Annotated in this window: 54 protein-coding genes (1 of these 54 cut by a window edge); 37 read left to right on the forward strand and 17 right to left on the reverse strand. The window is 66.1% G+C overall.

Annotated elements, in window-relative coordinates; genetic code table 11:
• Positions 1 to 433: 433 nt before the first annotated feature.
• The 5 genes from BAC01S_RS05965 to cyoD all read left to right on the forward strand — a co-directional run bounded on the left by BAC01S_RS05965 (position 434) and on the right by cyoD (position 6198).
• Positions 434 to 1975, forward strand: coding sequence for an NADH-quinone oxidoreductase subunit M (locus tag BAC01S_RS05965; RefSeq protein WP_027793936.1), 1542 nt, complete (start codon positions 434 to 436; stop codon positions 1973 to 1975).
• 351 nt (positions 1976 to 2326) lie between these two features.
• Positions 2327 to 3214, forward strand: coding sequence for a ubiquinol oxidase subunit II (cyoA, locus tag BAC01S_RS05975; RefSeq protein WP_027793938.1), 888 nt, complete (start codon positions 2327 to 2329; stop codon positions 3212 to 3214).
• Between the two features lie 6 nt (positions 3215 to 3220).
• On the forward strand, positions 3221 to 5257 hold the full coding sequence (gene cyoB, locus BAC01S_RS05980; protein ID WP_027793939.1) for a cytochrome o ubiquinol oxidase subunit I: 2037 nt from the start codon (positions 3221 to 3223) through the stop codon (positions 5255 to 5257).
• Positions 5257 to 5868, forward strand: coding sequence for a cytochrome o ubiquinol oxidase subunit III (gene cyoC, locus BAC01S_RS05985; RefSeq protein ID WP_027793940.1), 612 nt, complete (start codon positions 5257 to 5259; stop codon positions 5866 to 5868). Before cyoB ends, cyoC begins: the two co-directional genes overlap by 1 nt.
• Positions 5869 to 6198 (forward strand): cytochrome o ubiquinol oxidase subunit IV, encoded by a 330-nt coding sequence (cyoD, locus tag BAC01S_RS05990; protein ID WP_027793941.1) that lies wholly within the window; start codon positions 5869 to 5871, stop codon positions 6196 to 6198.
• A gap of 346 nt (positions 6199 to 6544) precedes the next feature.
• Here the strand turns inward: cyoD and BAC01S_RS05995 are convergent, their stop codons facing one another.
• Complete coding sequence (locus BAC01S_RS05995) at positions 6545 to 7732, reverse strand: SET domain-containing protein (RefSeq protein ID WP_156954331.1); 1188 nt, start codon at positions 7730 to 7732, stop codon at positions 6545 to 6547.
• Between the two features lie 324 nt (positions 7733 to 8056).
• Here BAC01S_RS05995 and BAC01S_RS33255 point away from each other — a divergent pair, with 324 nt between their 5' ends.
• From BAC01S_RS33255 to BAC01S_RS06020, 5 genes are all read left to right on the forward strand, one after another.
• A complete protein-coding gene (locus BAC01S_RS33255) occupies positions 8057 to 9199 on the forward strand; it encodes a hypothetical protein (protein WP_052408699.1) in 1143 nt (380 codons plus the stop codon).
• A gap of 83 nt (positions 9200 to 9282) precedes the next feature.
• Positions 9283 to 9636: a hypothetical protein gene (locus tag BAC01S_RS06005; protein ID WP_156954332.1), complete on the forward strand. Its 354-nt coding sequence runs from the start codon at positions 9283 to 9285 to the stop codon at positions 9634 to 9636.
• A gap of 16 nt (positions 9637 to 9652) precedes the next feature.
• Positions 9653 to 10033, forward strand: coding sequence for an HrpB1 family type III secretion system apparatus protein (locus BAC01S_RS30460; protein WP_043201327.1), 381 nt, complete (start codon positions 9653 to 9655; stop codon positions 10031 to 10033).
• 6 nt (positions 10034 to 10039) lie between these two features.
• Positions 10040 to 10480: a GNAT family protein gene (locus tag BAC01S_RS30465; protein ID WP_043201329.1), complete on the forward strand. Its 441-nt coding sequence runs from the start codon at positions 10040 to 10042 to the stop codon at positions 10478 to 10480.
• Between the two features lie 53 nt (positions 10481 to 10533).
• Positions 10534 to 11007 carry an HrpB1 family type III secretion system apparatus protein gene (locus BAC01S_RS06020; RefSeq protein WP_027793944.1) on the forward strand — a complete coding sequence of 158 codons (474 nt, stop codon included), beginning with the start codon at positions 10534 to 10536 and terminating at the stop codon, positions 11005 to 11007.
• Between the two features lie 123 nt (positions 11008 to 11130).
• Here BAC01S_RS06020 and BAC01S_RS06025 read toward each other — a convergent pair whose 3' ends face one another.
• The gene (locus BAC01S_RS06025; RefSeq protein ID WP_027793945.1) at positions 11131 to 11985 is read right to left on the reverse strand and encodes a methionyl-tRNA formyltransferase; all 855 of its coding nucleotides are present in this window, start codon (positions 11983 to 11985) and stop codon (positions 11131 to 11133) included.
• 257 nt (positions 11986 to 12242) lie between these two features.
• On the opposite strand from BAC01S_RS06025, the gene BAC01S_RS06030 reads away from it, so the two are divergent.
• A complete protein-coding gene (locus BAC01S_RS06030; protein WP_043201331.1) occupies positions 12243 to 12620 on the forward strand; it encodes an HrpB1 family type III secretion system apparatus protein in 378 nt (125 codons plus the stop codon).
• A 137-nt stretch (positions 12621 to 12757) separates the two neighbouring features.
• Here BAC01S_RS06030 and BAC01S_RS06035 read toward each other — a convergent pair whose 3' ends face one another.
• Entirely contained in the window at positions 12758 to 13549 is a 792-nt protein-coding gene (locus tag BAC01S_RS06035) for a phage tail tip lysozyme (RefSeq protein WP_027793947.1), read from the reverse strand.
• 359 nt (positions 13550 to 13908) lie between these two features.
• Between BAC01S_RS06035 and BAC01S_RS35345 the strand changes: the two genes are divergently transcribed.
• On the forward strand, positions 13909 to 14502 hold the full coding sequence (locus BAC01S_RS35345) for a hypothetical protein (protein WP_043201334.1): 594 nt from the start codon (positions 13909 to 13911) through the stop codon (positions 14500 to 14502).
• 93 nt (positions 14503 to 14595) lie between these two features.
• Here the strand turns inward: BAC01S_RS35345 and BAC01S_RS06050 are convergent, their stop codons facing one another.
• Positions 14596 to 15054, reverse strand: a complete 459-nt coding sequence (locus BAC01S_RS06050) for a lytic transglycosylase domain-containing protein (RefSeq protein WP_027793949.1) — start codon at positions 15052 to 15054, stop codon at positions 14596 to 14598.
• 154 nt (positions 15055 to 15208) lie between these two features.
• Positions 15209 to 16645: a helix-turn-helix transcriptional regulator gene (locus BAC01S_RS06055; protein ID WP_027793950.1), complete on the reverse strand. Its 1437-nt coding sequence runs from the start codon at positions 16643 to 16645 to the stop codon at positions 15209 to 15211.
• Positions 16646 to 16925: 280 nt separating this feature from the next.
• Here BAC01S_RS06055 and BAC01S_RS34450 point away from each other — a divergent pair, with 280 nt between their 5' ends.
• The 10 genes from BAC01S_RS34450 (at position 16926) to BAC01S_RS06100 (ending at position 27781) form a co-directional block, all read left to right on the forward strand.
• Positions 16926 to 17117, forward strand: coding sequence for a hypothetical protein (locus BAC01S_RS34450; RefSeq protein WP_156954333.1), 192 nt, complete (start codon positions 16926 to 16928; stop codon positions 17115 to 17117).
• A 179-nt stretch (positions 17118 to 17296) separates the two neighbouring features.
• Positions 17297 to 18400: a toxin co-regulated pilus biosynthesis Q family protein gene (locus BAC01S_RS06060; RefSeq protein WP_245616514.1), complete on the forward strand. Its 1104-nt coding sequence runs from the start codon at positions 17297 to 17299 to the stop codon at positions 18398 to 18400.
• On the forward strand, positions 18400 to 20124 hold the full coding sequence (gene pilN / locus BAC01S_RS06065; RefSeq protein ID WP_027793952.1) for a PilN family type IVB pilus formation outer membrane protein: 1725 nt from the start codon (positions 18400 to 18402) through the stop codon (positions 20122 to 20124). The genes BAC01S_RS06060 and pilN overlap by 1 nt, the downstream gene beginning before the upstream one ends.
• 25 nt (positions 20125 to 20149) lie before the next feature.
• A complete protein-coding gene (gene pilO2, locus BAC01S_RS06070; RefSeq protein ID WP_027793953.1) occupies positions 20150 to 21463 on the forward strand; it encodes a type 4b pilus protein PilO2 in 1314 nt (437 codons plus the stop codon).
• On the forward strand, positions 21453 to 22055 hold the full coding sequence (gene pilP, locus BAC01S_RS06075) for a type IV pilus biogenesis protein PilP (protein WP_027793954.1): 603 nt from the start codon (positions 21453 to 21455) through the stop codon (positions 22053 to 22055). The genes pilO2 and pilP overlap by 11 nt, the downstream gene beginning before the upstream one ends.
• A gap of 5 nt (positions 22056 to 22060) precedes the next feature.
• A complete protein-coding gene (locus tag BAC01S_RS06080; protein WP_027793955.1) occupies positions 22061 to 23827 on the forward strand; it encodes a GspE/PulE family protein in 1767 nt (588 codons plus the stop codon).
• Positions 23817 to 24893 (forward strand): type II secretion system F family protein, encoded by a 1077-nt coding sequence (locus tag BAC01S_RS06085; RefSeq protein ID WP_027793956.1) that lies wholly within the window; start codon positions 23817 to 23819, stop codon positions 24891 to 24893. Before BAC01S_RS06080 ends, BAC01S_RS06085 begins: the two co-directional genes overlap by 11 nt.
• A gap of 94 nt (positions 24894 to 24987) precedes the next feature.
• Positions 24988 to 25575, forward strand: coding sequence for a type 4 pilus major pilin (locus tag BAC01S_RS06090; RefSeq protein ID WP_052408708.1), 588 nt, complete (start codon positions 24988 to 24990; stop codon positions 25573 to 25575).
• 54 nt (positions 25576 to 25629) lie between these two features.
• Positions 25630 to 26109, forward strand: a complete 480-nt coding sequence (pilM, locus tag BAC01S_RS06095) for a type IV pilus biogenesis protein PilM (protein WP_027793958.1) — start codon at positions 25630 to 25632, stop codon at positions 26107 to 26109.
• Positions 26102 to 27781 carry a prepilin-type N-terminal cleavage/methylation domain-containing protein gene (locus BAC01S_RS06100; RefSeq protein ID WP_084168265.1) on the forward strand — a complete coding sequence of 560 codons (1680 nt, stop codon included), beginning with the start codon at positions 26102 to 26104 and terminating at the stop codon, positions 27779 to 27781. The genes pilM and BAC01S_RS06100 overlap by 8 nt, the downstream gene beginning before the upstream one ends.
• 33 nt (positions 27782 to 27814) lie before the next feature.
• Here BAC01S_RS06100 and BAC01S_RS06105 read toward each other — a convergent pair whose 3' ends face one another.
• Positions 27815 to 28915 carry a type IV pilus twitching motility protein PilT gene (locus tag BAC01S_RS06105; protein WP_027793960.1) on the reverse strand — a complete coding sequence of 367 codons (1101 nt, stop codon included), beginning with the start codon at positions 28913 to 28915 and terminating at the stop codon, positions 27815 to 27817.
• A gap of 126 nt (positions 28916 to 29041) precedes the next feature.
• Here BAC01S_RS06105 and sctC point away from each other — a divergent pair, with 126 nt between their 5' ends.
• The 4 genes from sctC to BAC01S_RS30480 are packed head-to-tail and all read left to right on the forward strand — an operon-like array spanning position 29042 to position 34121.
• The gene (gene sctC / locus BAC01S_RS06110) at positions 29042 to 30853 is read left to right on the forward strand and encodes a type III secretion system outer membrane ring subunit SctC (RefSeq protein ID WP_043201338.1); all 1812 of its coding nucleotides are present in this window, start codon (positions 29042 to 29044) and stop codon (positions 30851 to 30853) included.
• A 58-nt stretch (positions 30854 to 30911) separates the two neighbouring features.
• Positions 30912 to 32000, forward strand: a complete 1089-nt coding sequence (locus BAC01S_RS30475) for a sensor histidine kinase (RefSeq protein ID WP_407667909.1) — start codon at positions 30912 to 30914, stop codon at positions 31998 to 32000.
• A 13-nt stretch (positions 32001 to 32013) separates the two neighbouring features.
• Positions 32014 to 32772: a response regulator transcription factor gene (locus tag BAC01S_RS06120; protein WP_027793962.1), complete on the forward strand. Its 759-nt coding sequence runs from the start codon at positions 32014 to 32016 to the stop codon at positions 32770 to 32772.
• Positions 32769 to 34121, forward strand: coding sequence for a secretin N-terminal domain-containing protein (locus tag BAC01S_RS30480; protein ID WP_052408702.1), 1353 nt, complete (start codon positions 32769 to 32771; stop codon positions 34119 to 34121). The genes BAC01S_RS06120 and BAC01S_RS30480 overlap by 4 nt, the downstream gene beginning before the upstream one ends.
• Before the next feature lie 4 nt (positions 34122 to 34125).
• On the opposite strand, the gene BAC01S_RS06130 is transcribed toward BAC01S_RS30480, so the two are convergent.
• The 11 genes from BAC01S_RS06130 to sctU form a co-directional block, all read right to left on the reverse strand.
• Positions 34126 to 34581: a type III secretion system chaperone family protein gene (locus BAC01S_RS06130; protein WP_027793963.1), complete on the reverse strand. Its 456-nt coding sequence runs from the start codon at positions 34579 to 34581 to the stop codon at positions 34126 to 34128.
• A 132-nt stretch (positions 34582 to 34713) separates the two neighbouring features.
• Positions 34714 to 34917, reverse strand: coding sequence for a hypothetical protein (locus BAC01S_RS06135; RefSeq protein WP_027793964.1), 204 nt, complete (start codon positions 34915 to 34917; stop codon positions 34714 to 34716).
• Between the two features lie 51 nt (positions 34918 to 34968).
• Positions 34969 to 35232 carry a hypothetical protein gene (locus BAC01S_RS06140; RefSeq protein WP_027793965.1) on the reverse strand — a complete coding sequence of 88 codons (264 nt, stop codon included), beginning with the start codon at positions 35230 to 35232 and terminating at the stop codon, positions 34969 to 34971.
• A 72-nt stretch (positions 35233 to 35304) separates the two neighbouring features.
• Positions 35305 to 36372, reverse strand: a complete 1068-nt coding sequence (locus tag BAC01S_RS06145) for a secretion protein SctD (RefSeq protein ID WP_027793966.1) — start codon at positions 36370 to 36372, stop codon at positions 35305 to 35307.
• Positions 36373 to 36452: 80 nt separating this feature from the next.
• A complete protein-coding gene (locus BAC01S_RS30485; RefSeq protein ID WP_052408703.1) occupies positions 36453 to 37547 on the reverse strand; it encodes a hypothetical protein in 1095 nt (364 codons plus the stop codon).
• A complete protein-coding gene (sctS, locus tag BAC01S_RS06155) occupies positions 37544 to 37807 on the reverse strand; it encodes a type III secretion system export apparatus subunit SctS (protein ID WP_027793967.1) in 264 nt (87 codons plus the stop codon). Before sctS ends, BAC01S_RS30485 begins: the two co-directional genes overlap by 4 nt.
• Before the next feature lie 10 nt (positions 37808 to 37817).
• On the reverse strand, positions 37818 to 38474 hold the full coding sequence (gene sctR, locus BAC01S_RS06160; protein ID WP_027793968.1) for a type III secretion system export apparatus subunit SctR: 657 nt from the start codon (positions 38472 to 38474) through the stop codon (positions 37818 to 37820).
• Entirely contained in the window at positions 38461 to 39612 is a 1152-nt protein-coding gene (gene sctQ, locus BAC01S_RS06165) for a type III secretion system cytoplasmic ring protein SctQ (protein WP_245616515.1), read from the reverse strand. Before sctQ ends, sctR begins: the two co-directional genes overlap by 14 nt.
• 21 nt (positions 39613 to 39633) lie before the next feature.
• Entirely contained in the window at positions 39634 to 40395 is a 762-nt protein-coding gene (gene sctP, locus BAC01S_RS06170; protein WP_027793970.1) for a type III secretion system protein SctP, read from the reverse strand.
• A 15-nt stretch (positions 40396 to 40410) separates the two neighbouring features.
• The gene (locus tag BAC01S_RS06175) at positions 40411 to 42381 is read right to left on the reverse strand and encodes an FHIPEP family type III secretion protein (protein ID WP_027793971.1); all 1971 of its coding nucleotides are present in this window, start codon (positions 42379 to 42381) and stop codon (positions 40411 to 40413) included.
• 5 nt (positions 42382 to 42386) lie between these two features.
• On the reverse strand, positions 42387 to 43445 hold the full coding sequence (sctU, locus tag BAC01S_RS06180; protein WP_027793972.1) for a type III secretion system export apparatus subunit SctU: 1059 nt from the start codon (positions 43443 to 43445) through the stop codon (positions 42387 to 42389).
• Positions 43446 to 43731: 286 nt separating this feature from the next.
• Here sctU and BAC01S_RS06190 point away from each other — a divergent pair, with 286 nt between their 5' ends.
• The 11 genes from BAC01S_RS06190 to BAC01S_RS06240 all read left to right on the forward strand — a co-directional run.
• A complete protein-coding gene (locus BAC01S_RS06190; protein WP_027793973.1) occupies positions 43732 to 44301 on the forward strand; it encodes an HrpB1 family type III secretion system apparatus protein in 570 nt (189 codons plus the stop codon).
• 28 nt (positions 44302 to 44329) lie between these two features.
• A complete protein-coding gene (locus tag BAC01S_RS06195; RefSeq protein ID WP_027793974.1) occupies positions 44330 to 44740 on the forward strand; it encodes a type III secretion protein HrpB2 in 411 nt (136 codons plus the stop codon).
• A 1-nt stretch (position 44741) separates the two neighbouring features.
• Positions 44742 to 45599: a type III secretion system inner membrane ring lipoprotein SctJ gene (sctJ, locus tag BAC01S_RS06200; RefSeq protein WP_027793975.1), complete on the forward strand. Its 858-nt coding sequence runs from the start codon at positions 44742 to 44744 to the stop codon at positions 45597 to 45599.
• Between the two features lie 36 nt (positions 45600 to 45635).
• Entirely contained in the window at positions 45636 to 46310 is a 675-nt protein-coding gene (locus BAC01S_RS06205; RefSeq protein ID WP_043201346.1) for a type III secretion protein HrpB4, read from the forward strand.
• Positions 46304 to 47134, forward strand: coding sequence for a type III secretion system stator protein SctL (gene sctL, locus BAC01S_RS30490; RefSeq protein ID WP_052408704.1), 831 nt, complete (start codon positions 46304 to 46306; stop codon positions 47132 to 47134). Before BAC01S_RS06205 ends, sctL begins: the two co-directional genes overlap by 7 nt.
• A gap of 30 nt (positions 47135 to 47164) precedes the next feature.
• The gene (gene sctN / locus BAC01S_RS06215) at positions 47165 to 48535 is read left to right on the forward strand and encodes a type III secretion system ATPase SctN (RefSeq protein WP_027793977.1); all 1371 of its coding nucleotides are present in this window, start codon (positions 47165 to 47167) and stop codon (positions 48533 to 48535) included.
• A 27-nt stretch (positions 48536 to 48562) separates the two neighbouring features.
• Complete coding sequence (locus BAC01S_RS06220; protein ID WP_027793978.1) at positions 48563 to 49048, forward strand: type III secretion system protein; 486 nt, start codon at positions 48563 to 48565, stop codon at positions 49046 to 49048.
• 26 nt (positions 49049 to 49074) lie between these two features.
• Positions 49075 to 49881, forward strand: a complete 807-nt coding sequence (sctT, locus tag BAC01S_RS06225) for a type III secretion system export apparatus subunit SctT (RefSeq protein ID WP_027793979.1) — start codon at positions 49075 to 49077, stop codon at positions 49879 to 49881.
• 91 nt (positions 49882 to 49972) lie between these two features.
• Positions 49973 to 50362, forward strand: a complete 390-nt coding sequence (locus BAC01S_RS06230) for an HrpB1 family type III secretion system apparatus protein (protein WP_027793980.1) — start codon at positions 49973 to 49975, stop codon at positions 50360 to 50362.
• A 117-nt stretch (positions 50363 to 50479) separates the two neighbouring features.
• Positions 50480 to 54553 (forward strand): hypothetical protein, encoded by a 4074-nt coding sequence (locus BAC01S_RS06235; protein ID WP_156954334.1) that lies wholly within the window; start codon positions 50480 to 50482, stop codon positions 54551 to 54553.
• A 128-nt stretch (positions 54554 to 54681) separates the two neighbouring features.
• Positions 54682 to 56775, forward strand: the 5' portion of a protein-coding gene (locus BAC01S_RS06240) for a hypothetical protein (RefSeq protein ID WP_027793982.1). The gene runs 33 nt beyond the window's last position; 2094 of the gene's 2127 nt are visible here — the first part of the coding sequence; the start codon lies at positions 54682 to 54684; its stop codon lies off the right edge, out of view.

Below are 56775 nucleotides of genomic sequence, written 5' to 3' on the forward strand. Positions count from 1 at the left end.
AGCCGCGGGTGCGCGCGGGGAGGCTTCATCGGTTGAGTAATTGAAACGAAATAATTAAGTAAGGTATTATTCGGGCCGCGACAAATGGGCGCCTGCGTCGAGGAACCACTCGAAAGGTGCTCGTCCGCCCTGAATTCCGGCCAAAAAAGCGATGAGAGCACGTAGTTGTTACTTTTTGTGACGGAATAAAATGTTTTAAAAACAATGACTTAGATAAAATTCTGCTTCCGGTTGTCTTGTTGCGCTGCAAAATCTGCGATTATTGCTTACTCTCGTTAACCCTTGAGCATGTGCGGTTCTTTGCCAAGGCGCTAACAAAAACATTACAGTTGGTCCGGCCCGAATTTCAACCCGCAGTAGTCTTTCAATGTGCTTTCGCGCCTTGTGGCGCGTACATGGCGCTGTGCGCCAGGCGTTTTTAAGGTCTTGTGAAATGCAATCCGTCCCGTTCCTGAGTCTGGCGATCTGGATTCCCATCCTGTTCGGCGTGGTCGTCCTGCGCGTGGGTTCCGGTCATGCGCAGCGCGCCCGCTGGGTCGCGCTCGTTGGCGCCTTCGTCGGCCTGCTGCTGACTCTGCCGTTGATCGCCGGCTTCGACAACACCGTCACCGGCATGCAGTTCGTGGTGTTCCGCAACTGGCTGCCCGAGTTCGGCGTGGCGTGGCGCCTCGGGATCGACGGCATTTCGCTGTGGATGGTCGTGTTGACCGCGTTCACCACGCTCGTGATCGTGATCGCCTCTTGGCAGTCGATCACCGTGCGCGTCGCCCAGTTCTTCGGCGCATTCCTGATCCTCTCGGGGTTGATGGTCGGCACCTTCGCGGCGACGGACGGCATGCTGTTCTTCGTCTTCTTCGAAGCCCAGTTGATCCCGCTGTACCTCCTGATCGGCGTGTGGGGCAACGCGCACCGCATTCACGCGGCCGTGAAATTCTTCTTCTTCTCGTTCGGCGGCTCGCTGCTGATGCTGGTGTCGATGCTGTATCTCTACAGCCAGGCGCACACCTTCGACATGGCCGCGTGGCACAACCTGCAGATCGGCCTCGTCCCGCAGATCCTCGTCTTCATCGGCTTCTTCGCCGCGTTCGGCGTCAAGGTGCCGATGTGGCCGCTGCATACCTGGCTGCCCGACGTGAACCTCGAAGCGCCGACCGGCGCGGCCGTGATGCTCGCCATGCTCAAGCTGGGCGCCTATGGTTTCCTGCGCTTCACGCTGCCCGTCACGCCCGACGCCGCCCACTTCCTCGCGCCGGTCATCATCGCGCTCTCGCTCGTGGCAGTGGTGTGGGGCAGCCTGCTCGCGCTCGCGCAGACCGACATGGCCAAGATGCTCGCGTACTCGACGGTCTCTCACATGGGCCTCGTCACGCTGGGCCTGTTCCTCTTCAACCAGCTCAGCACCGAAGGCGCGATCGTGCAGATGATCTCGTACGGCTTCGTCGCGGGCGGCATGCTGCTGGCGGCCGGGATGCTGTTCGACCGCACGAAGACGCGCTCGATCGACGCCTATGGCGGCGTGGTCAACACGATGCCGCGCTACGCCGCCTTCTTCATGCTGTTTGCCATGGCCAACGTGGGCCTGCCCGGCACCTCGGGCTTCGTGGGCGAGTTCATGGTCATCATGGGCGCGATTCGCGTGAACTTCTGGATCGGCGCGCTGACCGCGACGACCGTCATTCTGAGCGCTGCGTACACCCTGTGGATGTACAAACGCGTGATCTTCGGCACGGTTGCGAACAAGACCGTGGCGAAGCTGGCCGACATAGGCGGCCGCGAGTTGCTGGTCTTCGTTTCGCTTTCGGCGCTGGTGCTCGGCGTGGGCCTCTATCCGAAGCCCATGACGGATGCGATCGAGCTGTCGGCGGCGAATCTCGTCACGCAGGCCCTCCGCTCGAAGCAGCCGGCGGACGGTGCCGCGACTGCCGAGGCAGTGCGCGCGGGCGCGGAAGTCAACGCGCAGCGTTCGCCGACGTGATCACTCAGGTTTGACCGCGCAAGCGCGCGCCGTGCCGCATCGTGAGATGTGCCACGGCGCGCGCTTGCGTGTGAATGAAGGTTTTCGAATAGCAGGGCGTTTCGAAAAAAAGCCGCGGCGGGATCGGCGGCGAAACGACGCAGGGCAAACACGTAGACGTTCGCTTCGAATGCGACAGCATGCGGCGAACGTGTGCGGCAAAGTGTCTCAGTTTCGTTTCGGCAAAGATCATTTTCCACATTCATTGCTTGTTAAAAATCAAAGCGGCTGTATGATGCGGGCGCGCTTCCTTTGTCCGATGTCAGGGGATGTGTCCGGAACCACTCAATGAATGAAATTCAGGCAAACGTGATGAAAAGAACAACCTTGCAAAGGTTATTGCTTCCCGTCGGAGCCGGATTGGCCGCGTGTCTTTCCGGATGCAGCGCGGGAATCCTCGATCCCAAGGGCAGCGTTGGGGTTGCCGAGAAGCAGCTGATCGCCACCTCCACCTGGGCCATGCTCATCGTGGTGGTCCCCGTGATCGTGCTGACGCTCTGGTTCGCGTACCGCTATCGCGCGACGAACCGCAGCGCCACCTATGCGCCGAAATGGTCGCACTCCACGGCCATCGAAGTGGTCGTCTGGACCGTTCCCACGCTGATCATCCTGTTCCTCGGCGTACTGACGTGGAACACCTCGCACGAGCTCGATCCGTACAAGCCGATCGAATCGAACGTCAAGCCGATCACCGTCGACGTGGTCGCGCTCGACTGGAAGTGGCTCTTCATCTACCCGGATCTGGGCATCGCGACGGTGAACCAGCTGGCGCTGCCGGTGGGCACGCCCGTGAATTTCAACATCACGTCGGATTCGGTGATGAACTCGTTCTTCATCCCGCAGCTTGGCACCCAGATCTACGCGATGGCTGGCATGCAGACGCGTCTGCACCTGATCGCCGACCACGCCGGCGATTTCGACGGCCTGTCGGCGAACTTCAGCGGCAAGGGTTTCTCGGACATGAAGTTCCGCACGATCGCATCGGACCAGCAAGACTTCGACGCGTGGGTCCAGAAGGTGAAGGCGTCCTCGACGCAGCTTTCGATGGACAAGTACGCGCAGGTCGCACAGCCGAGCGAGAAGGTACCGGTTCAGTACTTCTCGACGGTCGACCCGAAGCTCTTCAACAACATCATCGCGAAGTACAACAACGGCCACGTCACGGATTTCAATGACGCGTCGTGCGGTACGAAGGGGTAACGAGGCATGTTCGGAAAACTTACACTGGATGCCATTCCGTATCACGAGCCGATCATTCTCGGCACGATGATCGGCATGGCGGTCATCGGCGCCTTCGTGTTGGGCGTGGTCACGTACTTGGGCAAGTGGAAGTACCTGTGGACGGAGTGGCTGACGAGCGTCGACCACAAGCGTCTGGGCGTGATGTACATCGTCCTCGCCCTCGTCATGCTCGTGCGCGGCTTCGCCGACGCCATCATGATGCGTACCCAGCTCGCGCTCGCGTACAACGCGCCGGGCTACCTGCCGCCGCACCACTACGACCAGATCTTCACGGCGCACGGCGTCATCATGATCTTCTTCATGGCCATGGCCTTCATGGTCGGCCTGATGAACATCGTCGTGCCGCTGCAGATCGGCGCACGCGACGTGGCGTTCCCGATGCTGAACTCGCTGTCGTTCTGGATGACGACGGTCGGCGCGGTCCTGCTGATGATCTCGCTCGTCGTGGGTGAGTTCGCGATGACGGGCTGGCTCGCGTATCCGCCGCTTTCGGAGCTTGCGTACAGTCCGGGGGTAGGCGTCGACTATTACCTGTGGGCACTGCAGATCTCCGGCGTGGGCACGCTTTTGACCGGCGTGAACTTCTTCGTCACGATCATCAAGATGCGCGCCCCGGGCATGACGCTCATGAAGATGCCCGTGTTCACGTGGACGGCGCTCTGCACGAACGTGCTGATCATGGCCGCGTTCCCGATCCTGACCGTCACGCTCGCGCTGCTCGGCCTCGATCGCTACCTCGGCATGCACTTCTTCTCGAACGACGGCGGCGGCAACGCCATGCTGTACCTGAACCTGATCTGGGCCTGGGGTCACCCCGAGGTGTACATCCTGATCCTGCCGGCGTTCGGCGTGTTCTCGGAAGTCGTCTCGGCGTTCGCGAAGAAGCCGCTGTTCGGCTACAAGACCATGGTGTACGCAACGTGCGCGATCATGGTGCTCTCGTTCGTCGTGTGGCTGCACCACTTCTTCACGATGGGTTCGGGCGCCGACGTCAACGCGTTCTTCGGCATCATGACGATGATCATCGCGATCCCGACGGGCGTGAAGATCTTCAACTGGCTGTTCACGATCTACCGCGGCCGTCTGGAATTCACCTCGCCGGTGCTCTGGACGATCGGCTTCATGGTCACCTTCACCATCGGCGGCATGACCGGCGTGATGATGGCGATCCCGGGCGCGGACTTCGTGCTGCACAACTCGCTGTTCCTGATCGCGCACTTCCACAACGTGATCATCGGCGGCGTGCTGTTCGGCTACCTCGCCGGCTTCAACTTCTGGTTCCCGAAGGCGTTCGGCTTCAAGCTCAACGAAAAGCTCGGCAAGCGCGCGTTCTGGTTCTGGCTCTCGGGCTTCTACGTTGCGTTCACGCCGCTGTACGTGCTCGGCTTCATGGGCGCCACCCGCCGTCTGAACCACTACGACAACCCGGCATGGCATCCGTGGATGATCATCGCCTGGTTCGGCGCCGTGCTCGTGCTGATCGGCATCGTCCATCAGTTCGCGCAGCTGTACGTTTCGATCCGCGACCGCAACCTGCCGGAAAACCGCGACCTGACGGGCGATGCGTGGGGCAGTGGCCGGACGCTGGAATGGGCGATCGCCTCGCCGCCGCCGTCGTATAACTTCGCAGTGATCCCGCACGTGAGCGAGCTCGACGAGTTCCAGCACATGAAGGAAACGGGCCGCGAAACGCCGGACGTCATCAACACGAAGTACGCCGATATCCACATGCCGTCCAACACGAGCGCGGGTGTCTTCAGCGGCTTCTTCGCGCTGGTGCTCGGCTTCGCAGGCATCTGGCACATCTGGTGGCTCATGATCGTCGGCTTCGTCGGCATTCTCGCGACGATCATCGGCTACAGCTTCCAGAAGAACGAGGGTTACTACATCCCGGCCTCCAAGGTCCGGGCCGATGAAGAAGAGCGCAATCGCGCACTGGTCAAGGCGTTCGCAGGCAAGCAGCGCGGTGGCAAGGTTGAAGAAGCACTGGAGGCCAACTGATGTTGACGAAGACAAGTGCGGCCGCACTCGCGGAGCACGATCACCACGATCACCCGCCCGCGCATTCGGTGTTCGGCTTCTGGCTGTACCTGATGACCGACTGCATTCTGTTCGGCACGCTGTTCGGCGTGTTCGCGGTGATGCAGAACCAGTTCGCAGGCGGCCCGACGGGCAAGGACCTGTTCGACATTCAGGGCGTGGCGATGGAAACGGCGGTGCTGCTGCTGTCGTCCATCACCTACGGTTTCGCGATGATCGGCGCGCACAAGAAGCGTTCCGGCCAGGTGCTGTTCTGGCTGGCCGTCACGTTCCTGCTGGGCGCGACGTTCCTGTATTTCGAACTGCATGAATTCGCGCACCTCGTCGAAGAAGGCGCGGGCCCGAGCCGCAGCGCGTTCCTTTCGTCGTTCTTCACGCTGGTTGCCACCCACGGTATCCACGTGACGTTCGGCATGCTCTGGATGATCGTGCTGATGGTGCAGGTGGCGAAGGCCCCGGATCTGGACGAGCGTTCGGTGCGCCGCCTGACGTGCCTGAGCCTCTTCTGGCACTTTCTGGACATCGTCTGGATCTGCGTGTTCTCCTTTGTTTATCTTGCGAGCGTGATTTAAATGAGTGCTCATCCTATCCACGAAGAAGAGAGCCATGGCAGCTTCGGCGGCTATCTGGCCGGTTTCATCCTGGCGGTGGTGCTCACGGCCGCTTCGTTCTGGCTCGTGCTGCATGGCGGCTTCCCGCGCGAAACCGCGCTGATCGGCCTTGCCGTGCTGGCCGCGGTGCAGATCGTCGTCCACCTCGTGTTCTTCCTGCACATGAACACGTCGTCGGGCCAGCGCTGGAACCTGACGGCATTTGGCTTCACGGTGATGACGGTGCTGATCGTGATCGTCGGTACGCTGTGGGTCATGCACAACGTCAGCATGAACATGATGTCGCGTTAAGCGCATCCGCAGCCGGGAAGCCTTGTTTGACGGGGCTTTCCGGCTGGTTCACCTCGTTGGAATCCCCTCCGGCTGCCAGCCTGGCTGCCATCCCCCGCCGGCCGCGAGTGCGCGGCAACGAATTCGCGCAAGCCGTCCCCGGTAATGGCCGACGCGCGTTTCCCGATCTTCACCAGCATCAGTTCGCCAACCTGGACCAGCCGGTAGAGGGTCGGCCGCGATACGTCCAGCATCCTCGCTTAAGCACAGATCCAGCGCCTCACCAACGATGATGGACATGAGGCGCAATCCGCGCGGCCAGGCCATGCTGCGCGAACTCGCGGCGTTGCCGCGGATCTGGACCGGATCAGCTGCGCAAGCCGTTCTTGACCAGCGCCGTTTCGTCGAGCCCGTAGTTCCATCGAAGTTCGGTGTCCTGTTCGATTTCGCACGATGAAAAGAACGCAACGAGCGAAAGCCGGATTCCGTTTGCCGTGGCCGCGCCGAATGCCTGCGCGCGCACGTTGTAAGGGCCGGGAGACTGCGCGACGATGCGCCCTTGCGTGTCGAACGTGAACAGCGTGTTCATCAGCGACGTCACGTTCTCGCCGTTCACGTAGTAGCCCGGCCCGTCGGACGTGGACACGTTCGCCAGATGGCGCCGGTCCGGGAGCATGATCGTGCTTTCGTAGTCCAGCAACGTTCCGCCATACACGCCAAGGCAAACACCTTCAGGAATACGACGCTTCGCAAACGCACCCCACTGGCCGATCAGCGCGATCTCCTCCGGATGGACGAGATCGCGCGCTTCCATGCGTCGGCCGTGGAAATTTTCACGGTACAGGCGTTCCCGATCGGCGTGCGGCAGCGCCGGGTCGACGTAGGGCCCGATAGAGGCGATCAATGCGGAATCAAGCGCGGGACCAAGCGCGGGACCAGGCGCGGGATCGAGCGCAGGATTCGGACCGATCTCGACCACGGCCGCCGACCCGTCGGGCCAGCGAAACGGATAAGCGCCGTCACGTTCGGGCGCATAGCGGCGGACCGGAAACGAAAACGCGCGCGAGGCCTCGTCCCAGAGAACGTGATTCACGTTAGCCAATGCCAGATTGAACAGGCGAAGCTCGTGATGCGCTCTGGCCGCCGGAGTCAACCCCGCGATCCGGGCCGGCAAACGCGGGCCCACTTCGCTGCGCATCTTGTCCGCCCACGGCCAGGTGCCGTTCCAGAACTGAGGACTGCTTCCCGCTACGCATTCGGCGTAGAGCGCCTTTCTGCCGTCGTCGGATATCAGTTGCCTGCTTTGCTCGAGGACTTCGGCGGCGATCGACCAGAACGCGTTCTTTCTCGATTCGTCGTCGCCGATCTGTCTCGCGGACTCGAAGCAGTGCGCAATATGAGCTTCGAGAGCATGCCATTGCCCGTCGGTGCAGTCGTGCGCGGCGACGGCCGAGCATAAGTCGGGGACGTTGGCGATCAAGCCGCAAGCGGGTTCGTACGACACCGGGGAGACGATAGGGCGCATTGCAGTGGAACGGTCGATGGGACGGGCCATGCTAACGCGCGCGCCGCGATGCTCTGGCTTGCGTTGCGACGACGCGTAGCGTTTTGCGAAATCCGGCGAAATCCGGTGAAAGCGCGGGCGCGGCGGCCGCCCGCCATCACTAGCGTCGAACGCATTGCTTCGCTACACGCTTCGAAGCTTCGCGTGTTCGCGTTTCTTCAGCCATCCCCCTCAGTACGATCCACCTGAGTCCGGGGCTCGTCGCGTTCCGCGGGGACGGTCAGCACGGATCCTCCGGCTGTCGTTCGTATCGACGGTTCGCATTCGACGTTTCGTCGATTGCTTCGTCACACTACTTTTTAAGGAACCAACATCATGTCCAGTACGGCTTCGATCCAGGGGCTCAACACGCTCGCCTCGCTGACCGGCATGTCCGGTCTCTCCAGCGGTGGGTCCAGCGAAACCTCGTCCACCCTGCAGATCCTCGAAGAAATCCTGAGCATGCTGCAACAGATGCTGCAGCAGCAAGGCGGCGACAGCAGCGGTGCCGGCGGCGCCGGTGGGGAAGGTAGCGGCGGTGGCGGTGGTGGCGCGCCGGCGGCCTCGACGGGCGGCGGCGGCGCCAGTGCCGCGCCTGCTTCGGGGGCCGCGCCCGCGTCCGGAACCGCGTCCGCGTCCTCGGCTTCCGGTGCGTCGTCGATGAATCCGCAAAGCGCCTCGGGCGCGCTCGCTGGCTACATGGGCACGAACGGCAACAGCTCGATCAACGTGAACGATCTGTACCAGCTTTCGCTCGGCAACGCCGCGGGCGGCAACGGCCAGAAGCCGTCGCCGGAAGTGCAGCAGGCTGCGCAATACATGCTGGCCAACCCGAGCGTCTACAACCAGATCGAAACGCACGACGTGCCCGGTTCCGACGGCGTCGCCGGTATCGGCGACCTCGAAAACGCGGCGCAAGGCAATTTCCCGATCACGGCGCCGTCGACCGGCGGCGCGGGCGGCGCGGGCGGCACGGGCGGTACGACGAGCCCCTCGACGGGCGGCACCACGAGCCCGGCGAGCGGCGGCACCGATTACTCGACGAATCCCGACAACTACAACACGGCGGACGGCAGCAACAACGGCATCCTTTCGACCACACCCGCGTCCACGTCCGGCACGACCTCAGGAGCCACGGCAGGGACCACGTCCACGACTTCGGGCGCGTCGTCGATGAATCCGCAAAGCGCTTCGGGCGCGCTCGCGGGCTACATGGGCTCGAACGGCAACAGCGCGCTCAACGTGAACGACCTCTACCAGCTTTCGCTCGGCAACGCCGCGGGCGGCAGCGGCCAGAAGCCGTCGCAGGAAGTGCAGCAGGCCGCGCAATACATGCTGGCCAACCCGAGCGTCTACAACCAGATCGAAACGCACGACGTGCCCGGCTCGGACGGCATTGCTGGCATCGCCGACTTCCAGAACGCCGCGCAAGGCAATTTCGCCATCAACACGAACAGCAACAGCTCGAAGGCTGCGTAAGCACCGGCCGTCCGCGTGCCGCCAGGCATTCCCGTGCGGCCGGCGCGCGCCGGTTTTATACCTCGAACCATGTGGAGCATTTCATGAGCGCAATTGGTAAAGCAGTGGAAGGGTTTGCAAAAGACGTCGGCAACGCGGTAGGGGACGTTGCCAAAGGCATCGGCGAGGTCGCGAAGGGCGGCCTGAAAATGGCCGAAGGGGCGTTGAGCCTGAATCCGAAGGAGATGGCCCAGGGCGCGGGCGAAGTGCTCGGCGGCGGCGCCGAGGCCGGCAAGGGGGCAATCTCGCTGACGCCGGAAGGGCTCGAAGCCAGCGCGGCCAACAACCTGCTGGACGGCGCGGCCGATTCGCTGGGCCTTGGCGGCAGCGGCGGCGCGGATATCGACGCCGGCGGTCTCAAGGATCTGGCCAAGGTGGCCGGCTTCATGAAGGCCTGAGCGCACGGGAGACGTTATGGAAGCGACTGCCCTTGTTACCGCGTCCACGCTTGCGCACACGATTGCCGGGCTGATCCGGGACAACCAGCTCGACGAGGCCGAGGAGCAGCTTCGGCAGCTCAACGGCGCGTACCCGCAGGCGCGCGAGCTGCTTGTCTTCCCGGTGATGATCGCGATTCAGCGCGGCCAGGCCCGCGAGGCCTGGCAACTCGTGAACGGCACGCCCGACGAAGCGTATCCGGAGCTGAAGGCGCTGTGCCTGCGGCGCCTCGGCGATCCGAGCTGGTACGGCTACGCAGAGGCGGCGCTCGAGAGCCAGGACCCGCAGGTGCGCAAGGCCATGCGCAACCTGCTGGGATCGAGCGCGCACGACGACATTCACCCGCTGTTGCGCTGAGTTGCCATGAGCCGCTTCAGACTGAGTCCGCGCGTCGATCTAGGCGTCTATTACGACGCGGACGCACCGCGTTACGACGTGCCGGGCGGCAACGTCCTGCAGATCGTGACGCGGGAGGTGTTCGTCGCGTGTTACCGCGATTGCGAATCGATCGGCTTCGAATGCGACGGCCAGCCGATAGGCGGCGTGATTTTCGACGGCGAGCAGGCCCATATTGCGGTGCTGCCCGCGTATCGCGGACGCTGGGCCACGTTGTTGCGGCCGATGCTCGACTGGCTGTTCAGTCTCAAGCCGGAGATCTTCGTGGACGTCGAGGCCGATAACGCCCTCTGCCTCGAATTCATGCGCCGCAACGGCTGGCCGATCGTGAGCCGTCGCGAGCGCTGGCTCACGCACCGGATGACGCAGCAACGATTGATTCCTCGCGAGCGGCGGCTGTCGGTCTGACGCCGGCCCGCTGCCGCGCCTTTTTTCGCTGGACCTCTAGAGACGGAAAAATCGTGACGTACAGAGATTGTGGTGGCGACGTAGTCGGCGGCCTGACCAGGATGCTGTGGACGGCATCGCAGTTCGACCACGAATCGGACTTCGACGATCTGCTCGAAGCGATTCGCGTGCTTCGGCCGACGTGGAACGGTGGCGGAACGGTTGTCGCGTGGCGCTACGTGCGCCGCCACGCCTGGGTGGACGCCCGCCGTGTGCTGGAGGACGACGACGAAGAAGCGAAGCGCTCGGGCCTGCATGCCGCGCTGATGGCCGTTTGCCTGTTCGGCCTGGAGGATCCGTTGTGGCACGGCTACGCACGCGCCGCCGCGGAGCAGCGCGAGAGCCTCGAAGCCGCGAAGATCGGCAACCGGCTGCTCGAACGCGCGGCAAAGCTCGATATCGGCGTGCAGCCCCCGCCTGCCGAACCGGAGGCGGTTTCGCAGGACAATGGCGGCTTTTCGCCGTCGATGACCTGGGTGCGCGCGTGACGGTACGTGCGCTGCGCGCACGATATGCACCACGCGCCGTATCGCAGTCACGCGCGGCAACCCCGTCCCCGCGCGATCCACTCCCGCAGTTAGCCCCGCAGTTAGCCCGCAGCAATCCCCCGGTTAGTCCCGCAGTTGCCTGCGCAACGTTCCGGCGAGCGGGCTCCATTCGATCAGCGCGACGAAGCCGTCCGCGGCAGCCACCACCACGCAGCGGTGGTACTCGTGCACGACCTGGCCCGGCTCGTATGGGTGCGCCTCCTGCCACGCCGCCGCGCGGCGCACGTGCACCGTTGCGCCGTGCAGCGGCGCCATGCACTCGATGAGCCCGCAGGCCCGCACGATCCGCATTGCGTGTGCAACGGGGCGCGTGAAATCGAGCGTGCGCTCGGCGTCGGTCAGACGGGGCCAGTAACTGCCTTCCCCCTGCGGACGGCTTTCGTGCCACAGCACCTCGAAATTGCCGGCGACGCGTGCCGCGAGGCGCTTCGCCGCCATCTGCAGCCGCAGCTGCAGCGTTTCGTGCGACTCGTCGGCGCTCAGCGCGAAGCGCTCGGTATCGAGCAGCCGCCCCGTGTCGAACGCCTCGTCGATCCGGTGGCAACTCATGCCCCATTCGCGCCGGTCCTCGATGATCGCCTGGATCGCCGGGTAGGGGCCGCGCCCTTCGGGCAGCGGCGAAGGATGAAAATTGATCGCGTGGCGCAGATGCGCTTGCCAGGCCGGAATCTTCCATCCGTAGCCGGAGACGACCAGCGCGTCGCATCCGGTCTGCGACAGCATGCGCAAATCGTCGTCGCGTATGCGCGAAAGCTGCACCGGAATGCCGAGCTTCGTGGCGCGTCCGACGAGTTCGTCATGGAAGTCGAACCGGTTGTCGACGGGAATCGTATAAAGTGCCACCGGCTCCCAGCCGGCGGCGACGAAGGCGTCGAAGACGACACGCCAGCGGTCGAAGCCGGCGAACGCGAATCGCATGATCGGTTTTCCTTGTCAACGTCGATGGCGAACGGCCACCGCGGCTTCAGCGTACCAGCGGCTGCCGGTCGCGAGCGGCCGCACCCGAAGTTGTGGCGGGCGCCGCGAAGCGCGCATGCCGGGCGCGGCCTTCTTCGGCTTTCGCGGCGCGGCTTCGCGCAAACGCATGCGGTTTTGGCTGGGTCCGTTACATTGATTTCCCATGAGGGCCAACTGACGGTTCCGATATCGGGCCCTTCATCGACCAGGAGAATCACATGAGCTTCGTTGGCGAAGTCGTGCACCACCTCGGCCGCGACGCGAGCGTTGCGGCGGAAGGCATCGTCGAATGCATCAGGGACAACCGGCTGGACGAAGCGCAGACGCGACTCGAACAGCTATACGACGCTCATCCGCCGGCGCGCGAGCTTCTCGTGCTGCCCGTGGCGCTCGCGCTCGCGCGCGGCCACACGCACGACGCGTGGCAGCTCGTGAACGGCTTGCCGGACGATCAGAGTCCCGAGCTCAAGGCCATCTGCCTCAAGCTGCTCGGCGACCCGACGTGGCACGGCTTTGCCACGGCGCACGAAGACAGTGCGGATCCGTTCGTGCGCAACGCGATGCGGCATTTGCTCGGCATGGAATCGCGGGCCTGATCCGATCGGGGTGGGCCGGCGTGTCCACCATCGTCAGGAAACCGAAGCAAAGATAAAGAAAAAGCGAAGCGCCCCATGAATTCATGGGGCGCTTTTGCATGCGCCGCCGCCCTGGCGGCGGCCAGGGCGGGAAAGACTCAAAGTCCTTCGCTGAGGAACTGCTGCGCGTACTGGTCGCGGTTGCCCATCTGCGGGTCGCTGGCCTGTTCGTAGTCCTGATCCCAGATCTGGGCGGCCTGACCGGTCGTGGTCGCGCCCTTCAGGTCCGTAACCGTGTTGCTGTAATCGGTGTCGAGTTCCTGGTTGATGAAGCCGATCTGCGCCTGTTCGCTGCCGGAATTCACGCCGTTCTGCTGGGCGTAGCTGATCTCGGCGGCCTTGCGCTGGCCGCCCCATTGCGCGACGCCCCAGCCGTTCTCGTTGTTGTCGGCGAAGTTGCTCGACGGACCGCCGGTCGCGCCGCCCTGATTGATGTCGGTCTGAAGGCCGCTTTCCTGCTGCAGATTGCCTAGCACGCCCGCCACCTGCGTCGAGTTCAGGCCATAGCGGCTTTCGAGATCTTGCGTCAGGTCCTGGGCGAAGTTACCCGTGAGGTTGGTCGGCAGCGTGCCGGAGTTGCTGCCGCCACTAGTGCTACCGTCACCGCCCACGCCCGACGTCGCGCCACCGCCGCCGCTGCCGCCGCCGCCACCACCGCCCGAGCCGCTGGCCGGATCGGTTGCGAACGAAGTCGGAGCGGGCGCGGACGAACCGCCGCCTCCGCCGCCCGAGCTCTGGCTCGACAGATCCAGCATTTCCTCCATTTCCTGAATCAGTTCTTCCAGCAGCTGGATGATCTGATTCGTCGAATTGCCGCCGTCGACGCCGCCGATTCCGTCGACGCCGTCGATACTGCCAATTCCTGCCGATTGAAGCGCCAAGCCGCTCATGTTTCACTCCATGTCGTGTCTGGATTCGTCGCGCTGCGGTCGAAGCGCGCACCGCTCGCATACGGGCTTTAATGTAGGCGGCCGTGCGAAATACGGCCGGCCCGGTACGAAGTCATCGTCGGATTGGCGAAGCACCGGCTTCGTCCCGCATGACGGGCACCGTCGAATGTGTCGGCCTGCTTCGCAATATCGTCTACAACGTCGCATTGCGGCGAAGCCGCGGCCGCTCGGCCGCATATCCTCAAGTGGCATTCCTCAATGTCGCTCCGCGTGTGTGGGGATGCGGAAACCTGTCGTCCCGGTAACGAATGTCCGATTGCGGACGATGGAACTCGTCATTTCACTCAAGGAGTATCGACATGCCACCGAAAATCGGTTCAGTCGCCACACAAGTCATCAGGCCGCTTGGCGAAGCGTTAGCCGGCGGCGCAAAGAAGGCGTCGGGCTCACTGCAGAAGAACTTGCCGCGCGCCGCCGACCAGAGCGTATTGGGGAAACTGGCTGCCACGCCGAGCAAGATTCCGCGGCTGGCATCGTCGCAGCCCCGGTTCGGCGCATCCTTGCCGACGAACGGCAGCAGCAGGTTCGGCGGCGCCGCATTCAACGCGGGTTCGGACAGTACGGGGCCAGCTTCGTTCATGCATCAAATGGCGGGTTCGGCGTTGAACCTTGCGGCCGGAACCGCTTCTCCCATCGCGTCTCCGATACTTCAGGCCGCTGCCAATGCGTTCAATCCGACACCGCCGATCGGCGGCGACGGCAACAACACGATCAACCAGATGAATCAGCAGGCGAACCAGTCCACGCAAGACCAGATGGCGATGGCCAATATACAAAACAGGGCGACCATGGCCAGCATGATGGTGAACCTCTCGGAGACGCTGACCGGGGCGCTGGCTTCGGTGGGCAACAAGGGCGCGTCCAACATCGACAAGGCCGCGAGCGGACAGTAATCCTGCATCGGGAAGGTGCCGGCGGAGGCATTCCGCGGCACCGGTCCTGCGTTTCGCAAGTTCCCCGCGCGTCCCGAAACCGCGAACCTGCCGTCACTCCGTTCCTTCCAGCACGTTCATCCGCCCAACGATCGCCTCGATCGAGCGCGCGTAGCGATCACGCTCCGCCGGCGTCTCCGAATGGTATGCGCCTACCGCTTCCCACGTATAGCCGTATTTCGCCACCATCCGGTGCAGATACCACGCGGCCACGAAGACGCTTGCGCACGGGTCCATCAAGTCGCTTGCGGAGACGCCGTAATGCGACAGCGCCGGCAGGTGGACCGAATTGATCTGCATCATTCCGTAATCGATCGAACCGTTAGCATTCCGATGGATCGCGCCGGCGTTTCCGTGCGATTCCTGCCACGCGATCGCGCGCAGCACGGTCGGGCTCACGTGCTGCCTGGCGCCGGCCGATGCGAAGCAGTCGACTTCGGCCCGCACGTCGGCCGGTTTGCAGCTGACGGCGAGCGCCAGCGCGAGTGCGATCTTGAGTGTGGGCGAGTGCATGTTCATGGGGTGCTTGCCGGGCGAGAGACGGGGAGCGCATGAAGAGCCGCGCGAACGCATGCGCGTGACGGAAAACACGACGCCGTCCAGGACTCGCGCTTGCGCGTTGCGCTGGACGGCGTCGTCGGCAGGGGAGCGAGGGCGGGAGCCTGGTTTAGCGGCCCATCGTTTCCGACGGCGCTTCGGCGAACACGCGGCGATAGCCGTTGATCAGCGTCGAGCGATGGCGCACCCCCCACTTGTTCGCGACATCGAGAACGCGGGAGACGGGTGCGTCGTCGTCGAGCAGGTCGTCGCGAATGCGCTCCATGCGCTGGCGGCGAATCAGTTCGCTCGGCGAAAGACCGAGGTGGTTCTTGAACGCGGCCTGCATCGCACGTTCGGTGACGCCGACGTGAGAGGCGACCTCGCGAACCGAGAGATCCTTCTGGTCGAGGTTGTCCATCAGGTAGCGGTATGCGCGGCGATACTTCGCGGGCAGACGCGCGCTAACGTCGTCCGAGTGCTGCACGGCGCGCGTCGTCTGCGCTTCGACGGCCGCGACAGTCGGCATCGAAGCACTGTCGGCGCGCACGTGCTGGATCGAGGCAAGCGCATACCGGCCGTAGAACTGCGCGAATTCCTGCGTGCGCATTTGCAGTTGCATGATCTTCGCGCGGCAGTACAGATAGTCGAGATACCAGCGGGCGTGCTGGCTGCCTTGCGACGCGGCCGCGCCGGATGCGTCGAGCATGGCTTCGGCGAGCGGCGTGGCGCAGCCTGCAATCGCGGCAAGCGTGATTTCGAGGCACAGGCTGCGATGGTAGTCGCGCAGACCCGCCGTGCGGCTCCAGCTCACATATTGCTTCAGCGCTTCGCTTGCGCTCGTCTGTCCGCTCGCGAGCGCCACCACATGGCGCAGGTGCTCGACGCGACCGGCGAGCAGCGGCAGTTCGACGCCGTCGGGCGCGCGGCCGCGCACCGGCGCTTCCGTGGCCGCGAACTCCGTGATGACCGAGCGCCAGTAGATGTGATCGGCCAGCCGCTCGGAGCCGTGCAGCGCGTGCTGCGCAAAGAGGTCGCGGCGCAGTGCTTCGACGAGATAGGTCCAGCGGCGATCCGGATGGGCTTGCGCGAGCGTGGCCAGCTCAGCGAGGCGATGGCACGCGGCCTGAACGCAGCCGAGGTGGAACGAGACGAGCGTGGCGCCCACGAGGCTGTCGAGCCGCTGGCGCGTGGTCGCCGCCTTTTCTTCGCCGATGCGCTTGAAGCAGCTCAGCGCGACGCTGAACTGGTTGCGGAAGAATGCCTGCCAGCCGGTGTTGCGGCACGACGCGACGCGAAGCGCATCGCGGTCCTGGCGAATGGCCCGTTGCGCGCGCCGGTACGTCTCTTCGGCTTCTTCGTGGCGGCCGAGCATGAGCTCGAGATCGGCGTAGATCTGCAGTGGCGCGTAGCCGGGCTGCGCCTGGCCGGCGTCGACGTCGGCGAGCTGCGCAACGCGGCGAACCGCATCGAGAAACTGGCCGTCGAGCACTTTCGATGCGATGTCGGAAGGCGTGTCGTCGAATGCGAGGGCCGAAGAGGCGGCGAAGTAGATCGTCGAGAACATGGCGTGCTCCTGAATCCGTGAGCGTTGCGTTAGCGAAGGGTGCAGTTCGTGAAGCAGTGAATGCATGTTTCCATCGCCGACGTTTTGAGGCGCGGGTTTGTGATGGTTTGTTACCTTCGCTGTGACGATCCGCATGGCGGGTCGCAAGACGTTGCACTTGCAAGGAGCCGGTTTCGAAGGAAATTACGCAATGACGAAAAAAAGACACGCAGTTATCATAATAACCAGATAAATGGATAGGTCCGGGTGCGGGCGCGGTGAAATCGCCCGGCGTTCCTGCATGGACCAGCTGACGAAGAAATGGAATTGCCGCGTTGTCGCGCGCCTTGCCGCACCGGCATTGCGGCAATTTCAGTGCGCGGATGTCCCTGAAGGCGAAGGTAATTATTTCAACAATATGAAAGCTATTAGTTTATTTCATGTAATAAACAAGAAAGTCACGAGATTCTGTCCCCTGGAATTTTTTCCCTAAATGATGCGTTTTGATTGCCGTTAACGGCGATGTGCTGCCGTCTTTTTTTGTCATTTTCGTGCGCTTTTCTTTGAGCTTTGATTATGCATTTCCGGTGCGATCGACGCACGGGATGTAAATCGGAGTTCGGCTTGCCTGTATGCGGCGATGAGCGCAGCGGTCTACAAGTGGAAGGCAACGTGGTAACTACTGAGGTGGAGTACCGGATGCGCTTTCACGGCGAACGGCGTGAAAGCGCGAACAAAAATTGGGTCAAGGCGCTGGTTTTCTTTGCGATTCAGGCATTGCTGTGCTGCACATGGCTTGCCTGCCGTACCGCGTATGCGTCCGATTCGCAGGTGATCGTCGAAGGCGCGCGCGGCGCCGGGGACGCGATTCGCACGAGTGGTTACAACGTGCCGCTCCTGCGTGCGCTGGAAGAGGTTGTGCCCGCAAGCTACAGCGTGAACGTGCCGAATGCGGGGCCATGGGCCGACGTGCCCGTCAGCTGGCAAGCGGGTGGCTCCCTCGTTCACGTGCTCGGCGAAATTCTTTCGGTCAATCCGTCGCTGCAGGCGCATATCGATACGGACCTCGCGCTCGTTACCGTCAGTGCGCGCGCGCATTCCCAGGCGGACGACCCGGCGCCTTTGGCAGCCGCATCGGCTTCATCCATTCCGACGGCCGCATCGGCCCCCGCGATTCCCTCGGCGGCGCCGGTTGCAGCGGTCCCGGTTGCCCAGGATCTGGAAGCGCACGCGAACAGCCCTTCAGCAACCCTTTCGCCGCAAACGGTTGCGGTTGTCACAAAGGCGGCAATGCCCCCGTCGACGTCTTCAACAGCCGCACCGCCGGCGCCGTCCATGCCCCCGATCATTTCGACCTCAGCAGCACCGGCGCCAGATAGTGAGACGGCGTCGGCATCGCCGAAAGCTCATGCGCACGGGCACATGGCCCCCACGGAGCGCGCGCCCGTATTGCCGATAGCCGTAGCCGCGCCTCTGCCCGCACAAGCGCAAGCACAGGCGCAAGAGCCGGCGGAGGTCCAGACCGAGTGGCAGATGCGTCCGTCGGACGGCTCGGTGCGCAACGCGCTCGCGCGCTGGGCGCGCGAGGCGGGCTGGCAATTCGTCTGGGACGTGCCGACCGATTTCGCAATCGACGCGACGGCCACGGTGCACGGCACGCTCGAAGAAGCGCTGCGCCAGGTCGTCGAGGCGCTCGCCGGGTCGGCGGTGCCGATTCAGGCCGTCATGTACAAGCGCAACCGCGTGTTGCGGGTGATTGCGAAAGGGGCCAACTGATGCGCGCACCGCACCGTTACTTCGCCGCCGTGGTCGCGTGCCTGCCCCTGCTCGCGGGCTGTACGGGTCTCATGCACAAGATCGACAGCGACGCGCAATCCGACAACGCGCGCGCCACCCGGCTGCTCAGCCAGTCCGAGGCGGGCGACAACCGCGCGAGCGATCCGGACGCCGTGGTCGTCAAGGACCAGCTCTGGCTCTCGGGCAAGACGCTCAAGATTCCGGCGAAGGCGACGCTGCCCGCCGTTTTCGACGAGCCGGCGAGCTTCGACGGAACCGTCGATTCGCTCAGGGCGTTCGCCGACCGCGTGTCGCGTCTCGTGCACGTGCCGGTGAAGGTCATGCCGAGCGCCGACGATGCGGCCGAGCGCGCCAGCGAGGCGGCCAACCCGTCGAGCGCGATGTCCACCGGTACGCCGGGGACGCCGCCGCTGCCCACGGGGCTGCTGCAGGGCCCGACGCTGCAGCAGCTGGCCGCGGCGGGGCGCAACAACGCGGCCCAGGCCGCGCCCAGGCCCGTTCGCATCGTCTATTCGGGCGGCACGCTGCACGGGCTGCTCGACGCCGCCGCCGCCCGCTTCAACGTCTACTGGAAATACGAGGACGGCGCGATCGTCTTCTTCTATACGGAGACGCGCGTCTTCCAGGTGCTCGCCGTTCCGGGCGACTCGTCGGTCGCTACCAACGTCGTGAGCGGCTCGAGCAACAACGGCGGCCAGTCGGCGGGCACCGGCAGCGGCGGGTCGTCCGGCGGCACCAGCACCGCAAGCAGCGGCTCGGGAAGCACGCCGACAGTCTCGTCGAACAACAACGACAACATCGCGATGAACGCCCAGCTATCCGTCTATAGCAGTTTGCAGAGCGCCATCAAGGCGATGCTGTCGCAGGCGGGATCGGTCGTCCTTTCGCCGGCAACCGGCTCGATCTCCGTTACCGACACGCCCGACGTGCTTGAGCACGTCGCCGAGTTCATGGAGCAGCAAAACCGCGTGCTGTCGCGCCAGGTGCTCGTCAACGTCACCGTGCTCTCCGTGACGCTCACCGATCAGGACAGCTACGGTATCAACTGGAATGCCGTCTATCAGGCGCTCGGAACGAAGTTCGGCATTTCGACGTCGTTCACGAGCCTGATCACCAACCCGAACAGTTTCTCTGCAACGGTCATTTCGCCGTCGAGCCGCGCCAATACGACCAACGCGATGATCGCCGCGCTGTCCACGCAAGGCTCCGTGCGCCAGAAGACGTCGGCTTCGCTCACGACGATGAACGACCAGCCGGTTCCGGTGCAGGTGGCCGAGGAAGAAAGCTATCTCGCGCAGATCTCGACGACCAACACGCTCAACGTAGGCACCGAAACGTCGCTTACGCCCGGAACGGTGACGACGGGCCTCAATCTCACGCTGCTGCCGCACGTACTCGACGACGGCACGGTGATGATGCAGTTCTACACGAACATTTCGTCGCTCGTGTCGCTGAGTACGTTTACTTCGAACGGCGAAGAGATCCAGCTGCCCACCGTCGACACGCGCAACTTCCTGCAGCGCATTTCGGTGAAATCGGGGCAGACGCTCGTCATCAGCGGCTACGAAGGCATCGCGGACCAGGGCAGCCGGCAGGGCGTCGGGGCGCCCACGAACTATGTGCTGGGCGGGGGCGTGAGCGGCACGCATCAGAAAGAGATCATCGTCATCCTGCTTTCGCCGATCGTGCTGAACGGCGCCTGACGACCGCGAATCGAGCGAAACCGCCATGGCGACCCAAGTCATCCAGATAGGCCGGCAGCGCTTCATTTGCGGCCTGTTCTGGCAATCGTTGTCGCGCCGCCACGAATTGCGTGCGGAGGCGGTCGAGCTGGCCGCACGCCTGAATTTCGATGCGATGGTGCTGCGCATCGACCGTTCGTTCGCGGGCGTCGGCTTTGCGAGCACGCGCGAGGGCGCGCAGCTCGGCTTGCCTTCGCTGGGCGCGCTCGTTTCGAAGACGATCGCGACCGAAGGCGCGTTCTACGACGGCCGCCAGCAGCCCGCGCCGAACTGGCTCGGCGCATTTCAGCTGCCCGACGGCCGCTGGGCGTACTTCGCCGTGCGCGACGGGGCGTTCTTGCCGAACGGCGACTGGGTCGGGACGAGCGAAGAAGTGTTCGAGCGGCTGCACAGCGACTACAGCCTCGGCGGCTGGAATGTCGTGATCGGCGATCAGCAGCTCGAGGTGCAGGGCTTTCACAATTTCTACGCGCGGCGTATCGAGAATATGATCCCGCGCCGCGGCGGCAAGCCTCATCTGCCGCGCTGGCTGAACCTCACGCGGGTTCAAAGACAGTCCCCGCGGCTTGCGATCGCGATTGCCGCCGTTGTGCTCGTCGTGGTGGCGGGCGGCGTGCTCGGCTTTCGGGCGTGGCGTCGCCATCAGGAGGAAATCGCGCAGGAGCAGGCGTTCGAGCGGGTGCGCGCGCAACTGCGGCTGCATCCGCACAAGCCGGTCAAGCCGCCCGAGGCCCCGCACCCCTGGGCCTCCGAACCGTTGCCCGCGACGTTCGTTCGCGCCTGTCTCGATCACTTCGCAAACATGGCGCCGGGCGGTTGGGATCTCGACGAATATGACTGCCGGGCGGCCAACGTCAGCTATAGCTGGTCGCGCGGCGGATCGAACGTGGCGATGCTGATGGCGGCGGAGCCGCGCGCGGCCATCGACAGCACCGGCGACCACGCCACGTATGTCGAGCCGTTGTCGTTGCCGGCGGGCGGCGACGACGCGATCGGCGGGATCCGCGGCGTGCGGTTGCGCATGCTGTCCGCGTTCCAGCTGCTGGGCGTGGACCTCAAGTTCTCGCTGCAGGCGACGAGCGCGCCGCAAAAAAGCCTTGCCCAGCAGACGCTGGACCGGTTGCACCCGGGTGGCGCGCCGCCGGCGCCCACGTGGGAGACGTGGCACATCACGGCGGCGCTGGGCGAGGTATCGCCCGAGAGCGTGGTCAAGTATCTGGACGAACCCGGCATACGCATCGAGAAAATCTCGTACAAGGCCGGGCAATGGACCCTGGACGGAGCGCTATATGAAAAATGACCGCGCAATGGCCTTATTGATGATGATCGCCTGTTGCTTCGCATGGCCCGTCGCGGCGCTGGCCCAAGGTCCGGGCGGCGCCGCCAGTGCGCCCGCCAATGCGCCCGCCGACGCGCCCGCCGATAGCGGGCCGCGCGCGACCGTCGTGCCGACGCCGGCCGCCGTGCAGGCCGCCGACGAACTGATGCAGCTGCAGGAAGAGACGCTGCTGCTCAAGGCGCAGCTGAAAAAGCTCGATGCACAGGCGGAGGTCGTGGAACGCGAGCAGGCGATTCACCGGATGGGGGGAACGGCTTCGTACGGCGACCTGTCGCTCGTGGCGACACAGAGCCTCGGCAAGCGGATGAACGCGACGATTTCGAGCAGCGACGGCGCGGAGATGGACGTGCGCGCGGGCGACACGCTGCCGAACGGCATGCGTGTCGTGTCGATTCGCTCCGGGGCGATCGTCCTCGCGGGCGAGGACGGGCACCGCGTGACGCTCACGGTCACTTCGCCGCAGCAGGCGCCGCACAACGTCGCGGCCACAGGCGCTGCCGCGGACGGCGCGGGCGTGCCGCCGCTTCCCACTTTGCCCACGTCGTTGAGGTAATGGCCATGGAATCCGCACCCGTGCCTCCGGGCAATCCGCCCAAAACAATCAAGCCGCTCGTTCTGTCGCGCGCGGCAAAGCCCGCTGCCGTCGACGACGCAGGCGCGCCGACCCTCGTTCCGGCGCTCGTGGCGCCGCGCGAAGCGGCTGCGGATACGGCATCGGCATCGGCGTCGGCGTCGGCGTCGGTCGTCTCCGCGCTGCCGGTATTGCCGGCGCGACCCGCGGCGTTCGCGGCGCCGCCCGCCGGCGCGCGGCCGCTTTCGGACAGCGGCGAATTCGCCGCGAGCGAGGAAGAGCGCAAGTTCCTCTGCCTGCTCGACGACGGCGCGCTGCTCGTCGCCGAAGGGCACGAGATGAACCCGTTCGTGCTGTCGTATTGCGCGCGCCTCGAACGCCTCAACTGCCGCTATACGACGCGGCTCGTGAGCCTCGACGTCATCCGGCGCGCCTATCAGGGCCAGCGCCGCGACGGCAGCGCGGAGCGCGTCGATCACACGCAGATGCAGGTGGTCGCGAAGAACCTGATCTCGAGGGCTTGCGACGAGCGGGCTTCGGACATCCACATTCGCGTCAATCGCTTCAGCACGGAGATCCTGTTTCGCATTCACAACGAACTCGTGCGCGTGTCGGAGCAGACGCGCGAGTACGGCGAGCGGCTGCTCGCCACGCTCTATGCCGCGATGTCGAGCGTTTCGGACGCGACCTACAAGCCTAACGAGCGGCAGGACGCGGCGATCGGCGACCGGGACAAGCTGCCCGACCGACTCTTCGGTGTGCGTATCGCCACGGCGCCGACGAGCATCGGCAACGTGATGGTGCTGCGTCTTCTGTACAACGACGCGGGCGAATCGACAAGCCTGCTGGACCTCGGCTTCACGCCGACGCAGGCCGGCGTGTTCGACCTGCTCACGCAGCAGCCGCACGGCATGAACATCATCAGCGGACCGACCGGCTCCGGCAAGTCGACGACGCTGCAGCGCGTGCTCACGAAGCAGTTGCGCGAAATGGCCGGCTCGATCCACGTGATCACGGTGGAAGACCCGGTGGAATATCCGATCGAAGGCGCCGTGCAGACGCCGGTCATCAATGCGCCGACCGAAGAGGCGCGTTCGCTGGCGTTCGCCGCGGCGATCGCCAACGCGATGCGTCTGGACCCGGACACGATCATGATCGGCGAAGTGCGCGACCGCGCTTCCGCGCAAAGCGCGTTGCGCGCGGCGATGACGGGCCACCAGGTCTGGACGACGGTTCACGCGAACGGCGCGCTCGCGATCGTCGACCGTCTCGTGGATCTCGGCCTGCCCATCGCGATGATCACCGACGAATCGCTGGTGACGGGTCTCATCAGCCAGCGCCTCGTGAAGCTGTTGTGTCCGCACTGTTCGGTTCCGCTGACCGATGCGATCCATCAGCTCGACGTGGGGCTGGTCGCGCGGTTAAAGCGCGCGGTCGGTCCGCGCTTCGAACAGGTCCGTATCGCGGGGCCCGGTTGCCCGCACTGCAAGAGCGGCACGGTCGGCCGCACGGTCGTGGCCGAAGTGGTGCATACCAATCAGAAGTTTTGCGAGCTGCTGCGCGCGGGGCGCAAGTCCGAGGCGCATCACTACTGGGTCGCCGAACTCGGCGGCCAGACGGTCGCGCAACATGCGATCGACAAGGTGGCCGAAGGGCTCGTCGATCCGCGCATGGCGGAGCGCGTGGTCGGGCCGCTGCAGCATGCCGGCGGGTTCGAGCCCCAACTGGCGGTCGGAAACAGCTATGGCACTTGACCTCAACCGGCAATGGGCCCGCCTGCAGCTGACGGCGAACACGCGCCTGCGGATCTACCGCAAGATCGCGAAGATGCTGTCGAACGGACTGCCGCTGCTCAAGATTCTGGAAGAGCTCGAACTGCGGGCTTCGCACGAGGGACGCAAGCCGAACGAGTCGCTCGCGATCACGCTGGCGGACTGGCGCGCCGTGGTGCAAAACGGCGGCATGCTGGCCGAGGCGATGACGTGGTGGGTTCCGCACACGGAACAGATGATCGTCATGGCGGGCGAGCAGTCGGGGCGTCTCGAGGCCTCGCTGCTGAACGTTTGCGGTGTCGTGCAGTACAGCAGCCGCATTCGCGCGGCGATTGTCGGCGGCCTTGCTTATCCGACCGTGATTCTCGCGATGACGGTGGGCTACGTCTACCTGTTCGGCAAGCTCGTGATCCCGCGCTTTGCATTGATCGTCAGCCCCGAGAACTGGCATGGCGTTGCCCGCTCGCTCTTCGACCTGTCGCGCTTCGTCCAGACCGGGATGATTTATTGCATCGCGCTTTTCCTGATGCTGCTGGCGCTGCTGTTCTATTCGATGCCGCGCTGGTCAGGCAGCGGGCGCATTTTTCTCGACCGCTTTCCGCCGTATTCCGTGTATCGCCTGATGGTGGGCTGCGGCTTTCTGGTTGCGTTTTCCTCGTTGCAGGCCGCGGGCTTCACGGTCGAGCGCTCGCTGGCGCGGCTTGCGACGGACGCGAAGCCGTGGCTGCGCCAGCGGATCGACGACATGCTGTTCGGCGTGAAGTCGGGGCTCAATATCGGCGAGGCGATGAAAAACACCGGATACCGGTTTCCGTCGAAAGAGATCGTCGACGATCTCTGCATTTACGCCGAATACAAGGGCTTTGCCGAAGCGCTGCAGGCGATCGCCACGGAATGGATGAGCGAAGGCGTCGCCACGATCGAGACGCAGATGCGCATTGTCAACGGCGCTTCGATCGTCGTGCTCTCGCTCGTGCTGAGCTGGCTCATTACCGGCTTCTTCGGGATTCAGCAGGAAATTGCGGCTATGGCGCGCAGCGTTCATTGAGTTTGCGGTTTGATTGACAGAGGTACGGGGGTTGTTCGAAACGGGTGGCACGCCACGAGTGTCGTGCCGATTGTTTGAGATGACGGAGAGCAACATGCAGAGCAAGACCATGATTGGACCCATTCGCGCGGGACTGATGCGCCATCGCTCCAGGCACGCCCAGCGCGGTGCGTCGCTGCTCGAGGCGATTGCGTATCTCGGGATCGCGGCGATTGTCGTGATCGGCGCGGTGGCGCTGTTGAACGGCGCATTCAGCAGCGCGGGAACCAACGAGCTGGCGGAACAGGTCAACGCGATTCAGGCAGGCGTGAAGAAGCTCTATATGGGGCAGACCAACGGTTACCAGGACATCGGCGTCTCGACACTGGCCGCGGCGGGGGCGCTGCCCAGCACGATTCCCGTGAGCGGCACCGGAACGACCGCGACCGCGTCGAATTCGTTTGGCGGCTCGGTGAAGGTGGCAAGTACCGCCGGCAACACGTTCACGATCGAATTCGACGACGTGCCCTCCGCCGTCTGCATCAATGCGCTTACGGCTACGGGCAGCTGGACGCAGATACAGGTTACGCCCACGTCGGGCGGCGGCGGTGCAACGGAAACCGCCTTCCCGATCACGCCTTCGACGGCGACGACGGATTGCGGCAGCAGCGGTACGGATACGATGATCTGGACTTCTACCTGATCGCGCCTTGCCTTCGCCGTCATTCGTGTTCATCGACACCACAGGCGCCGGTACATGTACCTGACATGGGTCATCGTCGCGTTAGCCGTGCTGACGGGAGCCTATGCGCTGCTCGACGCCGAATCGGCGCCGCTCGCGCAGGGCCCTTCGTCGATGGCGCTCGCGACCAACATGAGCGAGTACCAGCAGGCGCTCGTCCAGTTCGCGCTGGCGAATCCGACCTTTGCGGGCAGCGTGCAGACCTCGTATCTGGCGCCGTATCTCGGCTCCGTCGTCGCGAACCCGATATGGATGAACTACGTCGAACCCAACACGAGTTATGGGGGCAGCCTCGTCGTCGTGTATGCGTCGGCGGTGGCGGCGACGGGCGCCATTCCGGCAATGGAGCAGCTTGCGCAAGGGTCGGCGCTGGCCGGCGTCGCGGAAGGCGCGACGGTCGTCTCGCCGGGCAACCCGCCGGTGAGCCTGCCGGCCGCGCTCGCGAACGGCATTCCAAACGGCATGCCGGTGTGGATGGCGCAGGCCTATGACTGACATGCACGCCGCCCTCGTGAAGCGCGCTCGCGCTCGTATACGGCCGCGCCACGAACGCGGGCGCGCACGCGGCTTCACGCTGATCGAAGTGCTGGCCGCGCTGGCGATCGCGGCGATGATGCTGGTGGGCCTCGTCGCGATGATCAATTCGTCGCTGCAGGACACGCAGGCACAGCAAGCGGCGCTCTACCAGTCGCAGCTGAGCACGGCCGCCACGCAGCTGATCCGGCAGAACTACACGGCGCTGAGCGCGGCGGCCACCCCCTCTACGCCGGTGGTGGCCGCGCTCACGGGCACGACGTATCAGCTGTCGACCTACCTGTCGAGCGCGATGAACAACGTGAACTCTTACGGGCAGACGCCGTGTCTGCTGATCTATGCCGCGTCGCCGACGGGCGCGCTGCAGGGGCTGCTCGTGACGGAAGGCGGCCGCAAGATTGCGGACGCGGAGCTGGGCTATATCGCCGCGAACTCGGGCGCGGGCGGCGGCTCGATGCAGGCGATCAACACCCCGGCCGGCGAGGCGAAAGGCGCCTACGGAAGCTGGACGCTGGCGACGCCGAACCCGGCGGGCGCGTCGTGCTCGGGCACGGCGACCGGCGTGGGGCATCCGGCGAGCCTCATCTATTACAACGGCGCGCAGGCGCAGAATGCCGACTACCTGTACCGCGTGGCCGTGCCGGGCGACCCGGCGGCCAACACGATGCAGGTGCCGATCGTGCTTGCGCAGGGGACCACGGCCTACGTCGACTATGCACCTTGCGCGCAATCCGGCTCGATTGCGGCGGACTCGGACGGCAACGTGCTGAACTGCAACGACGCGTCCATGCAATGGACGCCGGAAGCCTCGTTTCACTGGCGCGAGCCGGTGGCCGATGCGGCGTCGTTGCCGACGCCGGCCAATCAGGGCGACGTGCGCATGACCAACGCGACCAATCGCGCCTACGTGTACAACGGGACTGCCTGGCAGGCGCTCGCGGTGGACGAGTCGGGCGCCATCGCGCTCGGCAATTCGGCGACGATCGGCGGGACGTGCACGTCGGCGGCGAACACCACGTCCGTCACGACCGATGCCGCCGGGGATGTGCTGTCCTGCCAGAACGGTACGTGGGAGCCGCAGACCGCAATCTTGCCGGGAACGACGTACACCGGTTGCCAGCTCATCGTACCGAACCCGAATCCCGTGTCGGACTATAACTGTCCGGCCGACTCGGCACCCGATTACGGCAACACCGGCAACACGGGCGCGGGTTACTCGTATAACGGCGCCAACGGCACGTACTCCTACACGTATATGTACACCGTTTCGCTCACGAAGCCGGGCGTCATCGTGGCCTCGACCTGGGCGCACATGAACGACGGCCTGTGCGGATCGACGCCAGGCTACGCGGCGCAGATTTCTCAGGACGTCGACATAACCGGCCCCGGCATCACCACCCCTACCCATATCGAGAGCCAGAGCCCGACGCTGACCGACGACTCCGGCGGCATCAACAATTCGCTGACCCAGGCGGGTTCTGCCGGCACGTTTACCGTCACCGTGGTGACGAACTGGGCAACCTATTCGCCGAATCTCAGCACGCCGTGGACCAGCAACTACTGCGGCACGGGCGGAACGACCATACAAAACACGGCGGTCGCGGCGGGTTGGACGATCAGCACTTATTACTGAGCGAACCGGGTGCCCATGCCGAAACTTTCCAGTTCAATGTTGCGCGAGCGTCTGCAGCATCTCGTGCAGTTCGAGCCGGTTGTACGTGGCGCGCAGCACGTCGCGCGCGAGGCACTGGTTTTTGGAAACGAGGCTGAACAGATGATCGTTCAGCAGCCGGGACATGTTGTCCTCCTTGCGCTTCATGAACTCCGCGAGATACGGCACCTTCGCCGGGTCCACCAGCACGTTGCTGATCTGCTGGTTGTTGTTGAACAGCAGCTCGCTCGCGAGCACGAAGTTTTCGCCGTCGGCCGTCGGCACGAGGCACTGGCAGATCACGCCGATCAGGCAGTTCGCGAGGGCCGCCGCGTAGCGCTCGCGCTGCTCCGGCGGGAAAAACGACAGCAGGCGCGTGAGCGTGCCGATGGCGCTGCCCGTGTGCATGGTCGCGAGCACGAGGTGGCCCGATTCGCCCGCCTGCAGCGCGGTTTCCGCGGTTTCCGGGTCGCGCACTTCGCCAACCATGATCACGTCGGGCTTTTGCCGCAGCGCCTCGCGCAGGCCTGCCGGGAAGCTCGGCGTGTCGGTCGGCACTTCGCGCTGCGAAACGATCGACGTATGCCCCTCGATCTCGTACTCGATCGGCTCCTCGATCGTGATGATGTGGCTGTTGCGCGTGCGGTTGATGTGTTCGAGCAGCGAGGCGATCGTCGTCGTCTTGCCGGAGCCGGTCGGCCCGGTGACGAGTATGAGGCCCTTCGCGCTGTCGATCATCGAGCGCACGTAGGCCGGCAGGCCCACCTTGTCGAGCGGCATCGGCGTGAGCGGCAGGCGGCGGATCGAGATCACGAGCTTTCTGCCGCCGTTCGTGCGGTAGATGTTGCAGCGCAGACGGCAGCGCGTCAGCACGAACGGGCGGTCGATCGCGCCGCGCTGAAGCTGCGCTTCCCAGTCGGGTTCGATCGAGGCGAGCGTCGGCACCAGTTCGTCGTAAAGCACCGGCTCTTCGCCGACGGCGAGCCAGCCGCGCGGCGCCTTGATCATGATCGGCCTGTCCTGCTCGATATGAATGTCGGTGAAGGTCTGGCGCAAATCGATCAGTTCGAGAATTTCGCGCGTCAGATCGCGGCGTTCGTGCGCTGGAGCGTTCATCGTTCAATGCCTTCCCATAAAAGTGGTAGCAAGAAATTACATGAAAACCTTGTCTACGTGTCGGAGAAGCAACTCGTGCCGCAACTCGTACCCGCAGCGCGCCTGTCTTGCGGCGGGTGACGCGTCATGATCGCGGCGAACTGGAATCCTAAGCTGGGCCGGGTGGCCCTGTATGCGGCGCTCGTTCTTGGCGCGATTTTTTTCGTCGCTCGCGCCGCCCACGCCGCGCCCGTGCACTGGCGGACGTCGATCGTCGACTACGAAGCGCAGGGCAAGGATATCAAGGACGTGCTGCGCGATTTTGGCGCAAGCCAGGGCATTCCGGCGCGGATCGCCCCCGAGCTTTCCGGCACCGTGAGCGGCAAGTTTCATCTGCCGCCGCGGCGTTTTCTCGACACGCTGGCCGCCTCGTTCGGCTTCGTCTGGTACTACGACGGCGAGGTGCTCGACATCTCCACCGCGTCGGACATGCAGAGCACGCTCGTGAAGCTCGATTCCGCCGGCACCGATGCGCTGCGCGAGGAGCTCGAACGGCTGCACATCGCCGACGACCGCTTTCCGATCGTCTACGACAGCGCGCAAGGCACGGCGCTCGTGAGCGGTCCGCCGCGCTACGTGCAGATGGTGAAGGACGTGGCCGCGCGCCTCGACGACAATGCCTCGCATCGCTCCGGCACCGAGGTGCGCGTTTTCCCGCTGCTTCACGCATGGGCCGAGGACCGCACGGTTCCGGTGGACGGACAGCCGGTGACGCTGCAGGGCGTCGCGGCCGTGCTCAATTCGATCTACCATCCGCACACGGACGCGAAGTCCGACAAGCAGGCGAGCAGCCAGGGCCGTTCGGCAACCGGCGTCGTGCACAACACGCCCGTCAACGACGTCAACGGCAACACGTATAACGGCCCCTATATTCCGCCCCCGCTGCCTTCCGGCGCCGCGGGCTCGGGCGCGAGCATGGGCATGTTCGGCGGCCTGACCGGGCAGCCTTCGCCGGCCATCCGGTCGGTGGTGGGCGACGCCCAGCAGGAACCGCAGCCGGCTTCGGGCAATTCGACGGCCGGCGCGGCGACGGACACGCTGCCGGTCATCGTGGCCGACCAGCGCACGAACTCGGTCGTGATTCGCGACACGCCGGACCGGATGGGGCAGTACGGCACGCTGATCCAGCGCCTCGACGTGAAGCCGCAGCTGATCGAGATCGAAGCGCACATCATCGAAATCCAGGACGCCGCGCTCGATCAGCTCGGCGTCGACTGGACGCTGAACAACAGCCACGTCAACGTGCAGACCGGCACCGGCACGCTCGCGCAAAGCACGTATTCGGGCGGCACGATCACGCAGAACTTCGGCCAGACCACGCTGCCCGGCGGCGTGCTGGTCAACGCGACGCCGGTGGGCGCTTCGGTCGCCGCGGTGCTCGGCGACGCGGGGCGCTACCTGATGGCGCGCGTTTCCGCGTTGACGCAGACGAATCTCGCCAAGATCGACGCGAGCCCGAAGGTCGTCACGCTCAACAACATCGAAGCGGTGATGGACAACCAGACGCAGTTCTTCGTGCCGGTGCAGGGCTACACGTCGGGCGATCTCTACAGCATTTCGACGGGCGTTTCGCTGCGCGTTCTGCCGATGGTCGTCGAAGAGGACGGCCAGACGCGCATCAAACTCGACGTCGCGATCCAGGACGGCCAGCTCACGTCGCAAACCGTCAGCAATCTGCCCGTGATCCAGAACATGACGATCAACACGCAGGCGTTCATCAACGAAGGGCAGGCGCTCCTGATCGCCGGCTATCGCGACGACAGCTCGACGAACGGTTCGACCGGCGTGCCGCTGCTTTCGAAGATTCCGGTGCTCGGCGCGCTGTTCCGCACGGACAGCAAACAAGGTAGCCACATGGAGCAGCTGTTCCTGCTGTCGCCGCGCGTGATCACGCCTTAACCGCCCGCCTTAACTGCCTGCTTTAACTGACATTCGCGAGAAACGAGAGGAGACCGTCGTGGAGCCCGTTCATCCTATGCCCGAGAACGACGCAGGGCGTCCGCACGGCACGCTGGGCGGCCTGCCGTGCGGCGTCGTCGAGCTCGATGCCGGCGGCGCCGTGGTCCACGCGAATGCCCGGGCGCTCGAGATGCTGAAGATGGACCTGCCGGCCGGACTCGACTTCAGCGTGGGGCTCAGCGAGCGCTTCGAGCTCGACGACGTGCCGCGCGCACGCGACCTGGAAACGGGCCGCGAGCTGCGCATCGACGAGACCACGCTGTGGATCCAGGCGGGCCCGAGCGGCGCGGGCGCCGCCGGCACGCTGATCGCGGTGACCGACGTCACGCCTTTCGCGCGCGCGCTCGACGAACGCGCGATGTCGCTGCGCTTCCTGCTGCACGATCTGCGCTCGCCGCTCAACTCGATCAGCGCGCTCACGCAGCTCGACGCGAGCGACCCGGAGGCATTCGAGCGCTGCGGAGGCATGCGGCAGATCACCGAGCTCGCGCATTACGTGCTGTCGCTCGGCGAGCAGTTCATTTTCACGTCGGTGACCGAGCATCTGAACCGGCGCGACTTCAAGCGGCTCGACCTGCGCGCGACGCTGCGCCAGATCATTTCGCAACTGGAGGTCACGGCCGTCTATTGCGGCGTCGCGCTGCAGCTCTGGCTGCCCGACAGCTCGCCGATATGGGTGAACGGCATGCGCAACTTCGTCGCCCGCGCGATCCAGAACGTGATCGACAACGCCGTTCGCGCGTCGCCGCGCGGCGAAGCCGTCACCGTTTCGCTGCGGCATGTCGAGGGCTTCGCGGAGGTGCTCGTCAACGACCGCGCGGGCGGGCTGCCGGGGCTACTCGAAGGCGAGCGGCTCACCGATTTCGAAAAGCTCGGCAAGAAAACGGCCACCGGTTTCGGTCTCGGGCTCAAGCTCGCGGTGCAGATCGTCGGCATGCACGGCGGCGCACTCTACGCCGAGCTCAACGGTCAAGGGGGTACCATGTTCGTCCTGCGCCTGCCGTGCCTGAATCCGGTCGCGCCGGTGCGGGCGCCGACGTCGCTTGTCGACGCGGACCGGGCGCTGCGCGCGGGACGTCCCGATTGAAAAGGGTTTGACGATGAAATCGCTTGCAGGCAAACCGGTACGCATTCTGTTCGTGGAAGACGATGTGGCGCACCATGCGCTGGTCCGTTCGTGGCTGAAAGCTGAGGACTACCATGTGGACGCGTTTCATAGCGGCCTCGAAGCGCAGCAATTTCTCGCGGACAACTGGGCCGACCTCGCCATTCTCGACTGGGACCTGCCCGGCGTGAACGGCGACAAGCTGCTGCAGAAGATCCGCGGCCGTTCGCAGTCGACCATGCCCGTCATCTTCCAGACCGTGCATTCCGCCGAGTCCGACATCGTTCGCATTCTCGATGCGGGCGCCGACGACTATCTGGTGAAGCCATACGACCGGCAAGTGCTGCTCGCGCGCGCGCGCGTGCTGTTGCGCCGCTTCGCGCCGATGAACGTGCAGGGCCGCAAGATGCTGGTCGAGGAGGGCTGCGCGCTCGACCAGCAGGCGCGCTCGCTCGTGGTCGGCGGCACGGCGCACAAGCTCGGCACGAAGGAATTCGACATTCTGTGGCACCTCGCGCGCCACATGGGGGCGGTGGTGCTCAGGCAGGATCTGATGAGCGTGGTGTGGGGCTGGGACGCGGCGGTGCAAAGCCGGTCCGTCGACATGTACGTGAGCCGGGTGCGCGCGAGCCTGAAAGCGGCGGGCGTGGAGTGGAGCGTGCAGTCGGTCTATGCCACCGGCTACCGGCTGACGCTCAGGCCCGACACCGGCCCGCAGGCGGACGCCGGTTCGCGCGCGGCGGAGCAGCCATGAGCGCGCGCGCGCTTCGTTTCGTCGTGCGGGCGGCGCCCGCAGTCAGTGCATTGGCGGGTGCACTGCTTGGTGCGCTGTTTGGTGCATTGATCGGCGCGCCGCCCGCGCTGGCCGCCGAGCCCAACTGGGCCGGCAGCCGCTTCGTCTATGCGACGAACGGCAGCAGCGTGGCGGACACGCTCAACGTGTTCGGCGCGGGCCAGCACATGCCGGTGCGGATCGACGGCCGTGTAGACGGTGTCGTGAGCGGCCGCTTCGACCTGTCGCCGGCGCGCTTTCTCGACATGCTCGGGCAATCGTATGGCTTCGTCTGGTACTACGACGGCGCGGTGCTGCAGGTCTCGCCGACCGGTGCGCAGTCACAGCTGGCGATTCATCCCAACTACCTCTCGGCGAGCGCGCTGCGCGCGGCGCTCGACCAGTCCGGCGTGACCGACGATCATTTCCCGCTGAGGGTGGACGATGCCGCCGGGACGGTGACGACCTTCGGGCCGCCGAGTTACGTCGAGCGCATACGGACCGCGGCCGCGCGCTTCGAGGGCGACGCGAAAGACCGCGTGCGCACGACGGTGCGCGTTTTCCGCCTGACGAACACCAATGCCGCGGACGTCACGCGCGTGATCGACGGCCGCCCGGTGGTGGTGCCGGGTGCGGCCACGCGCTTGCGGCAGCGTTTCGGGCAACGCTTTGGGCTACACACACCGGCGCAACAGGTCGTCGAGTTCGATGCGCCGCTGCCGGCCATCGAGGCCGACGCGACGACGAACTCGATCCTGGTCCGCGACAAACCGGAGCGGATCGACGCGGACGGCATGCTCGTGTCCGATCTCGACGTGCAGCCGCAGCTCGTTTCGGTCCAGGCCTGGGTGGTCGACGTCGACGCCGATGCGTTCGCCGCGCTGCAGCCCGCGTTGCCGCGCGGCGTGGCGGCCGGAGACGGAACGGGCGTCGCGGACGGCGCCCGCGCGCTCGTCGCCGGTCTCGAAGCGCTTGCGAAAGCGCGACGCGCGCAAATCGAGGTGTCGCAAACGGCGGTCACGCTCGACCGGTCGCCCGCCGTCATCGACCGTCACGAAGCGCGCATTGCCGCGAGCGACAGTCGAGACAGCTCCGGCTCCGGCGACGCGGTGCCCGACGTGTGGCTCTCGGTCGATCCGACCATCGACCATGTGTCGCCAGCGCTCGGCATCGACTTGCTCGTCGAACTGGGACGCGCCGGCGACGGTGCGCGGCAACGAACCGTCGACGAAAACGTGATGCCCGGCCAGGGCCTCGTGATCGCCGCGCCGGGTTCCACTCCAGGCGCGCGGCAGCGGCTGGTGCTGCTGATTCCGGGCGTGGCCGCGTAACACGCTACGCGCGCAGCCACATGAGGTTGCCGGAGGCGATCCCTTCGAACATTTCGTCGGGCGACTCGAGAATATTGGTCTGCCAGTAGCGGCCATGCTCGGCGTAGTGTCCGAAGAGGTCCGCGAGATATTCGCCGGTGGTGTCCGGCGTCATCGGCACGTAGACGAGCAGCACGACGCTGCCGGTATCGGCATCGAGACAGAGCTGCGCCTGGTCCTGCGCATAGATCAGCAGATTCGCCTCGAGCATCAGCCGGAACACGACGAGCGATCGTCCCGGCGTCACCGCCCCGTAATGGAAGGTCACGTAAAGCGAATCCGGATCGCTTTCCTGATGGTCGAGATGGACGTCGAAGCCCTCGATTTCGAGTGCGCGCATCTCGGCAACGTACTCGGGGTCGGGCAGTCCGACGACATCGCAGATCTCGTAGATCAATTCGTCGAAACGTTCGCTGCTCATAGGCTGAAATCTTTACGCGAATCTGGACGCGCTAACGGTGGCGGGCGCGAAGCGAGAAGGGCACGGAACCGGAAAGGAATGCTTACGGTTTCCGTGCCCTCGCGCGAGCGGGACTGGGCATTGCGGTACGGCTTACTGGCCCTTCGCGGCGTCGGAGATGTTCTTGGCGCCGTTGTTGCCGACCGTAGCCAGCGCGGACGTTTCCTGCTCCTTCATGTTGATTTCCATCGAAGCCATCGTCATCGCGTTGCTCTGATCGGCCATCTGGTTCATTTGGCCGATCATGTCGGCGGTGTTCGAACCGGCCTGCGAGACACCCGAAGCGGCGTTGGACATGGTAAAGCTCCTTTTGAGAAGTAAAGAGAGTGGATTGAAAAGTACTGCTGATCAGAACCCCACCGCGCTCCGGGCGTTGTGACGTTCGTGAAGTGTCAGGACGATGCGTCGTGCGGCGATCATCCCGCGGTAAAGCTTTTGCAGCTCCAGGCGCTCGCGATCGTCGACCGCCGCTTGCGTGGCCGCGCTGATCCGGCGTGCCGTCTCGTCGAAAGCGGCCGCGATGCGCGCGACCCGCGTCGAACCGTCGGGCGCCGCGAGCGTGGCGTCGAGTGCGTTCAGGTCCTGCGCAACGGGTAACAGTGCGTCGTACATGTCGGTTCCTTTGGTGTCCTCTTGATATCGGATAGCTGCCCGGCCAATCCCGGGTAACTGCGTGCCCTGCGCTCAATTGCCGGAAAACAGGTGCTTGGTGCCGTCCGGCGTTTCCACGTAGCGAAGTCCGCCCGTTGCCACAACTTCGGTGTACTCCGTGTCCGGCGCCGGCGTCGGCGATTCCTTCACGTCGATGTCGACGCGCCTCACGTTGTCGTCGAGGTCGGCGCGCACGCCGGCGATCAGCGTCTGGAACGTCGCCATCGACTGCACGCGGCCGCTGACCTTGAAGACGCCGTGGCCCGAGTAGCTGACCGCGGCGCCGGTGCCGGCAAGCGACTGCTGGATGTTGTCGACGTCTTCCTGCGCGACGTCGTAGTCCTTCTGCACCTTGCCGGGCGCGAGGCCGTCGATGATCCGCTGCGCCTTCGCGCCGTCGCCGGCCGTCGAGACGATGCCGTCCACGGCCACGCTGTTGCGGCGCGCGATCGCGTGCAGGTCGGCCAGCCCTTCGCGGTGCAGCTCGCCGTCCACTTCCCTCGCGAGCGTGTCGGGATCGAACCGCATGTTCGCCGCTTCGCTCGGCTGCGTGCCGGCGAGCATCACGCCGGTCGTCGCCAGCCCGCCGATCGCGGCCGTGCAGGCCAGCGCGACGGCTGCCGTGCGCCAGGTCATGCGCCGCGGCGCCGGGGCTGCAGTCTGCATCCCTGTCTGCGCTCCTGCCCGCGCCGCGTGCAGCGGTGCGGAATCGGCGGCAAGCGGGGCTTCTTCGGCGTCTTCGTCCGCTGCGTCGCCAGCCGGCACGGCCGGTTTCGCGTTCGCTTCGACCTCCGGCTCCGCCGTCTTCCACAGTCCGGAGAGCAGGTCGAGATCGCGCGGCCATTCGGCATCGTCCGGACCCACGCAGAACACGACGTCGCCGAACGGCACGGCCACGAAATCCGCCACGAGCACCTCGTCGCCGTTGTGCGACCGCAGCCGCGTCACGCCGTCTTCGCCGATGCAGAGTTCGAGTTCTTCCACGGCCCAGTCGCTGATGCAGATGTCCGCATTCTCGTCGCCGGCGATTCGCCAGGTGCCGGCCGCCAGCCGGACCTGCGCACCGGCATGGGCACCAGTCAGTACTCGAAGGGCTTTCATGTTCGTGATTCCCGTTTGTGCGACGTTGCGTTGACTGGCTGGGCGCTTTTGCCGGCCCGGCTTCAACCGTTGAAGCCAGTTTAGGTTTTTCCGTCCGGCGCGAGCGGCGCGACGCGAACTTTCTGAGCTTTACCCGAAGCGTGATCCGGGCTCTTCGACGGATCGGCCCGCAGCTCGGCCTGCGCGTCGCGGACGAGCTGGATCGCACGGCCCACCGACTGCTCGTCGGCGGTGTACTGCACACCGTGGCGTTGCCGCGCGAGCGTGAAGTCGAGCGAGTGGCCGATCAGCCCCAGCGTGGCCGCCGCCTTCCCCGGCGCCGCGGGAGCGTGGGCGAGCGTGCCGTTGTAATGCGCCTGCAAGCGAGCCGGGGAGCGTTTCATCAGGGCGGGCGAGGTCTTCGCGAGCATCGCCGGCACGGCCAGCAATGGCCCGAGCTCGAGCTGCGAGGTGAATTGCAGCACTTCCTTCGCGGATGCGGTGATCAGCGCGTGCGCAAGCGTCGGCGAATCGCGCAGCTGCTCGCCGATCGTGCGCATTTCCTGCGAGAGCGCGCGTTTGAGCTTGCCGGCCTTCTCGGTCTTGACAGCGAACTTGCGCGGCTTTTCCCGCCCGTCGCGCCCCGATTGCCCGTCCTGCTGCCGGGAGCCTTGCTGCTGGGAATTCTGCTGCTGCGAATCCTGTTGCGATTGCCCGCGTTCGTCGCCCTGGTTCTGGCCTTGCCCGCGGTCGCGGTCCTGCTCCTGCTCGCGGCCTTGTTCCTGGTCGCGCTTGCGCTCTTCGCCCTCGCGTTTGTGCTCGTGCTCGTGATGCTCCTGCCGTTCTTCCGGCAGCCGCGAGGCGTCGTCGCGCGGGTCGTCGGCAAGCGCCTCCTTGCCGCGCTCTTTGCCGGACTGCCGCGGCTTCGGCGCGCGGCCTAGCTGCTGGCGCAGCTTCGCGCCCTGCGACTGCGGCCCCTTGTTTTCCGAGGTCGCGAACTTGCGGCCCTGGAAGAAAGCCGCCATTTTCTGGGCGGCCATCTTTTTGGCCCGCATTTTGCGGCCGAAGATCGTGCGCTGCCTGACGACACGCTGCTCGTGCGTCATGCTCGCATGATTGTCTTCGCTGCGAGCCTCCTGCGCCGCCTGTTCGGCGTGATGGTGCGAGTGCGCGCCGTTGACGCCCGAGGTGCTCATGACGGCACCGCGATCGTGACGATTTCATTGGCGAAGCGCAGGATCGCGGCCGCGCCCCAGGCGCCCATGAACAGCACGGTGGCGACGACGGCGACGAGCTTGACCGCATACGAGATGCTCTGGTCCTGCATCGACGTGATGGCCTGCACGAACGACACCGCGAGGCCGGAGACGGCGGCGACCACGATGACCGGCATCGAGACGGAGAGGCACAGCAGCAGCCCCTGGGTGGTCAGGCGAACGAGCGTATCGGTTTCCATGGCAATACTCTCAACGATAAGTCATGACGAGACCGTGAACCAGCGTGGACCAGCCGTCCATCACCACGAACAGCAGCAGCTTGAACGGTATCGCCACGTTCGTCGGCTGCACCTGGTTCAGCCCCATCGCCATCAGCACGTTGGCGATCACGAGATCGACGACGACGAAGGCGATGTACAGCAGAAAGCCGATCTTGAACGCGTCGGCCATCTCGGTCAGCGTGAAGGCCGGGGCCAGCACGATCAGGTCGTCCTCGCGGACCTTGGCGGCCATGTCCTTCGGCCAGATCGCCGACGCCGAGCGCACGAAGAAGCGCTTTTCGCGCTCGTGGGCGTGCTTCTCCAGAAACGTGCGGAACGGCTCCTTGGCCGCGTCGAACAGATCGAACACGACGGCCGACGAATCGGCGCCGGGCGCGCGGTGCGTCGACTGCATCGTTTGCATGGCCTGCATGCCGATCGGCGCCATGACGTAGGCCGACACGAGCACCGCGATGCCGTTCAGCACCATGTTCGGCGGCACCTGCTGCACGCCGAGCGCGTTGCGCAGCAGTCCCAGCACGACGACGATCTTCGCGTAGGACGTGGCCACCATGGCGACGAAGGGGATCAGGCTGATCGCGACGACCGTGACCAGCAGCCCGGTGATGTCGCTAAACTGAATCATGGCTGCTCGACAGCTGGACGAGACGCACGCCGAGATGGTCGCCGACGCTTACGAGCTCGCCGAAGCCGATCGTCTGACCGTAGGTCACGAGCCGGATGCGCGCGTCGGGAACGGCGGTCGGCAGTTCGAGCACATAGCCCGCACGCAGCGCGGACAACTGCGCGACGGGCATCGACACCGTGTCGATTTCGAGCTTCAGCGGAAGATCGAGCTGGCTGATTTCGACGGGCGCGTCGATCGAGTCGGTGAGCGGAGCGTTGAACGAATAGTCGTGGCTCATGATGGGGTTCTCGCTGAGGGTAAGTACGTTGCCTGTGAGGGTGGCCGCGGCGCGCAGCTGGCGGGTGCCGTAACGGCCCCAGACAGCCTGCACCCGGCCCGATTCGCTTTCGCGTTTCAGGAGCGCCGCGACGTCGTCCGACACCGCGCGCAGGATGACGTCGCCCGGACGCAGCGAATCGAGCGTCGTGACGCTGACCGTCTTTTCGCCGATCTGCAGCCGCCCCGGCACGGTGATTTCGCTGACATGCGTGGCAAACGGCGTGTATTGCCGCGCGACCAGCGCTTCGAGTGCGTCGAGCCAGCCGCCGTCCACCTGGCCGATCGTCGCGTCGATCCGTTGCGCGCCGAGCCGGAACCCGATCGCGCAGCATTGGGCTGCCTGCGTAGTTGTGTGAGTCCTTGCCTGCGCCGTTGCCCCGGTCGCCGGCTCCGGCATGGCGCGCGCGAACGAGACGATTTCGACGCCCTCCATGCCGAGCTTGCCGAGCGCCTGCAGCAACGGGTCGAGCAGGATCGCGCAGACGGCGTTGCGCAGATTCTCGTTGTCCGGCCCGCTCGATTCGGCGAGGCTCGCGAGCGCGGGATGCTGCGCGACGTCGATGCGCACCGAAGCGCTTTCCATGCCCCAGCGCAGCCGCACGACGGCCGCGCGCTCCGGCGCGACGAGGTCGCGCGTGCCGACGCTCCAGCCGGCCACGCCGAACGTATGCGAGAGCACCGCGCGCAGGCGTTCGTCTACGGCGAGCCGGTGTTGGCGCGCCGTTGTCGCGTCGAGCGACGGCAGGCTGGCCCGATCGAGCGTGACGGCGTTCGAAGCGGCTGGGTAGCCGGAAACCGGGGCGTCGTTGAGTGGCATGTCCGTCGTTTTCACGTTGCGTTAAGTGACGATGATCTCGATGTTTCGCGGCGTGTCGAAGCGGCTTTGCGTCACCTGCTCCAGACTTTCGCGAAGCGTCGCTGCATGTTGCAAGATTAGTTGGCGCGAGCGGTCCTCCGTCGTGTCGAAGCGAAGCGTCAAGTCGAAATGCGAAAGCGTCAGGCTCAATGTGCAGGCCGGCAGCAGTTGGGGGGAAACGGGAATCGTGATGTGCCACGAGCCGCCTGTGAGCACCGCCGGATTCGAGCAGAAGTCCGCCACCTGCGCGACGATCGATTCGACGAACTGGCGCGCGTGGTTCGCCGCGCGCGCGGGTGCTTCGACCGCCGTGACCGGCGCACGGTAGTGCGCCGACGCGTGCGAGCCATGCGCGGCGGCAACGGCGGCCAGGTGCGGCTCGCCCGGCGGCAATGCCGCCCCGTGGCTGGGCGCAGGCTCGTCGGCTGGCTCGTCCGCATGCTCCGGATCGTCGCCGCCTTCCTCGTCGCAGTCGCCGCGGCTGCCGCGTTCGCCGTGGCGTTCGACCTCGTGCTCATCCGCGTTCTCCAACAGCGGATCGGGCATTTCCTGAAGTTCCGCGCCCGGGGGTTCGGGCGCGTCGTCCTGCGTCGCGTCGGCGTCGGCGCCGCCGCGCAAGCGCCTGAACAGCTCCGCCTGGCGGCTCAACTGCGCCGACAGCGTGGCGGGCGCATGCCGATGAGGTTCGGTGTGCGAAAGAGGCTCCGCGATGACGCGGGCGCGATGGGGGGCTTTGGCGTGCATGGCGGTCCCGGGCGGTTACATCGTCAGCCGGCCGACCGGCTGCAGGTCCACGTGCGCGCCGAGTTCCTGGTACGAGTACACCGGCAGCCAGCTCAGGCGCGACTCGACCATGCGCTTCACGTAGCGGCGAATGTCCATCGAGGCCACGAGCGCGATCTGCTGGCGCGGCGCGTCGCCCACGATGTCGGCGATCTTGGCGACCAGCCGGTTGATTTCGTCGGGCGGCAGCGCCAGGAAGTTGCCGGTGGGCGTCTGCTTGATCGACTGGCGGATATGCTGCTCGACCTGCACGTCCACGAGCACGACCGGCAGGTCGCGCGGGCCGCCGGTGGCCCGGTACGCGATCATCCGGCCGAGTTCCATGCGGATGTACTCGGTCAGCATCAGCATGTCCTTTTCCTTCGGCCCCCAGGTGATGAGGCTTTCCGTGATGCTGCGGATGTTGCGGATCGGCACGCCTTCCTCGATCAGGCGGCGCAGGACGTCGGCCATTTTCTGCAGCGGCAGCGCCTTTTGCACTTCCGCGACGAGTCCGGGGTAGTCCTCGTTGAGCTGGTCGAGAATCCACTGCGTTTCCTGAATGCCGAGGAAGAGGTGGGCATGCTGGCGCAGCAGATCGATCGTATGCCGCGCGATCAGCGCTTCGGGCGTGGCCGGGTCCTTGCCGTCTTGCGCGCCGCCCGCCGCGGACTGCTGCGCCGCCTGCGCCTGCGCGAGCGTCGTCCTGCCGTACGGCACGTCGAAGATCATCACCTCGTAGCCGTCCTCGGGCAGCGTGGTGTCGGTCCACATCATGATGCCGGGGAACGGCAGGCCCACTTCGGCCTGAAGCGCGTTGCGCTGGGTGTCGAACGCGCGGTCGAGCGCGTCGGCCGCGAGACGCAGGCTGACGTCGGGCGCGAGCCGCACGCCGAGCGGGCAGGTGAACTGCGGCGGGCGCGGCAGGATGGACGGCGCATTGCCTTTCGCGCCGGCGCGCTGCAGCGCCACGACGGCCTTGCCGCCGCCGCTGCCCGCCTGGTGTCCCTTCTTCTGCAGCCGGTAGCCGGTGAACGCGAGGATGCCGGCGAGCAGCGCGAAGAGCGGCGCCGGAAAACCCGGCACGGCCGCGAAGCCCAGCAGCAGCAGCGCGGCGAAGTAGAGCGCGCGCGAGTTGCTCGTGAACTGGCGCTTGATGTCCTCGCCGAGCGACGACTCGCCTTCGTTCGAGTCTTCCACGCGCGTGATCATCACGCCGGCCGCCACCGAGATCAGCAGCGACGGAATCTGCGAAACCATCGCGTCGCCGATCGAGAGGACCGAGAAGCGGTTGGCCGCGTCGCCGGCCGACATGCCGTGATAGGCCACGCCGACGGCGATCCCGGCGACGATGTTGATCATCGTGATGAGGAGGCCCGCGATCGCGTCGCCCTTCACGAACTTCATCGCACCGTCCATGCCGCCGTGCAGCTGGCTTTCCACCGCGAGCCGCGCGCGCTTCTTGCGGGCTTCTTCCGGCGTGAGGATGTTCGCGCGCAGGTCGGCGTCGATGCTCATTTGCTTGCCCGGCAACGCATCGAGCGTGAAGCGCGCGCCGACTTCGGCCACCCGCTCGGAGCCCTTCGCAATCACGATGAACTGAACCACCGAGATGATGACGAAGACCACGAGCCCGACCACCAGGTTGCCGCCGACCACCAGTTCTCCGAAGCTTTCGATGATGTTGCCGGCGTCCGCATGCAGCAGGATCGACTTGGTCGAAGCGATGTTGAGCGAGAGCCGGTAGAGCGTGGTGAAGAGCAGCACGGACGGAAACGAGGAGAGTGTCGCGATGCTGCCCACGTACATCGTGACCATCAGCAGCGTGATGCTGACCGTGATGTTGATGGCGAGCAGCCCGTCGATGACGGCGGGCGGCAGCGGCAGGATCATCAGCGAGACGATCGCGATCAGCAGGACGGCGATACCGGCTTCGCCGACCCCCGGCAGTTTGATGGTCTTGAACATCTGCGTCACTCCGTTGTTGCAGGTTGGATCGTGAGGCCGTCTACCCAGCGCAGAATGGCCGCGACGATCTCGTACAGTTCTTCGGGTACGGGCTGGTTCTCGGGAACCTTGTGCAGCATCCGCGCAACCGGCGGATTGGCGACGATCGGCACGCCGGCCCGCGTTGCCTGGCGGCGCAGCAGCAGCGCCTGCTCGTCCACGCCTTTGGCGATGATGACCGGCAGCGGAAACTCGTTCGGGTCGTAGCGGATCGCCACGGCGTAGTGAACGGGGTTCACGACCACGACGTTCGCGCGCGACACGTTGCGCTTCGGCGCTTCCTGGCTGAACTCGCGCGCGAGGCGCTTGCGCTCGCCCTTGACTTCGGGGTTGCCCTCGCTGTCCTTGAACTCGCGCTTGACTTCGTCCTTCGACATCTTGTTCTTGCGCACGAAGAGCCACTTCTGCAGTTTGAAATCGAGCGCGCCGATCACGATGAACACGACGCACGCCACGGCGACGACGTGCATCAGCACCGACCAGAGCACGCCGATCAGCTGCGGCACCGACTGGTCGAGCGCGCTGGCCACCACGGGCATCGACTGCTTGATCGTCTGCCACATCACGGCAACGAGGACGACCGCCTTGACGGTCATCTTCGCGAGATCGACCACCGAGCTCATCGAGAAAATCTTCGTGATGCCCGACGAAGGGCTTACCGCGGTGAACTTCGGCATGATGGTCTGCAGCGAGATCTGCAGGCCCGTCTGCGGCGCCAGCGCGAGCAGCGCCGCGCCGAGCCCGATGACGGCGATGCCGCACAGCAGCTCGAGCGCATGCTTCGCCATGTCGGTGCCGTAGACGGCCAGATCCTGCAGCGAGCGCTCGCCATGCGTGAAGTCGAGCGCATCCTGGACCACGGCGCGCAGCGTGTCCGCCAGATAGTGCTGGCCGGCGATCAACACCAGAAAGATCGCGCTGAGACAGGCCACTTCCACGATGTCCGAGCTCTTCGCGACCTGGCCTTCCTCACGCGCCTTCTTCAGCTTTTTCTCTGACGGCTCTTCGGTTTTTTCGTCGCTCATGACGTGCGTCCTTCGCTTGCGGTCCCGGGCGCCCCCCCTCGATTCAAAGCCGGGCTACCCACACTGCAACGTTAGCCGTGCGCGCCGCCGGCGCACGCGGCGGATGCGAAGCCGCGGCGAATACCGCGAAGCGACGCCGCGCCGCCCGGCCGCGCCGGCGCTTCGCAATTCGTTCTGCGACTTCGTGCCGTGCGCGTGGCGGCTGCGGGGCGTTGCGTAAATTAGCGTCAACAGGAACCGCGCATACCCGCGCACTGGATCGGACTGATTTCCCCGGAGGAAAAGGATGGACGTTCTGAAGAATCAGGCGGAGTGCCCGTCGGCGGCGGTCGGAGCGGTCGTCGACCTCGTGCGGGCCGCGCTGGCGGCCTACGCGGGCCCGGCGAGAATCGACATCGACGACATCGAGCAGCTCGTGGGCGTGCTGCACGTGATGCGCCCGGGCCGCGCCGAGTTTGCGTTCTTCGACGGCTGGCTGATGATGCTGCGCGAGGAGTGGAGCGACGCAGCGCGGCTCTTCAGGGATCTCGCCGACCGCTCGCTGTGCCTGCCGGCTTCGAGAGGCATGCTGCTGCGGTGTCTTAAAGCGGCTCAGGAGCCCGGCTGGCAGGAAGAGGCGAGGAAGCTCGTGGAAGAGGGGGGCGACGACGAAGTCGCGCGCCTCGCGCGGGTGCTCCTTGCCAGCGACGATGTCAAGCAGGCGGTCGCCGCCGCGAAGCGCACCGGGCGCTTCGTGGCGCCGGATTCGGCGCGCGAGTTCGAAAGCGGCGCGCGCGCCGAAGCGGGGGGCGCGGCCGCCGCGCCGTCACAGACCACCAGCGACATGCAGCTCGTCCTGCAGTACATGCGGATCTGAACCTGTCGCCCGTTACCGGAGAAAGGACATGAGCTTCACGACTATCACGCAATTCGAAAACGAACTCGCCCGCATCGCGAACGAAGCGGCGACTTCCGGGGCTGTCCCGGCCGCTCAGCCGGCCCAGGCGCCACAGCATCTGGTCGACAAGTTCCAGTCGATGCTCGCGCAGGTCGAGCCGAACCCGCATGCCGCGCATACGGCGGGGCCGAACATCGTGACGAAGGCGGTCGAGGAGCAGTCCGACTACTACCGGCAGGTGCCGAACGACGTGCTGTACATGTCGCAGCACATGAGCTCGCTCTCGATGGAGCGCATCGCCGCCGCGGACATGACGGTCCAGCTCGAGATCGCGAGCCTGAACGCCGACCTGCAGGTGAAGATGGCCGCCGTGCAGTCGTCGAAGGACGCCGTCCAGACCTTGATGAAGAACCAGTGACATGAAGACGCTTACCCGCACCCCCCAACTCGCTGCACAACCCGCCGCGAAATCCGCCGGCCGCTGGCTCCGGCTGCTGCCCGCCGTCGCGCTCGTCTTCGCGCTCACCGCGTGCAAGCAGGAACTCTACGGCCAGCTTACCGAGAGCGACTGCAACGAGATGGTCGCCGCGCTGGTCCAGTACGGCGTGGACGCGCAGAAGAGCTCGCCCGATGCGGGCAAGACCTGGACCGTCAGCGTCGACCAGAAGGACATCGTGCATGCCATGGAGATCCTCCGGTCGCGCGGCATTCCGCACAAGCAGTACGACGACCTCGGCAATCTCTTCAAGAAGGACGGCCTCGTCTCGACACCCACGGAAGAGCGCGTGCGGTTCATCTACGGCCTTTCGCAGGAACTCGACGACACGCTCTCGAAGATCGACGGGGTGGTGGTGGCGCGCGTGCAGATCGTTCTGCCGAACAACGATCCGCTCGCGCAGACGGTGAAGCCCTCGTCGGCTTCCGTCTTCATCAAGTACCGGCCCGATGCGGATTTGCAAACGCTCACGCCCGCGATCAAGAACCTCGTCGTGCACAGCATCGAGGGACTGACCTACGACCAGGTGAGCGTGACCTCGGTGCCCGCCGACGCGCTGGATCTGCAGCCGCGCAGCGCGCGCCAGGACGGCGCGGTGGTCTACGCGGGCGGCGCGCTCGGCGTGCTGCTGCTGCTCGCGGCCGGCGCGTTCGCGTTCCTGCGCGGCAATGCGGCGAAGGCGGAGAAAGCGGGGCAGGCGGGGCAGGCCGGGAAAGCGGGCGGCATGCTGGCTTCGCTGCTGCCGCGGCGCGGCGCGCGGGCCGCCAAAACGCCGGCATGAGCACGGTTTCCGTATTGACGAACGGCGGGTGACGGCATGGATGCGCGCGACGGAAACGGTAGCGAATTGCCCGGCGGCGGCCAGCCGGCCGCGGTGGCCGCGCGCTTGCGCGCGCACCACGCGTGGCGGCGCACGCTGTTCGAGTGGATGCACCCGCTGCGCCGCGCGCAGGTTCCGTGCGCGGATCGTTTGACGGATGGCGGCGCGGCCGGAACGGCGGCGTTCGCCGAGGCGATGCTGCAAGCGCTGGGGTTTCCGGCGCCGCCGCTCGCCTCGTTCAGCGCGCCCGGCGCGGCGCTCGCGGTGCTGCCGGCGAATGCGTGCCTGGGCGTGTTCCGGCTGCGCGCGCTGTTCGATCACGGCGAGGAAGTGCGCTCGTGGATCGACCGGCCGCGCCGGCAACGGCTGAACGACTGGATCGGCCCGCGCGGCACGCAGGTGCTGCTCGGGCAACGGCGCGCGCTGTCCGGCGCGCCGCTCGCGGCGCCGCTCGGCCGGGTCGACGGCGACGCGCTGGCGTGGATCGGCTACCGGCTCTTCGAGCGCGAATGCGGCTGGACGCAGGCCGGTCCGCTCGCGATCGCGCAGCTGGCCATGCCGGAGCCGGCCGGCCCGGTGCCGCCGCTCGCCACGGCGAACGGGCCCGGACGCAACGCCAGTCTTTCGATTGTTTCGCAACTGCCCGACTTGTTTCCGGAGTGGTCATGGTGATCTGGTTACGCAATCCCCAGGCGGAGGGCGCGGCGGCCGGCCTCGGGGCCGGCGTCGACGGCGACGTGCTGCGCGCCGGGGACTTCGCGCGCCTCGTCGAGATCGACGCCGGCTATGCCGAAATGCGCGAGCAGTGCGAGGCGGCGCTGCAGGCCGCGCGCGACGAAGCGCAGTCGATGCTCGACGCCGCGCGCGCGCAAGCCGAAGCGCTCCTTGCCGACGCGCAGGACCAGTACGCGAGCGCCGCGAGCCGGGGCTATGAGGACGGCTTTTCGCAGGGCCTCGCCGACTGGCACGAGCACGCCATGCGCACGCACGCGGACGCGCAAACGCTAGGCGCCACGCAGCGCGACCGGCTTGCCGGACTCGTGGCGCTGGCGGTCGAGCAGGTGGTTGCTGCGGAAGATCCCAAAGCGCTTTTCGTGCGCGCGGCGTCGACCGTGGAGGCCATCGTCGCGGACGGCAGTCCCGTGCACGTCTGCGTGCATCCGTCCGATCTCGACGCGGCCAGCGCCGCGTTCGAAGAAGTCGCGCTGCGCTGGCGCGATGCCGGACGTGCCGTGCGGCTCGTCGTGCGGGCCGATGCGGCGCTCGACGAAGGCGCGTGCGTTTGCGAAACCGACCTCGGCGCCGTCGACGTGAGCCTGCCGATCCAGCTGGGCGCCATGCGCGCCGCGCTGGCGCGCGCGGTGCAAAGCGTTGCTCACGAGGCAGCGGAAGGCCTCGCCGGGAACGCCGGTCAGACGGATTGGCCGGCGCAGCCCGCGGATCAGGAGGCCGAAGGCGAGCCTGTCGAAGAATACGAAGCCGCGCTGCCGGCATGAAACGGATGAACGAAGGGAGAACCGGACATCATGATCGACAGCGTCGACGACACGATCGCCGCACGACCCCCTGAAGACGCGCGCGGCTTTGCCGGCCTCATGGACGCCATGGAGCGCGAGCTGCGCGCGCGCCCGGCGCCCGCGCAGTGCGGCAAGGTTCAGGAAGTGATCGGCACGCTGCTGCGCGTGTCGGGGCTCGACGCGACGCTCGGCGAACTGTGCGAACTGCGCTCGCCGCAAGGCGAGCTGCTGCAGTCCGCCGAAGTGGTCGGCTTCTCGCGCGACATCGCCTTGCTCTCGCCGTTCGGCCGGCTCGGCAGCATTTCGCGCGCCACGCGCGTGATCGGGCTCAAGCGGCCGCTCTCGATCCGCATTGGCGACGGCCTGCTCGGCCGCGTGATCGACAGCCTCGGCCGGCCGATCGACGGCAAGGGCGAACTGGCGTGCGACGAGTTTCAGCCGGTTTTCGCCGATCCGCCGGATCCGATGTCGCGGCCCGTGCTCGACACCCCGATGCCCACCGGCATACGCGTGATCGACGGCATGATGACGCTCGCCGAAGGGCAGCGCATGGGCATCTTCGCGCCGGCCGGCGTCGGCAAGAGCACGCTGATGGGCATGTTCGCGCGCGGCGCGCAATGCGACATCAACGTGATCGCGCTGATCGGCGAGCGCGGCCGCGAAGTGCGCGAGTTCGTCGAGCACATTCTCGGGCCGGAAGGGATGGCGCGCTCGGTGGTGGTCTGCGCGACGTCGGACCGCTCCTCGATCGAGCGCGCGAAGGCCGCGTATGCGGCCACCGCCGTTGCCGAGTACTTTCGCGACCGCGGCCTGCGCGTGCTGCTGATGATGGATTCGCTCACGCGCTTTGCGCGCGCGCAGCGCGAGATCGGCCTGGCGATGGGCGAGCCGCCCACGCGGCGCGGCTTTCCGCCGTCGATCTTCGCGGAGCTGCCGCGCCTGCTGGAGCGCGCGGGGCGTTCCGCGCACGGCTCGATCACGGCGCTCTACACGGTGCTCGCGGAAGACGAATCCGGCGGCGATCCGATTGCCGAAGAGGTGCGGGGGATTCTCGACGGTCACATGATCCTCTCGCGCGAAATCGCCGCGCAGAACCGCTACCCGGCGATCGACGTGCTGGGCAGCCTCTCGCGCGTGATGTCGCAAGTGGTGGACCGCGATCACGTTGCGGCGGCCGGCCACGTGCGCCGCCTGATGGCGAAGCACAAGGACGTCGAGCTGCTGCTGCAGGTTGGCGAATACCAGGCCGGCACCGATCCGCTGGCCGACGAAGCGATCGCGAAGATCGACGCGATTCGCGAATTCCTCGGCCAGCCGACGGACCTGCTGGTCGACCCGGGGGAGATGATTTCCCAGCTTTTCCAGATCGTGCAGTTGTGAGGCAGTCATAAGGTCGAGGGGATGACGATGAAAGACCGTCGCGTGGCGGCATTCGAGCGTGTGCTTTCGCGCCGCCGCCAGCAGGACCGCAAGCTGAACGCCGCGCTCGCGGGCCTGCGCGGGGAGTCGGCCGCGCTTGCCGGCGCGCTCGGCGAGCGGGTGGCCGCCGTCGAGGCGCAGGTGGCGGAGCTCGCGCGCCAGGACCGCAAGATCGACGCGATGCTCGGCGGCAGTTCGTTTCGCGCCGACGAGTATCTGGCGCTGAACGACTTCCGCTCGCAGGCCGCCGCGCAACAGGTCGCGCTCGAAACGCAGGCGCAGCAGGCGCAGCAGGCCCTGGCCGCCAAGGAGCGGCAGGTGGGCGAGGCGCGCATGCGGATCCTGCGCAACCGCGCGCGCATCGACATCTACGACAAGCGCCGCGACGCGCTCGTCAAGGCCATCGAGCTGGCGATCGAGGACGCGCAGGACGAAGAGGCCTCGGAGAGCCGGCGGCCCCGCGCGAACGCATAGACAAGGGAACGGACAAGGCAGGCGCCATGAGCGAGATTACTTTTGCGTCGATACAGTCGAGCCACGAACTGGTTCGTTACCTGATCGTGCTCGGCCTTTGCAGCGAGCGCCTGATGGTGCTGATGATGGTGTTTCCGCCCACCTCGGACAACGTGATGCAGGGCCGCGTGCGCACCGCGCTCGCGCTGCTGTGGGGCAGCTTCGTCGCGTTCGGCGAGCGCGGCGTGCTCGAACAAGGCGACGCGATGATGCTCGTCGGCATCGGGCTGAAAGAGGCGCTGATCGGCCTCGTGCTCGGCTTCGCGGCGTCGACGGTATTCTGGGCGGCCGAATGCGTCGGCACCTACGTCGACGACCTGACCGGCTTCAACCAGATCCAGATGCAGAACCCAAGCCAGGGGCAGCAGACTTCGCTCACGTCCACGCTGCTCAGCCAGTTCGCGATCGTCGCGTTCTGGTGCCTGGGCGGGATGACCTTCCTGCTCGGCGCGGTGTTCGAGTCGTACACGTGGTGGCCGCTCGCGCATCTGATGCCGTCCGGCGGCCACATTCTAGAGTCGTTCGTACTGCAAAAGACCGACTCGCTGATGGAGACCGTCGCCAAGCTGGCGACGCCGATGATGGTTTTGCTGCTGCTCATCGACATAGGCTTCGGCTTCACGGGCAAGGTGTCCCAGAAGCTCGACCTGCACTCGATGGCGCAGCCGGTGAAGGGCGGGCTGACGATCCTGATGCTGGCGCTGATGGCCGGCGTTTTCATCGATCAGGTGCGCGACCAGCTCTCGCTGACCGGCATCGCGGCGGAAGCGCGCGCGCTGTCGGGCAGCAAGTGAGCGTCGCGCCGCGTCGCCGGCCCGGAATGCGTTCGCGCGCCGCCGCGAACGGCTCGAGGAATGCCTGGTGTGGATAGTCTGGAGAACGATCGTGATTGAAACAACGAACGACTGCGCGATTGTCGAGGGAATGATCGACGTGCTGTGGGCCGGCGCGGGGCTCGACACTTTTTCGGACGTGCAGGATCTGCTCGATGCGATTGCCGTGCTCAACCCCGGCAACGAGGGCGCGCGCGTGGTGCTGGCATGGTGGCACGTGCGCGCGCGAGCGTGGGGCGAGGCGCTGGGCGAACTGCGCCGCGTGGAGCGGGAGGGCGAGCTGTCGTCGCGCGGCACCGCGCTCGCCGCCGTCTGTCTCTATGCGCTGGGCGACCCGGCGTGGCGCACCTATGCCTACGCGGCGGCCTATCAGTCCGAAGACCCGATGGCAACGCGAACCGCCAACGCGCTGCTTGCCGCGCCGGAAATCAGGCGGCGTTAGCGCATGCCGCAGCGGGCTTCGGCCGCTTCGCATTCTGGAACACGGCATCGGGTGAATCACGGGAGGTTCACATAGGGTCTCGATAGTGGAGGTGTCCCCTAACCACCTGGCTTCGAGATGACCTTATCCGCCATTACGCAGCGATTGCGTGCGCTGCGCACCGAAACCGCACCGACGGAGCAGAATGCGCGCACCAATGCGGCGGCCACGCCGCAGCCCGCGCCCGAAAAGAGCGGCGGTCTGCTGGCCGGCCTGAAGAAGCTTCCGCTCGACATGCCCGCGGGGTCGATGTACCGGCTGACGAAAAAAGGCCCGGTGACGCTGCCGCATCACAAGAAGCCGGAGAGGAACGCCATCACTATGCCGGCACTCGAACTGGCGGCCGAGCCGGACATCCAGGCGCTCGCCTACCCGCCCGCGCCCAAGGGAACGAAACGGGTTCGGTCCGATATGAAAAAAGCGGCCGGCGCGTTCAATCAGGCCGATGCGGCGGCAACGGCCCAGGCGCCAGGCGCGCAGGGCGACGTGATCGAGGCCGCGGTGAACCGGTGCTTCCCGAACATCGATCCTGGTCCCGACGCGGCGCGGCTCTCCGAACTGCACAAGAAGCGCCTCCTGCGGGACGTGCGCAATGCGCTGCCGGAAGAGGGAACGGTGCCGGACGAAGTGCGCGAAGCGCAGGGCGAATTGTTGCTGCAGGCGCTTGCCGAAGCGACCGGCGGTCTTCCGGGCATGGCCCGCAATACGTTTCGACGCATGCAGCAAGGCCTGGAATTCACGAACCAGCCGGGCGTCGGCGCCGTGCCGGATCGCGCCACCCGGGACGCGTGGCGGACCGCGCAGCTTCTTTCTCAGACGGCGAACGGCTACGACTGCCTGCGAAGCCTCGTGGGCCGCAACGCCGCCGGCCATGGCCGCGCGTGGCCGCAAGGCGACGCGGATGCGGCCCGGTACGCGCCGAAAGTCTGGTTGCAGGCCGCCAACGAACTCGTCAAGGCGACCGGGTGCGCGGCGGACCCGGCGAGCATCGCGCAAACGGCGGCGACCCCCGGTGTGCGAGGAGCCCACGCGGCATGGGTCGCGCAAGCCGCGGCGAAGCTGTGGCAGGCCGGCAGCGCGGACGGCCTCACCGACGACGACAAGGGGGCGCTGTTCGCCGGCCGGCAAGGCTTTTTGTCCGATGGGGAGGGCACGCCGTTCGCACTGACCAAAAGCCGGATCGAGCGCTTCGTCAACCATACCATTCCCCGGGCGGCGTCGGACCGCCCCGAGCTGGAGCCTGCCGACGGCGAGGCGGCCGTTCCTGTCGCGCCGCGTCGTAAGGGCTACGAAGCATTGACGGTGCGGCCGTTCGGCTATGGGAAGACCGCCGTTGCCGGGATGAACCAGGGTGTCGAAGGAGCCAGCGCCGATACGTGGGCGAAGGACAAAGACACGCTGAACAACGCGGTCCGGGGCCTGTTCGTCGCGATGGACGGCAACCCGGTCCGCCCCGAGCAGGGCAGCAGCAAGCTGCGCAAGGACAGCAGCGCGCTTCATCAGGTGGTCGAGGAGGCCGAGCTTGCCGCGCTCGCCCAACGTTCGGATCCGGCTAACCCGACGATCGGGATGGGAACGAAACTCGACGACGCCACACTCGACGATATCGTGCGGCGGGTCGCGGCGAAGCTTGGCGGAGAAGGGGAGGGAATCGAAGGGCTGGCCCGGCGCGCGGTGCAACGGCCGGGCCAGCCGGCAGCGGAGGGAGCCGGCGGCAGCCCCGGCCGGCGAGAGCAGCGCGTTCGCGACATGCTGACGGCGTTCCGCGACAAACTGGCGGCGGACAACCCCGATCCTGCCGCGCGCGCGGCCGCCCGCAAGCTCGTGCGCAAGTACCTGAGCAACGGCTCGGACGTCGTCGATACGGCGAAGGTGGACAAGCTGCGCTCGCGCTTCGGAGCCGGGCTGTCCGAGGCCGGGCAGAAGCATCTCGCCACGTACGAGCGCATTGGGCTCGGCAAGCCGATCACACCCGGCCGGAAGACCAGCGACACGGCGCTCGACGGCGCGATGAGCGCCATGCTCGTAGCGATGGACGGCGGCAACCGGAACCCGGCGCCCCCCGCGCCGGGCGGGCGCAACCTGCTGCGCAAGGATAGTGCCGCGCTCCGTCACATCGTGGCGAACGCTGAGCTCGGGGCGCTCGCGGCCCTTGCGCGCCCGGCCACGCAGGCAGAAGGTCAGGCGGCGCAACCTGCCAGGCAGCCGGTCGCGTTCGGCATGAAGCTCGACGACAACACGCTCGACGACATCGGCCGGCGCGTCGCGCAAGCGCTCGACAACGAAGGGGCGATCGACGACATCGCGCGGACCATGGCGCAGCAGTCGGGCAGGGGGCCGCGGCGCGAGGCGCGCATTCGCGACGCGCTGACCGCGTTCCGCCGCAAGCTGACCGTGAACGACGATCCGCGCACGCACGCAGCCGCCCGCAAGGCCGTGCGCAAATACCTGGCCAACAACGGCTCGGACGTCGTCGACGCGGCAACGATCGACGAGCTGCGCTCGCGCTTCGGCAACGGGCTGCCGCCCGAAGGCGATCCGGCGCGCGCCGGTCTGCAGAGGCAGATCGGCACGTACGATCGTCTTTCGCTCGCGAGGACCGAGGCGCCCAAAGGCACGGCGACGGAGGACTACAACGAGGCGGCGGACCGCATTGTCGACGCGCTCGGCGGCAGCGGCAAGGCGATCATGACCGACGGCGGACAGTTCGGCGTCTACGTGCGCGGTCTCAGCGCCGCCAAGGCGACCGGGGTGGGGAAGCTCATCTCGCCGCGGCTCAATTTCCAGTGGCTGCATGGCAACCAGTCGATTCTTGCGTTCAGCCGCTCGACGGCCGCGTATGCCGTGAGCTTCGGCACCCAGCAGCGCGATAGCTATGGCGCCGGCGTCGGGCTGCAGGTGGGCCCGAGCTTCGGCGCCGTGCGCGTTGCGGGAAACGTCGACGCCGTCTATCAGGCGGACACCACGCATCAGCACACCGTCGACATCAGCGTGGCGCGCAAGCTGGCGGCCCCCGCCGCCGATCGACCGCTCGACCTCGACGCGAAGACCGACGACAAAAGGGCCAGGGATCAGGCGAAGGAGGTCAACGACTTTCTGTTCGGGAACGCCGGCAAAGGCAAGAGCGAACGCGCGCTGTGGAACGAGATGGGGCGCCGCTTTTTCGATCACGACGACGTCTCCGTCTCCTGGAACGGTCAGAGCGGCAGCGTGCACCGCGCCGACGTCGTGGCCGATGCGCGCGCGAGCGCAAAATTCGGGCTGACCTCCAAAGGCTATATGCGGATCAACGCGTACGCCGGCGGCGCCGTGCGTCACGTGACCGGCGCCACGCTCGACACGGCCGACGAAGCGGGGCAGACGAGGATCGAGTCCCACCGCTTCGGCAAGGGCACCCGCGTGAGCGCCCAGGCCGCCGCGAGCGTCACCGTCGGCGGCGAGGTGCAGCGCGGCAGCGCGAGCGACCCGACCGACATCGCAACGGTTTCGGCCCCGGCGGTGAACGTGATCGGGATCGAGATGCAGGTGGCCGACACGTTCCAGCAGGCGAAGGTGACGCTCGTGCGCGACAACGGCAAGCTGCGGCTCAACGGATCGAACGCCGACGTCGAAGTGCCGTTTTCCACGTACAAGAAAGAGCTGCTCGGCAATCCGGCGTGGCGGCTGGCGTTCGGCGTGGGCAGCCACATCGGGCCGCGCGATCCGATGCCCACCGGGGACGCGTTGAGGCAGGCGCTGGACGACGGCGGCCGCAGGATCGAGGCGTACCTGAACGAGCTGGAGCCCAACGTCACGCAGAACCTCAAGTTCGTCCTCCGGCGACGTATTCGCGCCCATGCCGCCGCCAAAGCCGACGCGCTCGCCGACCGGATCGCCGCGATGAAGGCACGCGACCCCAACGACGAGACGGGCGAGATCCGCAAGCTGACGACGCAGCGCGACGCGTTGCTCAAGCGCGACGACTCGTGGCTGCCAACGGAATTGCTGCCGGTGCAGACGACCGAGCGGCAGGCGCTGAAGGGGCCGCGGGTTGGCGGCATCCAGACCGCGTTGCAAAGTAGCGCGCGCGGCGAGGTCGAGGTGAGCGGGCTGAAACTGGCGCCTCTGCGCTGCGACGAGCTGGATCGCGTCTGGCCGATGCAGAACGATTGAGCCGGCTGAGCCGGGCTTCGCTTCGTGCTTCACCGCTTCGCGTCATGAAATTGACACTCAGCCTTCTGGCCATACGCTCTCGTTCATCACCTGCGCGCAACCGCGCGCTTCGAACAAGGAGCGAGACTATGGGATCGACTGCGATTAACGGCGGCACGTCTGCCGCCACCGACTTGCACGTGCAACAGGACACGCCCGTTACCGTTACGCCGGACCGTGCGCGTTCCGGCCTCGTCCGGTCGAATTCGGTGCCGGCGTCGTTCGGCGGATTGGAGCGGATGCAGAATCGCCCCGCCGGTGGCGCACAGAGCGCCCCGCCCTCGCGGCGCGCTTCGCTCGGCGCGCTCGTCGCGCCCTTGCACGGCGCGGCGCCGTCGGCACCGGCGTCGCCCCTGCTTTCGCCGTCCTCGAGTCACGACGATATCGCGGACCTCGACGACGACACGCTCGATCCGCTCGAACGCACCCAGGCCCGGGAAATCGCCAACATGCTGTTCGCCGCCATCACAGGCCTTGCGACGCAGACGATGCACGGCGGCCGGCTCGCAGCGAATCCGGTCGGCATGAATACGCGTTCGCTGGAGGAGATGGAAGCGGGCCTTCGCACTGCCGGCGATGTCTTGCCGGGGCTTTACAACCTGCTGCTGGCGTCCTCCGACGACAGCGAGCGCTTCAGCGAGATGCCCGGCGTATCGGGCAACGGCACGCCGGCGCATGGTGGGACTGCATCGCCCGCATCGACGCGCCCGGCGACACCGGCACAAACATCGGCACAAACACCGGCACCGGTACAGACGCCGCAACCCGCTCCGCAGGGCGCGCTGGTGGAGGAGCATCGTCAGGTGCCGCCGGTCGAATCGGGACGTGAGTCGCCTGCCTCCAGCGTGGGCGCACACGGCATGGAGTTCGACGCGATTCCCCTGGTGCCGGTTCCGAGGCGCCCGTCTGTGTCGTCCTTGCCGGCGCGTCTGTATCCCCTGGAAACCGAAAGCGACGACGTTGCGGACACGCCGGCGAGCATCGCCGAGCCGCCCGCGCGCACGCCGTCCCCCGCGCTGACCGCGGATACGGCATCCTCCGGGTCGAGCGCGCACACGCCTCCCCCGACCGTGCACGTACCGCCTCCGCCCCCACATGTACCGCCTCCGCTCGCGCATGTACCGCCTCCGCCTGCACACACACCGCCCGCGCCCCCGCCCGCGCCGCATCCGGCCGCCGCGCCGACGGCGGCCGCGGGCGCCCTGCCGCCGCTTCCGACGAACATCGACGGAGCCCTGGAGCGCTGGGCCAAAAACGCAATCAAGGTGGTGGGTCATCGGGCGTTTTCGGTGGGGGTCGCGACCGGCATTCGCGAAGCGCTCAATTACGGTGTCGAAGCGCTGGTGCAGAGCACGCATGCCAGCGACGAGGTCAAGACCGGCGTGGCCGCAACGATGATGGGCGTCGTCATCCTCGCGAATATCGGCTCGGCGGCCTACCGTATTCACAGGGGCGATTCGCGCTGGAGCTATGCGGGCAATGCGGCGCAGGCTGCGTCGCTAACCGCGGCGCTGATCGGCGCGCTCAAGGCGGGAACCTTGAAGGATCAGGTATCGAGTCTCGCGAAAGTGGGCGGCTATTCGGCGGTCCGCGATCTGATGACGATGATCGTGCCGCTCAAGGACAATCTCCATCCGAATCCGGACCCCATCGTCACGCAGATGATCAATTCGGCGTTCTACACCGTCAATCAGTTCCTAGTGAACAGTGCCCAGAGCTTCCACGGCATTTCCGGCGCCGGCATCTACGACGGCCTGCACGGCAATCAAACGTTGACCGAAAAGGAGCGCTCGTCGTTTATCAAGGACAGCGCGAAAGGAATGGCCGTGTACGTCGCGGCCAATACGGCGGGCGAAATCGTCGATTCGATCATGCCCAGAATGATTCAATACCGCTTGCAGCACGGCACCTTCGACGGCATGAGCAACCTTGAGCTCAATCTCGGGATCGGCGAACCCGACAGCCTGTCCAGCACGATGCTGGACGCCGTCGTTCCCCGCCTGTCGCTGTTCGACACCGTGTATGCGGGAACATCGGCGCTCAACACGCGCACCAATACGCCGGGTATCGGCGAGCAGGGCGCCTCGTATCTGGACAACTTCACGAGTGCGCTGATGATCGCGACGCTTTGCATTCCCTATGCGATGACCGGCGCGAGAAAGACAAGCAATGCGGTGCGCGCG

This window comes from Paraburkholderia acidipaludis NBRC 101816 (assembly GCF_000684975.1).
In the GTDB taxonomy this organism is placed as follows: Bacteria; Pseudomonadota; Gammaproteobacteria; order Burkholderiales; family Burkholderiaceae; genus Paraburkholderia; species Paraburkholderia acidipaludis.

Bases quoted from the DNA above. Each gene is read 5' to 3' on its own strand.
- BAC01S_RS05965 (WP_027793936.1), top strand. From the start codon at position 434: ATGCAATCCGTCCCGTTCCTGAGTCTGGCGATCTGGATTCCCATCCTG.
- cyoA (WP_027793938.1), top strand. From the start codon at position 2,327: ATGAAAAGAACAACCTTGCAAAGGTTATTGCTTCCCGTCGGAGCCGGA.
- cyoB (WP_027793939.1), top strand. From the start codon at position 3,221: ATGTTCGGAAAACTTACACTGGATGCCATTCCGTATCACGAGCCGATC.
- cyoC (WP_027793940.1), top strand. From the start codon at position 5,257: ATGTTGACGAAGACAAGTGCGGCCGCACTCGCGGAGCACGATCACCAC.
- cyoD (WP_027793941.1), top strand. From the start codon at position 5,869: ATGAGTGCTCATCCTATCCACGAAGAAGAGAGCCATGGCAGCTTCGGC.
- BAC01S_RS05995 (WP_156954331.1), bottom strand. From the start codon at position 7,732: ATGGCCCGTCCCATCGACCGTTCCACTGCAATGCGCCCTATCGTCTCC.
- BAC01S_RS33255 (WP_052408699.1), top strand. From the start codon at position 8,057: ATGTCCAGTACGGCTTCGATCCAGGGGCTCAACACGCTCGCCTCGCTG.
- BAC01S_RS06005 (WP_156954332.1), top strand. From the start codon at position 9,283: ATGAGCGCAATTGGTAAAGCAGTGGAAGGGTTTGCAAAAGACGTCGGC.
- BAC01S_RS30460 (WP_043201327.1), top strand. From the start codon at position 9,653: ATGGAAGCGACTGCCCTTGTTACCGCGTCCACGCTTGCGCACACGATT.
- BAC01S_RS30465 (WP_043201329.1), top strand. From the start codon at position 10,040: ATGAGCCGCTTCAGACTGAGTCCGCGCGTCGATCTAGGCGTCTATTAC.
- BAC01S_RS06025 (WP_027793945.1), bottom strand. From the start codon at position 11,985: ATGCGATTCGCGTTCGCCGGCTTCGACCGCTGGCGTGTCGTCTTCGAC.
- BAC01S_RS06030 (WP_043201331.1), top strand. From the start codon at position 12,243: ATGAGCTTCGTTGGCGAAGTCGTGCACCACCTCGGCCGCGACGCGAGC.
- BAC01S_RS06035 (WP_027793947.1), bottom strand. From the start codon at position 13,549: ATGAGCGGCTTGGCGCTTCAATCGGCAGGAATTGGCAGTATCGACGGC.
- BAC01S_RS35345 (WP_043201334.1), top strand. From the start codon at position 13,909: ATGCCACCGAAAATCGGTTCAGTCGCCACACAAGTCATCAGGCCGCTT.
- BAC01S_RS06050 (WP_027793949.1), bottom strand. From the start codon at position 15,054: ATGCACTCGCCCACACTCAAGATCGCACTCGCGCTGGCGCTCGCCGTC.
- BAC01S_RS06055 (WP_027793950.1), bottom strand. From the start codon at position 16,645: ATGTTCTCGACGATCTACTTCGCCGCCTCTTCGGCCCTCGCATTCGAC.
- BAC01S_RS34450 (WP_156954333.1), top strand. From the start codon at position 16,926: ATGGACCAGCTGACGAAGAAATGGAATTGCCGCGTTGTCGCGCGCCTT.
- pilN (WP_027793952.1), top strand. From the start codon at position 18,400: ATGCGCGCACCGCACCGTTACTTCGCCGCCGTGGTCGCGTGCCTGCCC.
- pilO2 (WP_027793953.1), top strand. From the start codon at position 20,150: ATGGCGACCCAAGTCATCCAGATAGGCCGGCAGCGCTTCATTTGCGGC.
- pilP (WP_027793954.1), top strand. From the start codon at position 21,453: ATGAAAAATGACCGCGCAATGGCCTTATTGATGATGATCGCCTGTTGC.
- BAC01S_RS06080 (WP_027793955.1), top strand. From the start codon at position 22,061: ATGGAATCCGCACCCGTGCCTCCGGGCAATCCGCCCAAAACAATCAAG.
- BAC01S_RS06085 (WP_027793956.1), top strand. From the start codon at position 23,817: ATGGCACTTGACCTCAACCGGCAATGGGCCCGCCTGCAGCTGACGGCG.
- BAC01S_RS06090 (WP_052408708.1), top strand. From the start codon at position 24,988: ATGCAGAGCAAGACCATGATTGGACCCATTCGCGCGGGACTGATGCGC.
- pilM (WP_027793958.1), top strand. From the start codon at position 25,630: ATGTACCTGACATGGGTCATCGTCGCGTTAGCCGTGCTGACGGGAGCC.
- BAC01S_RS06100 (WP_084168265.1), top strand. From the start codon at position 26,102: ATGACTGACATGCACGCCGCCCTCGTGAAGCGCGCTCGCGCTCGTATA.
- BAC01S_RS06105 (WP_027793960.1), bottom strand. From the start codon at position 28,915: ATGAACGCTCCAGCGCACGAACGCCGCGATCTGACGCGCGAAATTCTC.
- sctC (WP_043201338.1), top strand. From the start codon at position 29,042: ATGATCGCGGCGAACTGGAATCCTAAGCTGGGCCGGGTGGCCCTGTAT.
- BAC01S_RS06120 (WP_027793962.1), top strand. From the start codon at position 32,014: ATGAAATCGCTTGCAGGCAAACCGGTACGCATTCTGTTCGTGGAAGAC.
- BAC01S_RS30480 (WP_052408702.1), top strand. From the start codon at position 32,769: ATGAGCGCGCGCGCGCTTCGTTTCGTCGTGCGGGCGGCGCCCGCAGTC.
- BAC01S_RS06130 (WP_027793963.1), bottom strand. From the start codon at position 34,581: ATGAGCAGCGAACGTTTCGACGAATTGATCTACGAGATCTGCGATGTC.
- BAC01S_RS06135 (WP_027793964.1), bottom strand. From the start codon at position 34,917: ATGTCCAACGCCGCTTCGGGTGTCTCGCAGGCCGGTTCGAACACCGCC.
- BAC01S_RS06140 (WP_027793965.1), bottom strand. From the start codon at position 35,232: ATGTACGACGCACTGTTACCCGTTGCGCAGGACCTGAACGCACTCGAC.
- BAC01S_RS06145 (WP_027793966.1), bottom strand. From the start codon at position 36,372: ATGAAAGCCCTTCGAGTACTGACTGGTGCCCATGCCGGTGCGCAGGTC.
- BAC01S_RS30485 (WP_052408703.1), bottom strand. From the start codon at position 37,547: ATGAGCACCTCGGGCGTCAACGGCGCGCACTCGCACCATCACGCCGAA.
- sctS (WP_027793967.1), bottom strand. From the start codon at position 37,807: ATGGAAACCGATACGCTCGTTCGCCTGACCACCCAGGGGCTGCTGCTG.
- sctR (WP_027793968.1), bottom strand. From the start codon at position 38,474: ATGATTCAGTTTAGCGACATCACCGGGCTGCTGGTCACGGTCGTCGCG.
- sctQ (WP_245616515.1), bottom strand. From the start codon at position 39,612: ATGCCACTCAACGACGCCCCGGTTTCCGGCTACCCAGCCGCTTCGAAC.
- sctP (WP_027793970.1), bottom strand. From the start codon at position 40,395: ATGCACGCCAAAGCCCCCCATCGCGCCCGCGTCATCGCGGAGCCTCTT.
- BAC01S_RS06175 (WP_027793971.1), bottom strand. From the start codon at position 42,381: ATGTTCAAGACCATCAAACTGCCGGGGGTCGGCGAAGCCGGTATCGCC.
- sctU (WP_027793972.1), bottom strand. From the start codon at position 43,445: ATGAGCGACGAAAAAACCGAAGAGCCGTCAGAGAAAAAGCTGAAGAAG.
- BAC01S_RS06190 (WP_027793973.1), top strand. From the start codon at position 43,732: ATGGACGTTCTGAAGAATCAGGCGGAGTGCCCGTCGGCGGCGGTCGGA.
- BAC01S_RS06195 (WP_027793974.1), top strand. From the start codon at position 44,330: ATGAGCTTCACGACTATCACGCAATTCGAAAACGAACTCGCCCGCATC.
- sctJ (WP_027793975.1), top strand. From the start codon at position 44,742: ATGAAGACGCTTACCCGCACCCCCCAACTCGCTGCACAACCCGCCGCG.
- BAC01S_RS06205 (WP_043201346.1), top strand. From the start codon at position 45,636: ATGGATGCGCGCGACGGAAACGGTAGCGAATTGCCCGGCGGCGGCCAG.
- sctL (WP_052408704.1), top strand. From the start codon at position 46,304: ATGGTGATCTGGTTACGCAATCCCCAGGCGGAGGGCGCGGCGGCCGGC.
- sctN (WP_027793977.1), top strand. From the start codon at position 47,165: ATGATCGACAGCGTCGACGACACGATCGCCGCACGACCCCCTGAAGAC.
- BAC01S_RS06220 (WP_027793978.1), top strand. From the start codon at position 48,563: ATGAAAGACCGTCGCGTGGCGGCATTCGAGCGTGTGCTTTCGCGCCGC.
- sctT (WP_027793979.1), top strand. From the start codon at position 49,075: ATGAGCGAGATTACTTTTGCGTCGATACAGTCGAGCCACGAACTGGTT.
- BAC01S_RS06235 (WP_156954334.1), top strand. From the start codon at position 50,480: ATGACCTTATCCGCCATTACGCAGCGATTGCGTGCGCTGCGCACCGAA.